Origin of the sequence: Haloferax denitrificans ATCC 35960 (assembly GCF_000337795.1) — an archaeon.
Lineage (GTDB): Archaea > Halobacteriota > Halobacteria > Halobacteriales > Haloferacaceae > Haloferax > Haloferax denitrificans.
This window is the reverse complement of sequence record NZ_AOLP01000004.1, coordinates 1-55,680: the sequence shown is the minus strand read 5'-3', so window position 1 is coordinate 55,680 and position 55,680 is coordinate 1. Positions and strand designations below refer to the sequence as shown.

General features: G+C 67.7%; 55 protein-coding genes and 1 pseudogene (1 of these 56 only partly in view). 16 read left to right on the top strand and 40 right to left on the bottom strand.

The genetic code is table 11. The annotated features are described in order from the left end of the window. From glmM to C438_RS03085, 10 genes are all read right to left on the bottom strand, one after another. Nucleotides 1–1,091 carry the 5' portion of a phosphoglucosamine mutase gene (glmM, locus tag C438_RS03130; RefSeq protein ID WP_049917702.1) on the bottom strand. It extends 235 nt beyond the left edge of the window, so only the first 1,091 of its 1,326 coding nucleotides appear in the window; it begins with the start codon at nucleotides 1,089–1,091; the stop codon falls past the left edge of the window. A 181-nt stretch (nucleotides 1,092–1,272) separates the two neighbouring features. Further along, nucleotides 1,273–1,587 carry a HalOD1 output domain-containing protein gene (locus C438_RS03125; protein WP_004967804.1) on the bottom strand — a complete coding sequence of 105 codons (315 nt, stop codon included), beginning with the start codon at nucleotides 1,585–1,587 and terminating at the stop codon, nucleotides 1,273–1,275. A 176-nt stretch (nucleotides 1,588–1,763) separates the two neighbouring features. Next, on the bottom strand, nucleotides 1,764–2,405 hold the full coding sequence (locus tag C438_RS03120) for an NADPH-dependent F420 reductase (RefSeq protein WP_049917701.1): 642 nt from the start codon (nucleotides 2,403–2,405) through the stop codon (nucleotides 1,764–1,766). Nucleotides 2,406–2,551: 146 nt separating this feature from the next. Beyond that, a complete protein-coding gene (locus C438_RS03115) occupies nucleotides 2,552–3,862 on the bottom strand; it encodes an MFS transporter (RefSeq protein WP_004967802.1) in 1,311 nt (436 codons plus the stop codon). Nucleotides 3,863–3,929: 67 nt separating this feature from the next. Further along, nucleotides 3,930–4,367 (bottom strand): chemotaxis protein CheW, encoded by a 438-nt coding sequence (locus C438_RS03110; RefSeq protein WP_004967801.1) that lies wholly within the window; start codon nucleotides 4,365–4,367, stop codon nucleotides 3,930–3,932. Next, nucleotides 4,368–5,411: a methyl-accepting chemotaxis protein gene (locus tag C438_RS03105; protein ID WP_004967800.1), complete on the bottom strand. Its 1,044-nt coding sequence runs from the start codon at nucleotides 5,409–5,411 to the stop codon at nucleotides 4,368–4,370. 313 nt (nucleotides 5,412–5,724) lie between these two features. Beyond that, the gene (locus C438_RS03100) at nucleotides 5,725–6,711 is read right to left on the bottom strand and encodes a metal ABC transporter permease (protein ID WP_004967799.1); all 987 of its coding nucleotides are present in this window, start codon (nucleotides 6,709–6,711) and stop codon (nucleotides 5,725–5,727) included. Beyond that, complete coding sequence (locus tag C438_RS03095) at nucleotides 6,708–7,517, bottom strand: metal ABC transporter ATP-binding protein (protein WP_004967797.1); 810 nt, start codon at nucleotides 7,515–7,517, stop codon at nucleotides 6,708–6,710. Before C438_RS03095 ends, C438_RS03100 begins: the two co-directional genes overlap by 4 nt. Further along, the gene (locus C438_RS03090; RefSeq protein WP_004967796.1) at nucleotides 7,514–8,554 is read right to left on the bottom strand and encodes a metal ABC transporter substrate-binding protein; all 1,041 of its coding nucleotides are present in this window, start codon (nucleotides 8,552–8,554) and stop codon (nucleotides 7,514–7,516) included. Before C438_RS03090 ends, C438_RS03095 begins: the two co-directional genes overlap by 4 nt. 250 nt (nucleotides 8,555–8,804) lie before the next feature. Further along, the gene (locus C438_RS03085; protein WP_004040969.1) at nucleotides 8,805–9,011 is read right to left on the bottom strand and encodes a cold-shock protein; all 207 of its coding nucleotides are present in this window, start codon (nucleotides 9,009–9,011) and stop codon (nucleotides 8,805–8,807) included. 329 nt (nucleotides 9,012–9,340) lie between these two features. On the opposite strand from C438_RS03085, the gene C438_RS03080 reads away from it, so the two are divergent. Beyond that, a complete protein-coding gene (locus C438_RS03080) occupies nucleotides 9,341–9,637 on the top strand; it encodes a hypothetical protein (RefSeq protein WP_049917719.1) in 297 nt (98 codons plus the stop codon). A 3-nt stretch (nucleotides 9,638–9,640) separates the two neighbouring features. Continuing rightward, a complete protein-coding gene (locus tag C438_RS03075) occupies nucleotides 9,641–10,156 on the top strand; it encodes a winged helix-turn-helix transcriptional regulator (protein ID WP_004967794.1) in 516 nt (171 codons plus the stop codon). Nucleotides 10,157–10,195: 39 nt separating this feature from the next. Here the strand turns inward: C438_RS03075 and C438_RS03070 are convergent, their stop codons facing one another. The 8 genes and pseudogenes from C438_RS03070 to C438_RS03035 all read right to left on the bottom strand — a co-directional run bounded on the left by C438_RS03070 (nucleotide 10,196) and on the right by C438_RS03035 (nucleotide 17,123). Further along, nucleotides 10,196–10,735, bottom strand: a complete 540-nt coding sequence (locus C438_RS03070) for a hypothetical protein (RefSeq protein ID WP_004967793.1) — start codon at nucleotides 10,733–10,735, stop codon at nucleotides 10,196–10,198. Then, nucleotides 10,735–11,025, bottom strand: coding sequence for a hypothetical protein (locus C438_RS03065; RefSeq protein WP_004967792.1), 291 nt, complete (start codon nucleotides 11,023–11,025; stop codon nucleotides 10,735–10,737). The genes C438_RS03070 and C438_RS03065 overlap by 1 nt, the downstream gene beginning before the upstream one ends. After that, the gene (locus tag C438_RS03060; protein ID WP_004967791.1) at nucleotides 11,015–11,890 is read right to left on the bottom strand and encodes an FAD:protein FMN transferase; all 876 of its coding nucleotides are present in this window, start codon (nucleotides 11,888–11,890) and stop codon (nucleotides 11,015–11,017) included. The genes C438_RS03065 and C438_RS03060 overlap by 11 nt, the downstream gene beginning before the upstream one ends. Then, complete coding sequence (locus C438_RS19845) at nucleotides 11,880–12,200, bottom strand: hypothetical protein (RefSeq protein WP_004967790.1); 321 nt, start codon at nucleotides 12,198–12,200, stop codon at nucleotides 11,880–11,882. The genes C438_RS03060 and C438_RS19845 overlap by 11 nt, the downstream gene beginning before the upstream one ends. 209 nt (nucleotides 12,201–12,409) lie before the next feature. Further along, the gene (locus C438_RS03050; protein WP_049917718.1) at nucleotides 12,410–13,327 is read right to left on the bottom strand and encodes a DMT family transporter; all 918 of its coding nucleotides are present in this window, start codon (nucleotides 13,325–13,327) and stop codon (nucleotides 12,410–12,412) included. Between the two features lie 267 nt (nucleotides 13,328–13,594). After that, a pseudogene (locus C438_RS03045) lies at nucleotides 13,595–15,021 on the bottom strand (FAD-dependent oxidoreductase). Between the two features lie 130 nt (nucleotides 15,022–15,151). Then, the gene (locus tag C438_RS03040; RefSeq protein WP_004967788.1) at nucleotides 15,152–16,510 is read right to left on the bottom strand and encodes a hypothetical protein; all 1,359 of its coding nucleotides are present in this window, start codon (nucleotides 16,508–16,510) and stop codon (nucleotides 15,152–15,154) included. A gap of 1 nt (nucleotide 16,511) precedes the next feature. After that, entirely contained in the window at nucleotides 16,512–17,123 is a 612-nt protein-coding gene (locus tag C438_RS03035; protein ID WP_004967787.1) for a hypothetical protein, read from the bottom strand. Nucleotides 17,124–17,233: 110 nt separating this feature from the next. Here C438_RS03035 and C438_RS03030 point away from each other — a divergent pair, with 110 nt between their 5' ends. Beyond that, nucleotides 17,234–17,806, top strand: coding sequence for a hypothetical protein (locus C438_RS03030; RefSeq protein ID WP_004967786.1), 573 nt, complete (start codon nucleotides 17,234–17,236; stop codon nucleotides 17,804–17,806). Between the two features lie 38 nt (nucleotides 17,807–17,844). After that, complete coding sequence (locus tag C438_RS03025; protein ID WP_004967785.1) at nucleotides 17,845–18,303, top strand: hypothetical protein; 459 nt, start codon at nucleotides 17,845–17,847, stop codon at nucleotides 18,301–18,303. Between the two features lie 21 nt (nucleotides 18,304–18,324). Here C438_RS03025 and C438_RS03020 read toward each other — a convergent pair whose 3' ends face one another. From C438_RS03020 to C438_RS03000, 5 genes are all read right to left on the bottom strand, one after another. Next, on the bottom strand, nucleotides 18,325–18,774 hold the full coding sequence (locus tag C438_RS03020) for a high-potential iron-sulfur protein (protein WP_004967784.1): 450 nt from the start codon (nucleotides 18,772–18,774) through the stop codon (nucleotides 18,325–18,327). Nucleotides 18,775–18,994: 220 nt separating this feature from the next. Beyond that, the gene (locus tag C438_RS03015) at nucleotides 18,995–21,664 is read right to left on the bottom strand and encodes a heavy metal translocating P-type ATPase (RefSeq protein ID WP_004967783.1); all 2,670 of its coding nucleotides are present in this window, start codon (nucleotides 21,662–21,664) and stop codon (nucleotides 18,995–18,997) included. Nucleotides 21,665–21,759: 95 nt separating this feature from the next. Continuing rightward, nucleotides 21,760–23,169, bottom strand: a complete 1,410-nt coding sequence (locus C438_RS03010; protein WP_004967782.1) for a hypothetical protein — start codon at nucleotides 23,167–23,169, stop codon at nucleotides 21,760–21,762. Then, entirely contained in the window at nucleotides 23,166–23,423 is a 258-nt protein-coding gene (locus tag C438_RS03005) for a hypothetical protein (RefSeq protein ID WP_004967781.1), read from the bottom strand. The genes C438_RS03010 and C438_RS03005 overlap by 4 nt, the downstream gene beginning before the upstream one ends. 98 nt (nucleotides 23,424–23,521) lie before the next feature. After that, nucleotides 23,522–24,586 carry a DUF7350 domain-containing protein gene (locus C438_RS03000; protein ID WP_004967780.1) on the bottom strand — a complete coding sequence of 355 codons (1,065 nt, stop codon included), beginning with the start codon at nucleotides 24,584–24,586 and terminating at the stop codon, nucleotides 23,522–23,524. A gap of 191 nt (nucleotides 24,587–24,777) precedes the next feature. On the opposite strand from C438_RS03000, the gene C438_RS02995 reads away from it, so the two are divergent. Next, nucleotides 24,778–26,433, top strand: coding sequence for a PAS domain S-box protein (locus tag C438_RS02995; RefSeq protein ID WP_004967779.1), 1,656 nt, complete (start codon nucleotides 24,778–24,780; stop codon nucleotides 26,431–26,433). A 78-nt stretch (nucleotides 26,434–26,511) separates the two neighbouring features. On the opposite strand, the gene C438_RS02990 is transcribed toward C438_RS02995, so the two are convergent. Then, nucleotides 26,512–26,928, bottom strand: a complete 417-nt coding sequence (locus tag C438_RS02990; protein WP_004967778.1) for a VOC family protein — start codon at nucleotides 26,926–26,928, stop codon at nucleotides 26,512–26,514. Between the two features lie 181 nt (nucleotides 26,929–27,109). Here C438_RS02990 and C438_RS02985 point away from each other — a divergent pair, with 181 nt between their 5' ends. The 6 genes from C438_RS02985 to C438_RS02960 all read left to right on the top strand — a co-directional run bounded on the left by C438_RS02985 (nucleotide 27,110) and on the right by C438_RS02960 (nucleotide 32,191). After that, nucleotides 27,110–27,478 (top strand): hypothetical protein, encoded by a 369-nt coding sequence (locus C438_RS02985; protein WP_004967777.1) that lies wholly within the window; start codon nucleotides 27,110–27,112, stop codon nucleotides 27,476–27,478. A 436-nt stretch (nucleotides 27,479–27,914) separates the two neighbouring features. Continuing rightward, on the top strand, nucleotides 27,915–28,346 hold the full coding sequence (locus C438_RS02980) for a type IV pilin (RefSeq protein WP_004967776.1): 432 nt from the start codon (nucleotides 27,915–27,917) through the stop codon (nucleotides 28,344–28,346). Between the two features lie 239 nt (nucleotides 28,347–28,585). Next, entirely contained in the window at nucleotides 28,586–29,023 is a 438-nt protein-coding gene (locus C438_RS02975; protein WP_004967775.1) for a type IV pilin, read from the top strand. A gap of 159 nt (nucleotides 29,024–29,182) precedes the next feature. Further along, a complete protein-coding gene (locus tag C438_RS02970; RefSeq protein ID WP_004967774.1) occupies nucleotides 29,183–30,520 on the top strand; it encodes a M20 family metallopeptidase in 1,338 nt (445 codons plus the stop codon). A 16-nt stretch (nucleotides 30,521–30,536) separates the two neighbouring features. Continuing rightward, entirely contained in the window at nucleotides 30,537–31,652 is a 1,116-nt protein-coding gene (locus C438_RS02965; RefSeq protein ID WP_004967773.1) for an aminotransferase class V-fold PLP-dependent enzyme, read from the top strand. A gap of 62 nt (nucleotides 31,653–31,714) precedes the next feature. Next, nucleotides 31,715–32,191, top strand: a complete 477-nt coding sequence (locus C438_RS02960; RefSeq protein ID WP_004967772.1) for a YbaK/EbsC family protein — start codon at nucleotides 31,715–31,717, stop codon at nucleotides 32,189–32,191. Between the two features lie 209 nt (nucleotides 32,192–32,400). On the opposite strand, the gene eif1A is transcribed toward C438_RS02960, so the two are convergent. Further along, nucleotides 32,401–32,685, bottom strand: a complete 285-nt coding sequence (gene eif1A / locus C438_RS02955; RefSeq protein ID WP_013035036.1) for a translation initiation factor eIF-1A — start codon at nucleotides 32,683–32,685, stop codon at nucleotides 32,401–32,403. A gap of 974 nt (nucleotides 32,686–33,659) precedes the next feature. Here eif1A and C438_RS02950 point away from each other — a divergent pair. Then, nucleotides 33,660–34,910 (top strand): orc1/cdc6 family replication initiation protein, encoded by a 1,251-nt coding sequence (locus C438_RS02950; RefSeq protein WP_004967771.1) that lies wholly within the window; start codon nucleotides 33,660–33,662, stop codon nucleotides 34,908–34,910. Between the two features lie 664 nt (nucleotides 34,911–35,574). Here the strand turns inward: C438_RS02950 and C438_RS02945 are convergent. The 3 genes from C438_RS02945 to msrA form a co-directional block, all read right to left on the bottom strand. Further along, a complete protein-coding gene (locus C438_RS02945) occupies nucleotides 35,575–36,159 on the bottom strand; it encodes a hypothetical protein (protein WP_004967770.1) in 585 nt (194 codons plus the stop codon). Continuing rightward, nucleotides 36,152–36,976 carry a ParA family protein gene (locus C438_RS02940; protein ID WP_004967769.1) on the bottom strand — a complete coding sequence of 275 codons (825 nt, stop codon included), beginning with the start codon at nucleotides 36,974–36,976 and terminating at the stop codon, nucleotides 36,152–36,154. Before C438_RS02940 ends, C438_RS02945 begins: the two co-directional genes overlap by 8 nt. 643 nt (nucleotides 36,977–37,619) lie before the next feature. Further along, a complete protein-coding gene (gene msrA / locus C438_RS02935; RefSeq protein WP_004967768.1) occupies nucleotides 37,620–38,153 on the bottom strand; it encodes a peptide-methionine (S)-S-oxide reductase MsrA in 534 nt (177 codons plus the stop codon). A 185-nt stretch (nucleotides 38,154–38,338) separates the two neighbouring features. On the opposite strand from msrA, the gene C438_RS02930 reads away from it, so the two are divergent. Continuing rightward, nucleotides 38,339–38,743 (top strand): CBS domain-containing protein, encoded by a 405-nt coding sequence (locus tag C438_RS02930; RefSeq protein WP_004967766.1) that lies wholly within the window; start codon nucleotides 38,339–38,341, stop codon nucleotides 38,741–38,743. A 26-nt stretch (nucleotides 38,744–38,769) separates the two neighbouring features. Here C438_RS02930 and surE read toward each other — a convergent pair whose 3' ends face one another. Both surE and C438_RS02920 read right to left on the bottom strand, forming a co-directional pair. After that, the gene (gene surE, locus C438_RS02925) at nucleotides 38,770–39,645 is read right to left on the bottom strand and encodes a 5'/3'-nucleotidase SurE (RefSeq protein WP_004967765.1); all 876 of its coding nucleotides are present in this window, start codon (nucleotides 39,643–39,645) and stop codon (nucleotides 38,770–38,772) included. A 30-nt stretch (nucleotides 39,646–39,675) separates the two neighbouring features. Next, on the bottom strand, nucleotides 39,676–40,599 hold the full coding sequence (locus C438_RS02920) for a DUF6920 family protein (protein ID WP_004967764.1): 924 nt from the start codon (nucleotides 40,597–40,599) through the stop codon (nucleotides 39,676–39,678). Nucleotides 40,600–41,030: 431 nt separating this feature from the next. Here C438_RS02920 and C438_RS02915 point away from each other — a divergent pair, with 431 nt between their 5' ends. Further along, entirely contained in the window at nucleotides 41,031–41,327 is a 297-nt protein-coding gene (locus tag C438_RS02915) for a winged helix-turn-helix domain-containing protein (RefSeq protein ID WP_004967761.1), read from the top strand. A gap of 39 nt (nucleotides 41,328–41,366) precedes the next feature. Here C438_RS02915 and C438_RS02910 read toward each other — a convergent pair whose 3' ends face one another. From C438_RS02910 to C438_RS02865, 10 genes are all read right to left on the bottom strand, one after another. Continuing rightward, on the bottom strand, nucleotides 41,367–42,404 hold the full coding sequence (locus C438_RS02910; protein WP_004967760.1) for a lipid II:glycine glycyltransferase FemX: 1,038 nt from the start codon (nucleotides 42,402–42,404) through the stop codon (nucleotides 41,367–41,369). A 76-nt stretch (nucleotides 42,405–42,480) separates the two neighbouring features. Then, nucleotides 42,481–43,569, bottom strand: a complete 1,089-nt coding sequence (locus C438_RS02905) for a lipid II:glycine glycyltransferase FemX (RefSeq protein ID WP_004967759.1) — start codon at nucleotides 43,567–43,569, stop codon at nucleotides 42,481–42,483. 295 nt (nucleotides 43,570–43,864) lie between these two features. Next, entirely contained in the window at nucleotides 43,865–45,178 is a 1,314-nt protein-coding gene (locus C438_RS02900; protein ID WP_004967758.1) for a hypothetical protein, read from the bottom strand. Nucleotides 45,179–45,274: 96 nt separating this feature from the next. Then, the gene (locus tag C438_RS02895) at nucleotides 45,275–46,279 is read right to left on the bottom strand and encodes a polysaccharide deacetylase family protein (RefSeq protein WP_004967757.1); all 1,005 of its coding nucleotides are present in this window, start codon (nucleotides 46,277–46,279) and stop codon (nucleotides 45,275–45,277) included. Further along, a complete protein-coding gene (wecB, locus tag C438_RS02890; RefSeq protein ID WP_004967756.1) occupies nucleotides 46,272–47,357 on the bottom strand; it encodes a non-hydrolyzing UDP-N-acetylglucosamine 2-epimerase in 1,086 nt (361 codons plus the stop codon). Before wecB ends, C438_RS02895 begins: the two co-directional genes overlap by 8 nt. Further along, a complete protein-coding gene (locus C438_RS02885; RefSeq protein ID WP_004967755.1) occupies nucleotides 47,354–48,790 on the bottom strand; it encodes a nucleotide sugar dehydrogenase in 1,437 nt (478 codons plus the stop codon). The genes wecB and C438_RS02885 overlap by 4 nt, the downstream gene beginning before the upstream one ends. After that, nucleotides 48,787–49,863, bottom strand: coding sequence for a Gfo/Idh/MocA family protein (locus C438_RS02880; protein WP_004967754.1), 1,077 nt, complete (start codon nucleotides 49,861–49,863; stop codon nucleotides 48,787–48,789). The genes C438_RS02885 and C438_RS02880 overlap by 4 nt, the downstream gene beginning before the upstream one ends. After that, nucleotides 49,860–50,963, bottom strand: a complete 1,104-nt coding sequence (locus tag C438_RS02875) for a DegT/DnrJ/EryC1/StrS family aminotransferase (RefSeq protein ID WP_004967753.1) — start codon at nucleotides 50,961–50,963, stop codon at nucleotides 49,860–49,862. The genes C438_RS02880 and C438_RS02875 overlap by 4 nt, the downstream gene beginning before the upstream one ends. Further along, complete coding sequence (locus tag C438_RS02870) at nucleotides 50,960–51,535, bottom strand: acyltransferase (RefSeq protein WP_004967752.1); 576 nt, start codon at nucleotides 51,533–51,535, stop codon at nucleotides 50,960–50,962. The genes C438_RS02875 and C438_RS02870 overlap by 4 nt, the downstream gene beginning before the upstream one ends. 182 nt (nucleotides 51,536–51,717) lie before the next feature. Next, nucleotides 51,718–52,305 (bottom strand): metal-dependent hydrolase, encoded by a 588-nt coding sequence (locus C438_RS02865; RefSeq protein WP_004967751.1) that lies wholly within the window; start codon nucleotides 52,303–52,305, stop codon nucleotides 51,718–51,720. 450 nt (nucleotides 52,306–52,755) lie between these two features. On the opposite strand from C438_RS02865, the gene C438_RS02860 reads away from it, so the two are divergent. Beyond that, complete coding sequence (locus tag C438_RS02860) at nucleotides 52,756–53,835, top strand: DUF354 domain-containing protein (protein WP_004967750.1); 1,080 nt, start codon at nucleotides 52,756–52,758, stop codon at nucleotides 53,833–53,835. 191 nt (nucleotides 53,836–54,026) lie between these two features. Further along, nucleotides 54,027–55,085, top strand: a complete 1,059-nt coding sequence (locus tag C438_RS02855; RefSeq protein ID WP_004967749.1) for a glycosyltransferase family 4 protein — start codon at nucleotides 54,027–54,029, stop codon at nucleotides 55,083–55,085. The last annotated feature ends 595 nt before the right edge of the window (nucleotides 55,086–55,680 follow it).

Genomic DNA, 55,680 nt, shown 5'->3' with positions numbered 1-55,680 from the left:
AACGAGAGGCTCGCGCGGCGGGTGGCGTAGCCCGCCCCGCCGAGGTCGGCGACCTGTTCGGACAGCGGTTCGCCGCGGGCCACGAGGTCGGCGAGCGTGAGCGCCGCGTAGTGGCCGTCGGGCGCGAGCGTCTCGTCGGGCCAAATCCACGCGCCGGAGGGCTCCCCGCCGAAGACGTAGCCGGGTTCGGCGACCGCCTCGGCGACGTGGACGTCACCGACCGGGGTGTAGGTGACGCGCCCGCCGGCGGCCTCGACCACGTCCTGTACGAGCAGGCTCGTGTCGACGGGGACGGCGACGGCGTCGCCCGGGGAGACGGCGTCCCGCGCGAACAGCGCGAGCAGTGCGTCGCCGGGGACGTACGCGCCGGTCTCGTCGACCGCGACGAGTCGGTCGGCGTCGCCGTCGTGGGCGAGGCCCACGTCCGCGTCGAGCGCGGGGACGGTCCGGCGGAGCGCGGTGAGCGTCTCGGCGTTCGGCTCGCTCTTTCGGGCGGGGAACCGACCGTCCTGCTGGCCGTCGATGGTGTTGACCGTCGCGCCGAGTTCGTAGAGCGCGTCGACCGAGACGCGGCCCGTCCCGTTGCCGAGGTCGAACGCGACGGAGACGTCGTCGAGGTCGTCGAACGACGAGACGAGGTGGCTCACGTGGCGGGCCGCGGCGTCGGGCCACTCGCGCTCTTCGCCGTGTTCGTCCCACGCGGCGAGCGACACCTCGTCGCGGTTGAGCCGGTGGACGATGTCGCGCGTCTGGGCCTTGTCGAAGGCGCGGCCGCTCGGCGTCCAGAGCTTCAGGCCGTTGTCTGAGGCGGGGTTGTGAGACGCGGTGATGCCGATACCGGCGTCCGCGCCGGTCCAACCGACCGCGCGGGCAATCGTGGGGGTCGAGGCGACGCCGAGTCGGACCACGTTCGCGCCGCACTCGCGGACGCCGGCGCTCACGGCGTCGGCGAGCACGTCGCCGCTGAGTCGCGCGTCCTGTCCGACGACGACGGTGCAGGCGTCACAGCCGACCGCGCGGCCGATTCGAAGGGCGAGTTCGGCGGTCACGGTTCGGCCAACCGGACCTCTGATTCCACTCGTTCCGAACATACCGTGGGAGACGATGACAGGACGTTTTGGTATGTTTCGCCTACTGTCACGAGCGGGGAGTCAGGCGGCACCTACTGGGAACGCGAACGAATCGCGGACCGCGTCGGCGTTCTCGGGGCCGCGTCGCCACTCGACGGGACGAGTGGGCGGTGAGTGGTCGATGGTTAGGCGGCGCGTCGCCTCACTGGAGGGGCTGGGTGTCGCCGATGGGGACCACTTCGATAGAACCGAGCGCGTCGAGCGTCACGCGGTAGCCCGCGTACGAAAACGAGAGGAGGGCGTCGTCAGAACGGCCGAACACCGTTTCGAGTGCGTCTGGGTCGATAGTCTGTGCGAGCGGCGGGAGTTGCGTCGGTCGGACGCCCTCGATCGCCGCAATACTCAATACAACATTCGTGCTTAGAAGCTCGGAAGAATCGCGGTCGATACGGTACGCGCCGGTCGCCTCGTCGTACGTCACGCGCGAGTCTTTCCAATCGTTCGTCTGTGCCATCATGGGTGCCTTAACAGCCGTCTGTGTGCGACGGTGGCCCTTAAATCCATGCTATTTGTGAACAGTCGTAATTCGTGAACGTCACGGAAACGGACGAGTACGGCCGTGGTACTCCGCAGACTCAATCTGGTGCCGAAGATACACAATCAAAAACCGTGATGGTTACGGAGTGACGACGGTCAGCCCTGTCGGGCACGAAGCGTTCGGACGGTCTCCCGCGCCTCGTCGACCGTGATTTCGCGCTTGTAGAGCGCCGAGCCGGGTTCCAGCAGTTCGCCGCCGGAGACGAGGCCGCCGACGTCGACGGGACCGAAACCGATGTCACGGATGAGGCCGGCGACGCGCGCTTTGGCGTCCGAGTCGTCGCCGGCGAGGAACACCGCGAGTCGCTCCGACTCGGGGAGGTCCGGATGTCCGAGGTCACGGAGCGTCTCCCAGTGGATGGTGTTGAACGACTTGACCAGTTGCGCGTCCGGGAGTTGGGCCGCGACGAGTTCGGAGGAGGTGTCGTCACCGAGGTCGATGACGTGGAAGTTCTCCGTGTAGGGGTTCATCGCGTCGACGACTATCTTCTCCGCGAAGTGGTCCGAGTCCGGCAGTGAGTCGCGCTCTCGGAACGGAATCGCGAGGAAGACCACGTCGCCGAACCGAATCGCTCGCGTCGGTTCCACCGCGCGCAGTTGCGGGCCGAGCGTCTCCGAGAGGTCTGCCATCGACTCGACCCCGCTGTCGTTGGCTATCGCCACCTCGTGGTCCGCCTCCACGAGGAGTTGGGCCAACGTCCCACCGAGTCGGCCAGCGCCGAGTATCCCTATGTCCATGAACAAAGATGTATGTTATTCAAGTTGAATCTTTGCGTGGTCGGCGGCGAGGCGACCGGCCACCAGCCAGACGGGTTACACTGCCGTTAAATGCCGTATCGCCGGCACAGACCTCTCTCCTCGGAGGATTTTCCGGTGGTTGAGCGTCAGGCTCCGCCGGCGTACGCCGCGAACTCCCTGCCGCGCAGGGCGAAGTAAGCCACGCCGACAATCCCGACGAGCGACGCGACCGAGAACGCGAGCGTCGGGTCTCTCGCGTAGAGCCAGCCGCCGAGCGCCGCGCTCGGGATGACGACGGTGTTCCGCAGGAGGTAGTACGCGCCCGTCACCCGCCCGCCGGCGTTCCGCTCCGCCGGGCCGACGATGAGCGCCTTGTGCGCGGGGAGGCCGGCGAACCGGAGCCCGGAGAAGGCAAAGAGGGCGACGACGACCCACTGGTCCGCCGGCGCGAAGATGAGGAGGACCGGGAAGACGGCGTACACCGCGAATCCGAGTCCGACGACCGGCTTGAGTCCGGTCCGCTCGGCGAGCTTCGAGACGGGGAGCTTCGTCAGGAGCGCGACCACCATCTCGACGCCGAGGAGGACGCCGAAGAAGGCGTCCGGGCGGAGCGAGACGCCGAAGCCGGTGAAGCCGACGGCGAGGAACTCCGTGACGACGATGACGAAAAAGACGTACACCATCCCGTTTGCGAACCGGACGAGCGTGTCCGCGACGAGGAGCGGCCGAAGCGTCTCCGGGAGCGACCGGAGGTCGTCGCGGAGTTGTGCGAGCCCCTCGAACGACTTGCCCAGCGAGTCCTCGCGCGCGTCGTAGAGGACGTGTTGGGCGACGGTGGCGACGATACCGAAGGCCGCGGCGACGACGAGGACGTACCGAAATCCCTCGACGAACGTCGCCGTCGCCGCCAACAGCGCGGCCGCGATGAGCGGCCCGAGGAGAAAGCCGACGCGGCGGAAAATCTCGGTGCTGGCGAAGCCCATCGCCAGTCGCTCCGGCGGGACGCTCTGCTTGACGATGGCGAACGTCGCGCCGAGGCCGAACGACTTCCACGCCTGCGTGAGAAAGAGGCCGACGAAAATCCAGAGCCACGGTTCGAGCGAGACGCCCGCGAGCGTCACCTCGGGGACCTGCGGGGCGACGAACCAGAAGAGAAAGCCCGCAGAGGAGACGGTTCCGAACAGCGTGAGCGAGAGGCGCGAGCCGAGTCGGTCGGAGAGCGCGCCGCCCGGATACGGGTACAGGGCCCCGATGAGGTTGCCGACGCTCCCGTAGAGACCGACGACGGTCGCGCCCGCGCCGAGAACCCGCAGGTACTCCGGGACGTACCGCCCGGTCATCTGAAACGAGAGGCTGAACGCGAACATCGCCACCGAGAGGACGAGCACGTCGCGTTCGAGCCCGACGAACTGCCGAAAGGAATCGAAGCTGTCGACGGCGTCCCGACGCGTATCCATCGTCCGAGTGGTTCGCGGGAGCGCCCAAGAAAGTACGGAGCGGTCGGGCCACCGCGGGGCGGTGGGCCTACGCGTCGACCGGCGGGTCGACCCAGACGACGAGGCCGTCGTCGGTCCTGACGACGCCGCGGGTGAGCTCGTCGCCGAACGGCGCGTCGTCGACGGTCTCGGGGTCGACTTCCGTCACGCGGTCGACCTCGTCGACCAGCCAGCCGAACACGGTCGCGTCCTCGTCGGCGGCGTCGAAGACGACGACGCGGGAGGCGTCGGGGTTCGAGCCCACGCCGAGAAGCGAGGCCGTGTCGACGAGCATCGTCGTCGCGCCCCGGTAGTCCATCGCGCCGACGACGTGCGGCGGCGTGTCCGGGAGCGAGCGCGCGGACGTGCGGTCGATAATTTCGGTGACGGCGTCGAGGACGACGCAGTACCGTTCCTCGCCGAGTTCGAATTCGAGCACCTGCGTCGGCTCCGCGACCGCGCCGTCGGGCGCGTCGGTGAGCGACATCTACGCGCTCCGGGCTGAGCGCCCGTCTTCGGCCGCGTCGAGTTCGTCTTCGAGGTCGTCCACCTCGTCGTCGATGTGGTCGACGAGGAGCGCGACCTCCGAGATGTTCGCCGTCTGCTCTTCGGTGGCCGCGGCGACCTGGTCGATTTCGCCGGCGACCTCCTCCGCGCCCCGTGCGGTCTCGTCGACGAGGCTCGCCACCTCCTCGGTGCTCGCGGCCTGCTGGTCGGTCGCGCGGGCGACCTCCTCCGCGCCGGCGGCGGCCTCGCCGACCGCGGCGTCGATGTTCCGGAGCGCGGAGACCGCCGCGTCGACCTCCGAGATGCCGTCGTTGACCTCCTCGTTGGCCTCCTCGATGTTGCCGACCGTCGTCTCGGTCGTCTCCTGGATGTCGCCGACGACCGCCTCGATTTCTGAGACGCTGTCGCGGGACTGCTCGGCGAGGCTCTTGACCTCGTCGGCGACGACGGCGAAGCCGGCTCCTGCTTCACCGGCCCGTGCGGCCTCGATGGAGGCGTTGAGCGCGAGCAGGTTCGTCTGGTCGGCGATGTCGTTGATGACCTCGACGACGTTGTCTATCTGGTCGACCTTCGCGCGGAGGTCGGTGATTTCGTCGTACACGTCGGTGGTCACGTCGTCGACGGTCTCCATCGCGTCCGCGGCGTTGTCGGCGGAGCTTCGGCCCTCGGCGGCGAGGTCGCGCGCCTGGTCGCTCATCGCCTTCGTCTGGTCGGCGCTGGAGGCGATTTGCTCGACGCTGGCGCTCAGGTTCGACACCTCGCCGGCGACCTCCTGCATGTTGGTCGACTGGTCGCCCGCGAGGTCGCTTATCTCCTGTGCGCTGACGGCGACGCTCTCGGAGGCGTTGGAGAGTTCGGCGACCGCCGTGCCGATTTCGTCGGTCGCGTCGTCGACGTCGTCCACGTCGTCGAGGACCTCGTCGGCCGCCGCGCCGGCGGCACCGGGACCGGAATACGCGTCGTGCTGTCGGGAGGTACCGCCGTCACCGGGCGTCGGGTCCCGTTTGTTTCGCTCGATTGCCATACGAACGGGTGTGGGAGTAAAGTGATAAGTATTCGTGGCCAATATCAATGCGGATAATCTCAGATTGCCGCAAAGCGCCTCGAAACGGCCAAAAATAACAAATACGGGAAAGATATTGCAGAATGGATACTAAACCGCCTTCGCTGATAGAACCGGAAAATCGTCGGGTAGTTTAAAATCACTTGTCCGGTCAAGGTCGGCGGTCGCGGCGGGGGCTCTCCGGCGTCACTCCGGTGTCGCCGCGGCCGGGGTCCGGTGGGAGGGCCGAAACGGGGCGCGTTCAGGCCGGTTGGAGGGCCGAAACGGGGCGCGTTCAGGCCAGTCGGCGGCCGGCGGCGACGGCGACGAAGCCCGCGAGCGCGACGAGGACGATGGAGCCGCCGGCGGCGAGCCCGTAGAGATACGCGACGGTGACGCCGGCGACGCCGGCGAGTTCGCCCGCGAGGACGCCGTACAGGAGCGACTGCTTGAAGCTCCGGCCGAGCCGCGAGGCGGTGACGACCGGGACGACGAGCAGGGCCGCGACGAGGATGACGCCCATGATTCGCATCGCGCTGACGACGACGAACGCGGTGAGGACCGACAGGAGCGTGTTGACCGCGCGGACGTGGAGCCGCGACGCGCGGGCGGCCGTCTCGTCGAACGTGACGTATACGAGCGGTCGGTAGGCGACCGCGACCGAGCCGACGACGACGAGCCCCATCGAGACGAGGAGCCCCACGTCGGCCCGCGAGACGGTCGCCAGCGAGCCGAACAGGTACTGGTTGATGCCGACCGAGATGCCGCCGCCGGTCAGCGAGATGAGCACGCTCCCGAGGGCGAAGCCCCCGGTCAGGACCATCGCCAGCGCGGCGTCGCTCCGGGCGTCGGTGTACTCGACGAGAGCCTGCACGACGAGCGCCGCGACGACGGCGACGACGAGCGCACCCAAGAGCGGCGGGACCGCGAGGCCGAGCGTCGCGTCGAGAAAGAGCGCGAGCGCGACCCCGGCGAAGGCGGTGTGCGCGAGCGTGTCGCCGACCATCGAGAGGTCGCGGTAGACGAGGAACGACCCGACGAGCGGGCCGACGACGCCGATACAGAGCACCGAGAGGTACGCCCGTTGCATGTAGGGGTAGCCGAGGAAGTCGAGGCCGGTGACGCCGGCGAGCCACGAGAACGCCCCGCCGACGACCGCCGTCAGGAACCAGTCGAAAACCCCCGTGAGCGCGTCGGTCACGAGGAGCGGCGCGAGGGAGTCGGCCGCGGAGAACTCGACCGCGAGGAGGTCGGTTGCCGCGAGCGCGACGGGGCCGGTCACGACTCGTCCTCCGGGTCGGTGCGGGCGTGCCCGCGAGACTCTTCGCGGCGGCCGTGGTGACGGCCGTGACCGTGGTCGTGGTCCAGCACGCGCTGGTTCGCGCCGTAGGCCGCGGCGAGCGCGTCGCTGTCGGCGAAGTCGTCGGGAGAGCCGTGGAAGTACAGCCGCTTGTTGAGACAGGCGATTCGGGACGCGCGGGCCGTGACGACGCCGATGTCGTGTTCGACGAGGACGACCGTCATCCCCCCGTCGTTCAGCTCGCCGAGGAGGTCGTAGAACGCCTCGCGGGACTCGGCGTCGAGGGCGACCGTCGGCTCGTCGAGCGCGAGCAGGTCGGCTTCGGCCGCGAGCGCGCGGGCGACGAAGACCCGCTGGCGCTGGCCGCCCGAGAGCGCCCCGACCCGGCGGTCGGCGAGGTCCGCGATGTCGACGCGGTCGAGCGCCGCGGCGACCGCCTCGCGGTCGGCGGCCGAAAAGCGGCCGAACAGGTTCCGCGGGTAGCGACCCATCCGGACGACCTCGCGGACGGTGACGGGCATGTCGCGGGCGGTCCTCGTCACGTCCTGTGCGACGTAGGCGACGCGCTCGCCGTCGGCGAAGTCGTGGGCGGGGCGGTCGAACAGTCGCACCTCGCCGCGCGTCGGGCGCTGGAGACCGAGCATCAGCGTCAGGAGCGTGCTCTTTCCCGAGCCGTTCGGACCGACGAGTCCGAGGAACTCGCCTTCGGGCACGTCGAGCGAAATCCCGTCGACGACGGGCACGTCGCCGTACGAGAAGGCCACGTCGCTGAGCGAGACGGCCGTCATTGCGCGCCGAGCGCCGTCCGGAGCGACGGGAGGTTCACCTCGCGCATGATGTCTACGTACCCCCAGTCGTTTTCCTCCCACTCAGTCATTACGCCGGGGAGCGGCGTGAGCGGGAACACGTCCTCGGCGTCCGTCTCGCCGACGAGTTGCTGTGCGGCGCGGTCGGACTCAAGCGGGTCCGCGAGGACGTGTCGGATGTCGTGTTCCTCGATGGTCGCCTGCGCCCGCTCGATGTCCCGCGGCGACGGCTCCTCGTCGGGCGAGAGGCCGGTGAGCGCGACGATGTCGAGGTCGTAGCGGTCGGCGAGGTAGCCGTAGGCGTCGTGGCCGGCGACGAGAATCACGTCGCGCTCGCGGGCGGCGAGACCGTCTTCGAACGCCGCGTCGAGCTCCGAGAGCGTCTCGCGGTAGGACTCGGCGTTCGCGGCGTAGGCGTCGGCGTTCGCGGAATCGACCGACTGGAACGCGTCGCGGAGCGTCTCGGTCGCGGTTGCGACCCGCGTGGGGTCCAGCCAGAAGTGCGGGTCGAGTTCGCCGTGGTCGTCCGTCTCCGACTCCTCGGCGTGTTCGTCGTCGCGCTGTTCTGTCTCGTCGTGGGACTCGTCGTCGTGGACGTGGCCGTCGGGGCCGATTTCGTGGAGGTCCACGTCGGCGGAGGCGTCGACTTCGGCGACACCCGAGCCGTCGGCGTCGAGCGAGGTTCGGATGTCGTCGGCCCACGGCTGAAAACCGGGCATCCCGTGGACGAACAGGTCGGATTCGAGCACCCGGCCCTGCACGTCCGGGCCGGGCTCCCAGCCGTGGCCGTGCTGGCCGATGGGGACGAGCGTGTCGACGGAGGCGGCGTCGCCAGCGACGTGGCGCGCCGCGTCGCCGAAGACGAAAAAGGAAGCCGTCGCCGTCGTTTCCGAGTCGGCCGACGAATCGGTCGAGCCGGTCGAATCGGACGAGTCGTCACCGCCGAGACAACCCGCGAGGCCGACGGCGGCGCTTCCGGCGACTGTCGCGAGGAACCTGCGTCGGGTCTTCGTTCGCATGTTAATAGAAAGTTTGTTCGAGATAATAAGTGCTGTTATTTTGAATGTGTTTTTTATTATTCGTGGTGGCGTCGCGGTCGCCGGGGAGCGCCGTCGGCCCCGAAGATATGCGGAGAGCCGTGATATCGCTCTGCGGACGGAAGCGTCGACCCGAGACGTGCGGTGAATACGGAGCGCCGCGGCTCAGCGGGCAACTGTCTGAAAAGTCGAGATGGTGTCTGCCGCGATAAACAGCAGTCGCGTCTCGGTGTTACTGTCGGACGACGTTCGCCGCGCGGGGGCCCTTGGGCGAGGACTCGATGTCGAACTCGACTTCGGTACCTTCCGTGAGGTCGTCGCCGCCGACGTCTTCCATGTGGAAGAACACGTCTTCGTCGTCGTCGAGGTCGCCGTCGTCAGTAGAGATGAAACCGTAGCCGCCAGTGTCGTTGAAGAAATCAACTTTGCCGTGTGCCATTACGTACAAATCAAGAGTCGGGCGACGGATAACCCTTCCGAGGGTCGAGGTACCACGACCCTTCGGCAGACGTTCGTCCACTCCAAGCGGTCGATTCGGGGGAAAATGTGCCGGACCGGAAGGGAGTTGGCATGACGCCGAAACCGTGGCGTCCAGCCTGAGCAGTGGTCCGCGGACTGAGCAGTGGTCCGTGGAGCGTCTCGTTGCGCGGCCCGCGAGCGCGGAGTCCCACGACGGCGACGACGATTCGACTGGTGTACGAAAACGGCTTTGTCCGAACGGCCCGTCGACCCGACACCGTCGGGCGGTCGCCCGCGGGACACCCCATCATGGCCACCCTCGCACAACAGGTCGAGCAGGCGACGAGTCTCGGAATCTTCCTCCTCGGAACCACGCTCGCGGTGCTCAGTCTGCTCGCGTGGCGACGGGAGCGCGACACGCGGATGGCCATCGTCTCGGCGTCCTACGCGATGTTCTCGCTGTACGGGCTCGCCGTGTTCCTCGAATACCATCTCATCGACTGGGGGGTGGCGACCGCGGCGACCGTCGAACTCCTCGAACACGGGTCGGCGGCGCTCATCCTCGTCGGGCTGGCCGGCTTCTTCGCCGCGCTCTCGCGGGACTGACGCATGGACGAGTTCGAACTCGACTCCCGGCGAGACATCTACGCCGCGGTCGCCGACCGGCCCGGAGTCCACTTCCGCGGGCTGTTGGACCGCCTCGACGTCGCGCAGGGAACGCTCCAGTACCACCTTCGGGAGCTCGCGGACGCCGGCCTCGTGGACGTCTCCGACGACGGGAAGTTCACCCGCTACTACCCCGCCGGCGAGTTCGACGACGAGGACCAGCGCCGGATGAACGCGCTCCGGCGAGAGTACTCCCGGCGCATCATCGCGCACCTCCTCGCCGACGGCCCGCTCACAACGTCAGAGCTGAGCGACCGCCTCGAACGGTCGGCCTCGACGATATCGTGGCACCTGTCGAAGCTGGACGACGCGGACCTCGTCAGCCGGCGGCGCGACGGCCAACGCGTCTACTACGCGGTTCGAGACCCCGACCGCGTCCGCTACCTGTACGTGGTTCACCGGCGGAGCTTCACCGACGGCGTGGTCGACCGACTGCTCGGGTTGTGGGACGCCTACTGAGAGCGAGGTTCGACCCCGTCCGACCCGGTCCGCCCCGACTCAGGACTCTCGGGCGGTCACTCGCGCCGACGCGTGGCTGAGGGCTCTGAGCGCCAGCACGTACGCGAGGAAGCCGACCAGCGCGACCAGTCCGGGGACGGCGAACCCCGCGAGGTCGGTGCCGACCGCGGCGGCGTGGAGGGTCGCGAAGCCGAAGCCGGCGTAGGCGAACGCGTGGACGACGCGGGGCGACCACGGGCGGGCGAACCGCCGCGGGTCGAGGAACCCGAGAACCGCGACGACGAGCACGACGAGCGCGCCGACGCCGACGGCCGACCCCGCGAGCAGGTACGGCAGGCCGTAGTCGGGGACCGGCGCGGCACCGTCGACAACGCTCCACACGTCCGCGATACCGACGACGCCGTGGGCGAGGACGAGCATCATCGCGAACGCGGACACCTCGACGTGGATTCGCCTCGCGGCGTCCCGGAGCGGGCCGAACGCCTCCGCGTTGTACAGGATGCCGGTCAGGACGGCGAGGTACAGCGCCGGGTAGGAGACGAGCGCCAGCGCCCGGTCGAGATACCAGACGAGCGCCATCAGGAGGCCCTCGTCGTCGCGACCGCGTCGGGACAGCCGTCACCGTCCTGAAAGCCGTTCCGCGTCTCGGGGCGAGTCGGGCACGCGTCGGCGTCGTCGGCGAGGCCGTCGCCGTCGTAATCCGCGGGGGCCTGTCGCTCTCCGACCGAGGCGGCCGGGTGGTCCGCGACGGTCGGCGATTCGAGGTCGGCGCGGGCGTCGGCGACGGCCCAGACCGCCGCCATCGACGCGACGAGGACGAACACCGCCGCGAGCGCGACGAGGCGGTTCGTCCGCTCCCTACGCGACATGGTCTTCGAACCCCGTCGTCGCGTTGAACACGCCGTCGTGGACGACGAACGCTTCGAGCCCCGGCCAGTCCTCGGCGAGGGAGAGCGCGTCCGCGAGCGGCAGGGCCCCGAGCGTCGTCGCCAGCGCGTCGGCCTCGGTGCAGTCGCGCCGGGCGACGACCGTGACGAGGTCGTGTCGCGCCCCGACGCGCCCTCCCCGCGGGTCGTAGATGTGGTCGACGCCGCCGCGGCCTCGCCGGTGTCCCGACGAGGTCGCGACGTTCCACGAGGTGTCGAGGACGCGGAGCGGGCGGTCGCCGCCGAACGGGCTCTCGACGGCGACGGGGCCGGTCGGGGAGCTGATGTCGCCGCCGCCGTCGACGAAGCCGGTCCGGGCGAAGCCGTCGAGTTCCGCGGCGGCCCGGTCCACAATGAACCCCTTAGCGAGCCCGTTGAGGTCGAGTCGCCCGTCGGTCTCGACGGTCGTCCCGTCGACGGCGACCCGCGCCGATTGGGTGGGGTCGGCACCGCGGGGGCGGGCGTCGGAGTCGCCGGAGATGTACTCCTTGACTCGGGCCTCGGTCGCGCCGGCACCGATATCGAACGCGCCGTCGGTTCGCTCGCGGTATTCGAGGCCGCGACGGACGACCGCCGCGACGGTCGCGTCGTCGATTCTGCCGGTCCGGTTGAGCCGGGAGACGGCGCTCCGGGAGTCGAAGGCGTCGAGCACGCGTTCGAGGTCGAGGGCGGTGTCGCGGGCGCGGCGGGTCGCCGCGGACGCGTTCCGACCCGCCGCGCGGACCAGAAACGCCGTGTCACAGCAGTCGAACGTCACCGTCGACTCGCCGAGCGCCGAGCGGGCCCGCGAGGCGAGGTCAGTCGTCATCGCCCTCGTGTTCGCCTTCGCGTTCCTCGTCACCGCCGTACTCCTCGTGTTCTTCGTCGGAGTCGCCCGCCTCGTGTTCCTCGTCGCCGTCACCGTCGCCGTCGCCGTTCGACTGGACCGCGGGCGTGAAGTTCGGGTTCGGCGTCGGCGCGTCGTCGGCGGACGCCGTCGCGGTGTGGTCGGTCGGCGTCTGCGTGTCGGTTCCGGGGAGGAGCGTCGGCGAGACCAGCCCCGCCGCGACGACGGTCGTCAGGAGCGCGCCGACGAGCGCCAGCGCGACGAGGGTGTGTTTCGGAAGCGGGATTCGCATCGTGTCGAAGCGGTCGCGAAGGGCGGATAAACGGGTTCGCGTCCAACGCTCGAATACTCGGTCAATCATCGAATGTTCGTCCAATCGTCGAATCGTCGGCTCACGGGGGCACCGAGCGGGGCGGATCGGTCGGGTCGGGGCTGGCTGGGGCGGGCTGAGGCTGGCCGGGACGCGACGGGACGGGACAGGACGCGACGAACGCCCTCGCCTCAGTCTGCCGCTCCGTCGCGCGCTCTCGCGAGCGACTCGCCGAGCGCCCGGCGCTTGATGAGCGCGAAGCCGGCGAAGATGGAGACGAAGCCGAGCGCGGTCACGGCGTCGATGAGCTGGCCGAGGAACGCCCAACTGAGGAGCGTCGCGGAGACGGGTTCGAGGTAGCCGATGAGGTTTATCTGCGTCGGGCCGAAGCGGCCGAGCAGTTCGAAGTAGATGAGGAACGCGCCCGCGCCGCTGACGACGGCGAGATAGAGCAGGGAGCCGACGGCGACGCCGGACCACTCGACGGCGGCGAGCGACTCGCCGGTGGCGACGCCCGCGACCGACAGGAGCGCGGCCCCGAACAGCATCGCCCACGCCTGGAGCGTCCGCGCCGGGATGTCCGAGGAGAAGGGCCGCGTCAGGACGGCACCGAGGGCGAAACACGCCGAGGCGACGAGGACGGTGGCGACGCCGACCACGTCGCTGGAGAGGAGCGCGTTCGGGTCCGGGCGGGCGACGAGGCCGACGCCGAGGAAGCCGAAGCCGAAGCCGAGGACCCCGAGCGGGGTGATGCGGTCGCCGAGGATTCCCGTCGCGAACAGCGCGGTCAGGACCGGCCCGAGGCTGATGACGATGGCCGCCACCGCGCCGGGGACGTGTTCCTGTCCGAGGTAGAGAAACGCGTGATGCGCGCCGATGAGGAGGCCGCCGGAGACGCCGACGAGCGTCCAGTCGGTCCGGCTGTGCGGCCGCCAGTAGTCGGTCGAGACGGCGGCGTAGCCGAGGACGATGAGTCCCGCGAGGAGGAACCGAAGCGCCGCGAACTGGAGCGGCGGGAAGTACGCGAGGCCGATTTCGATGGCGACGAACGAACTCCCCCAGAGGAGTCCCAGAAGCACGAACAGCCCGGCGGCGACCCGGCCGTTCACCGACACCACGCTCCGCTCGGCGGACGGCGACGCCGCGGCCGCGACCGCGACCGACTCGGCGGCTCCATCGATTCCGCCGACCGCTCCGGCCCTGCCGACCACTCCGGCCCCGTCGGCCGTTCCGACCCCGTCCGCCGTCCCAGCCCCGCCGACCCGGATTCGAGACGCCCGCGTTCAGTTGCAGTAATATCCAGCACGTGAGCGTATCGTTACCACACAATCGATAATAGTCGTTTTGTTCGGTTCGAATTTCGAACCGCTTGCGGCCTACAGCGAGCCGCGGAGGACCTTCGCCGCGGTCAGAATCGGGTCCCAGACGGGGCTAAAGGGCGGCGCGTAGCCGAGGTCGAGACGCTCCACCTCGGCGACGGTCAGCTCCGAGGCGAGCGCGGTCGCCACGGTGTCGATTCTGACGGCGGCGCGGTCGGCCCCGACGATGGTGCCGCCGAGCAGTCGCCCGGTGTCGCGGTCGGCGACGAGCGTGACGGTCGTCTCGGCGGAGCCGGGGTAGTAGCCCGACCGCGAGCCGGCGGTGATGGTCTCCGAGACGGGGTCGAAGCCCGCGTCGCGCGCCACGTCGAGGTCGGTCACGCCGGCGCGGCCGCACTCGAGGTCGAACGCCTTCACGACCGAGGTGTCGGCGACGGTCCCGATGGGTTCGGGGTCGCCGGCGACGGTCTGACCGATGGCGCGCCCGGCGCGGTTCGCGGGCAGGCCGAGCGTGTTCCACGTCGGTTCGCCGGTGACGACGTGGTCGATTTCGGCGCAGTCGCCCGCGGCGTAGACGCCGTCGGCGCTCGTCCGCCCGTAGTCGTCGACCGCGATAGCGCCCGTCTCGCCGAGGTCGACCGCGTCGGCGACGAGGTCCGAGTTGGGTCGGAGGCCGATGCCGACCATCGCGGCGTCGACCGCGAGGTCGCCGTCCTCGCAGACGACGGCCTCCACCCGGCCCGCGTCGTCGCCGCGGAGGCGCTCGACCGACGCGCCGAGGTGGAGCGTGACGCCGTGGGCTTTGAGGTGTTCCTCGACTCGCTCGCCCACGGCGTCGCCGAAGGTGCCGAGGACGTGGCCGGACCGCTGGAACAGGTGGACGTCGAGGCCGTGGCGGTGAACGCCTCCGCCATCTCGACGCCGACGAAGCCGCCGCCGACGATGGCGACCGACTCGGGCGGGTCCATCGCGCCGAAGCGGGCCGCGCGCGCCTCGTCGACGAACCCGCCCCCGCCGAGGTCGGCGACCGACGCCTCGTCCGGGTCGGTGAGGAACGACCGAATCGCCGCCGCGTCGTCCAGGCCGTGGAGCGTGAACGCGCCGTCGAGGTCGATGCCGTCTATCGGTTCACGGAGCGCCCGCGCGCCGGTGGCGACGAGGAGGTCGCCGTAGGGCTGTTCGAACGTCCCGTCGGGGCCGTCGACCGTGACGACTCGCTCGTCGGTGTCGACGGCGACGACCTCGTGTTCGCGCCGGAGGTCGATACCGCGGTCGGCGGCCGCCTCGGGCGACAGCGAGAGCATGTCGGTGAGCTTCTCGACCTCGCCTTTGACGAAGTAGGGCGTGCCGCAGTGGGCGTAGGAGACCCAGCGACCCTTCTCGAAGACGACGACGTCGCGGTCGGTGTCGGCGCGGGCGAACTTGCTCGCGGCTGAGAGTCCGGCGGCGTCGCCGCCGACGACGACGAATGGTTCGGCAGACATCGTGAGAGAGTGGTACGCCCGCCGACACGTAATTTCCCCGGCCGGACGGAGCGGGCGCACGGACGATAGCGACGGTCGAGGGGCCGGCGACGGCGGCCGGAAACGAGGCGAAAACGAGCGAACCGGCCCGTCAGTCGCCGACGCCGCCGCGCTCGGCCGCGAGCGTCCCGAGCACCCACGCGCTCACGGCGGGCGTCTCGCGCGCGGCGAACTCGGCGGTCGCGTACTCCGAGACCGCGTTTCGCGCGGCCCGAGGGTCGCCGTCCTCGTAGTAGTCGTCGCGCAGGTAGTCGTCCCCGTTGCCGACCATATAGGCGATATCGACCAGCGCGCGCCGCGTCAGGTGCGGGTTCGATTCGTCCGAGCGGGCGGCTTCGAGGGCCTCGAGCGCGCCGAGTTTCGCGTCCCTGACCGCGGCCGCGGACTCGACCGACTCGTACCGGCCTCGCTTGACCGCCGTGACTGCCTCCTCGAACGCGCGGCGGTGCGTCTCGGCGGTGTGCGCGCCCACGAGCGCGGTGGCGAAGCGGTCGCTTCGGAGGGCTTCGCGGGCGTCTCGAAGCCCGCTTTCGACTTCGACGAACGTCTCCACCAGCAGGTCCTCGGCCGGCGTGCGTTCGAGTTCCTCGGTGTCGAACCCCTCGCCCTCGATGACGGCTTCGAGCCCTCCCTCCTCGGGGTACTCGGCCCGGCGGTCTTCGGTGACCGCGACGAGCGAGGACGCGGTCGACTCGAACGCGTCGGTGAAGTCAACCGGGTCGACAATCGACGCCAGATAGCGGTCGCGGACGTGGCGCGCGCCATCGAGCGACGCCCGTGCCGACTCCACTGCGTCGAGGAGTTCGCCGACTCGCGGGGCGCTGTCGGCGTAGCGACCGTACTGGTCGGCGTTATCGAGACGCCGGACCGCACCCGCGACGAAGTCCTCGACGGCGTCGTACACGACGAGCGCCCGGTCCGGTTCGTCCCCGAGGTAGCGCGTGCCGAGCCTGAACGACTCGATGTCGGCGCGGACCGCCGCGGCCTCGTCGCGCACGTCGGCCTCGGTGCGGTCGCCGACCGCGGCGTCGTAGGTCCCCTTCGCCATCGCCGCGGCTCCGCGGGCATAGCGCAGTCCCCGAAGCGTCTCGAACGGCGACTCGTCGGTGTCCGAGGGGGCGACGGCCTCTGCGGCGTCCGCGTACGCCTCGGCGTAGACGTTCCGAACGCCCTCGTTCGGGACTTCCTCGGGAGACATCGTCTCGGGGACTGAATCGAGGAGTTCGCGGGCGCGAGCGCGACTCAGTTCGAGGTACGATTCCGCGATGGGGGCCGGGACGCGGGCGGGGAACGCCGGCGACCCGAGTTCCCTGACCTCCCGGAGCGCCGCCGCGTCAAGTGCCGAGTCGTCGGATTCGGATTCACCCGCGTCGAGTGCCGTACAGCCCGCGAGTCCGGCGACGCCGACCCCGGCGAGCGAGGCGAGCACGTCGCGTCGCGTTCGGGGCATCTCAGGCGTCCTCCGTCTCGGTTCGGAGCGACGGCGGGAGGTGACAACTGCTTCCGCCGCCGTGTCCCCAACTCGACTCGTCCTGCGATGAGTAGGGCAGTCGCACCAGCGAGGCGACGACGTGGCGGTCGTCCACGGAGCACTCGACCGACGCCGGCCGGAGCGGGTAACAGAAGTCGAGGTGGACGACGCTGTCCGGCGGGTGCGTGACGTACAGCAGTTTCACCCGGTGGCAGGCGTTTGGCCGGTGCTGGGTGATGACGAGCGTCTGCTCGTCGAACTCCGTCTCGTCGATGAACGCGCGAGCCTCGTCGATTCCGTCGGGGTCCGCCGCGAACTCGACGTCTGCGCGTTCCTCGTCGGTGGTGACGAGGAAGTCGTCGAGGTACGACGACCCCGCCCCGTCGTCGTCGCGGGCGGCGTCTCGGAAAATCGCGCTCTCGGTGTCGTTTCGGAGTTGGAGCTGGTCGTAGTCGGTGACGAGCGCGTCCGGGGAGGGACCGGACGGCTCGTCCGAACTGGAACTGGACCCCTCGCCGGAACACCCGGCGAGCGCGGCGGCGAGGGACGCGCCGCCGGCGCGGAGGACCTGTCTGCGGGTCGGCAGGGACATGTGTCGATTTTCCAACCGAACGCCGGCGGTATGTGTTTTCCGATGCACTGGGTCGCCGCCGGCCGAACCGCGGGACATTTCCCCGACCGTCGCCTCGTCTCGACCGACAGATGCGCGAGGACGAGTTGGCGACGCGGGTGGTCGAGCACTTCCGGGCGGCCTTCGACGACGTGGATATTCACCTCGAAGAGCCGTACGACCACTACGGGAACCGCGGCGTCGCCGACGTGTACGTCCGGGTGCGGACGCCCGAGCCGGTGGACTACCTCATCGAACTCAAGGCCGACGCCGCCGTCCGCCACGCCACCGGCGCGAACGAGATACTCCGCCAGTACCGCCGCATGGAGCGCTACTTCTACAAGGACGACGAACACGCCATCCGGACGAAACTCGGCCGCGAGGGGCCGGGCGTCCACGCGCTGTTGCTGTTCGCGCCGACGAAACGCTGTGTCGAGCACGTCCGCGAACACGCCGCCCTGTACGAGTCGGTCGACCCCGAGGCGACCGTCGAGGGCGTCGAGGCCGCCCGCAAAGTGGCCTTTCTGACCAATCTCGACCGCGCGCCCGAGGGCGAACTCGGCTTCCTTTCTCTCAACGGGCCGCTCGCGTTCGACTCGGTCGCCTTCCGCGAGGCCGTCCCGTCGGGGTCGCGCCTCGCTGACGCCCTCTGGGGCGACGACTAGCGGACACGCTCATACACCCCCCGTTCGTAGGGGCGGGCATGGGAACGATTCGAGAGTCGGTTCGAATCCCGTTGGGGGACCTCCGTCAGCAGGTCGCTGACAGCTTCGGCGTCGCGGCGTCGCTCGTCGAGATACACGGCATCCGGCTCGAAGACGGGGCAATCGAAGTCGACGCGAGCTATCCGGACGGCGAGGACGTGCCGGTGGTCGAACTGTTCGTCACCGACCCGACAGGGCACACCGAGTCGTACGTCACCGAGTTGAACGGCGCGAAGAACCTCCTCATCGCCGGCGAGGACGTGCTCGTCGAACTCGTGGACTACGACCCCGAGCGCGGCGAGGTGTTCGTCTCGGTGAAACACCGACAGGACGGCGAGATGGTGACCGTCCTCGGCTGTGGGGAGAAATGGGTGATTCCGGTCGATCGCGACGGCGTCGAAGAGTCCATCCGCTGTCGGATTCAGACCGCCGTCGGGCCGACCCGCGACGACTCCTGACCGCGGCAGAGAATCGGAGCGCTACCCCTCGTACTCGACGTAGGAGACGCAGTAGCCCTCGGGAGCGATTTCGCCCGCGACGATGGCGCACGCGCCCACGCCGTCCCCGTTTTTGTCCTCGATGTAGTACCGACAGGTCGAACACTGCCTGCCCCCGCTCGGCTGGTCCTGATACGAGACGGCCTCCTGCGACGAGAGGCTGTCGGGGTTGCGCTGGGTGCCGTCGAGGGACGTGGCGGTCGCGTACTCCGCGGGGACGCCCCCGGTCGAATCCGACGACTCCGTCGTCGTCGCAGTCGTCGTCTCGGCCGCGCCGCCACCGCCGCCGGAACAGCCGGCCAACCCCGCCATCGCGGCGGTCCCGGTGAGCCAGATGAACCGCCTTCGGGTTCGCCCGGCGTCGCGGATGTCTCGGCTCCGCGTCGGTCGGTCGGTCGCGTCTCGGCGTGGCGTCCGCTCGTCGTCTGCCATACCAGTCTCTGACGCGCGGCGTCGGGAAAACCGAGCCAGCCGTTTCTCGCGTGGCAAGAATTGCGAACGCGTTGATGGTGTCACGCCGCTAAGTAGCACGGATTTGTGACTCGGACTGAGAGGGCCGAAATCCGGAGAGAGGCGCGCATCGCCCGTTTTGTGTGTCTTGCGTGTCTTGCGTGCCTCGCGTGTCTTGCGTGCCTCGCGTGCCGTCCGCGTCTCAGTCGTCGTCCGGGCGAATCCGGGCGAGTCGCATCGCGTTGCCCGTCACGCCCATGGTCATCCCGGCGTCGCCCGCGAGGACCGCGAGCGCGACCGAGACGTAGCCGAAGGGCACGCCGACCGCGAGGACGGCCTTGATGGCGAGCGACGCCCAGATGTTCTGCCGGATGACGTGGTTCGCCCGGTGGGAGAGTTCGTAGAGGTACGGGAGCTTCGAGAGGTCGTCGGCCATGAGGGCGATGTCGGCCGTTTCGAGGGCGGTGTCGGTGCCGGCCGCGCCCATGGCGACGCCGACGGTGGCGGTGGCGAGCGCCGGGGCGTCGTTGATGCCGTCGCCGACCATGGCGACCGAGCCGTACTCGTCGAGCAGTCCCTCGACGGCGGCGACCTTGTCCTCCGGGAGGAGGCCCGCGCGGACGTCGTCGACGCCGACCTGCTCGGCGATGGCGCGGGCGGTCCCCTCGTTGTCGCCGGTGAGCATGACGACCGAGAGACCGGCCTCGCGGAGTTTTGCGACCGTCTCGCGGGCGTCGGGGCGGACCTCGTCGGCGACGGCGACGAGGCCTTCGAGGTCGTCTTCGGTGCCGACGACGACGACCGTCTTGCCCTCGGACTGGAGGCGCGGAATCGTGTCCTCGACGAGGTTGAGACAGCCGTGGCGGTCACAGAGCTGTCGGACGTCCTCGGAAAGCTCCTCGCCGGGGCCGGTGACGTGGACGTGTTCGAGGTCGAAGCCGAGCTCCTCGAAGAAGCCGGGTTTGCCGGCGAAGTGCGGGACGCCGTCGAGGTCGGCGCGGACGCCCTTGCCGGTGACGCTCTCGAAGTCGTCGACCTCGCGGCCGGCGACGCCCGAGCCCTCGGCGTGGGAGACGATGGCCTCGCCGATGGGGTGTTCGCTCCGGGCTTCGAGACCGCGGGCGCACCGGAGCACGTCCTCCTCGGAGTTGCCGTTGAGCGGGACCACGTCGGTGACGGTGAGTTCGCCCTTCGTGAGCGTGCCCGTCTTGTCCACGGCGATGGCCTCGACCGAGCCCATCGCTTCGAGGTGCGTGCCGCCCTTGATGAGCACGCCGTTTTTCGCGGCCGACGTGATGCCCGAGACGACCGAGACGGGCGTCGAGATGACGAACGCGCAGGGACAGGCGAGCACGAGCATCGTGATGCCGTAGACGAACCACGTCACCCAGTCGAGGCCGAACGCCAGCGGCGGAATCGCCGCGACCGCGATAGCGACGACGACCATGACCGGGGTGTAGTACGACGAGAAGCGCTCGACGAACTGCTCGCGTTCGGTCTTGTTCGACTGGGCGTCCTCGACCATCGAGACGATGCGCGAGAGGGTGTCGTCGCCCGCGGCGGACTCGACGCGGACTTCGAGGTAGCCCGCCTCGTTGACGGTGCCCGCGAACACCTCGTCGCCCGCGGCCTTGTCGACCGGGACGGACTCGCCGGTGATGGGGGCCTGATTGACCGCGCTGTCGCCCGTGACCACCGTCCCGTCGACGGGGATTTTCTCGCCGGGCTTGACGGCGACCACGTCGCCGATAGCGAGGTCCTCGACCGGGACGACCGTCTCGACGCCGTCGCGGAGGACCGTCGCCTCGTCGGGCGAGAGGTCCATCAGTTCGCGGAGGGAGTCGCGCGTGCGGTCCATCGAGTAGCGTTCGAGGAGTTCGGAGACGCTGAAGAGGAACGCGAGCGTCGCCGCCTCGAAGTAGAGGCTCGTCGGCCCGGAGATGAGGCTCGCGGCCACGGCGCTGAGAATCGCCGCCGACATCAGGAAGTCGATGTCGAGACTGCGGTTCTTCGCCGAGTAGTAACCGTTGCGGAGGATGGCCTGCCCGCCGACCGCGGCCCCGAGGACGTACAGCAGTTCGGCGACCGTGAACGAGACGCCGAGGACGCTGGCGACGACGAGTTCCAGTCCGAGCAGGTACTCGGCGGCGATGCCCGCCGCGAGGAAGCCGCCGCTCACCCACGTTTTCACCGCGCGCGTACTGCGCCAGACGCTCTCGCGGTCCCCGCCGGCGTCAGTATCGGCGTCGGTGTCCACCTCGTCGGCGTCGGTCCCGGTGACCTCGTAGCCGGCGGCTTCGATGGCCGAGACGACCGCATCGAGGTCCGCGTCAGCCGCGAGCGTGACGACCGCGGTCCCGGCCGTCGGGCGCGTCTCGTACGACAGCACGCCCGGCGCGCCGCGAAGGGCGTTTTCGACCTTCCCGGCGCAGGAGGCGCAGTCCATGTCCGGGACGGAAAACGACACCTCGCGCGTCGAGGGGCCGTCTTCGACGGCGTAGCCCGCGCCCTCGATGTTGCCCCGGATGTCGTCGGGCGTGGTCCGGTCGGGGTCGTAGTCGACGACGAGCCTACCGGTCGTCACCCGCGGGTCGACGTCGCCGATGCCGTCGAGTTTCCGGACGCTCGTTTCGACCTTGCTCGCACAGGAGGCGCAGTCCATGTCCGGGACGCCGAACTCCGCGCGGGCCGAACCGTCGGACCCGCCGATGGGGTCGCCGGTTCCCGTCTCGCCGGGCGCTCCCGACGCCGACGCGGACTCGACCTCGCAGGCGTCGCCGCACCCGCACGCGTCGCCCCCCTGCGGGTCCGTGGACGCGTCCGCCCCCTCATCGAAGTCGGAGTCGGGGTCGCGCCCGTCGTGTTCGCTCATACTCGGCAGTAGCCGGTGACGGATTAATAATCCACCTGTTAGAAACCGGGGTTTTGCTATTGTAAATTCACAAATTATCTCCCTTTAGTTATTAATCAGAGGAACGGCGGGGACGCGGTCGGCAGTGAGATGAGCCACAGGCTGAGAATCGTGTAGAGAATCATCACCGCGACGAAGGGGAACTGGCTCCGGACGGCCTGCAGTCTGCTGGGGAAGGTCCGGTAGGCCTGCGAGTGCGCCACCCACACCGCGAGCAGGTGGCCGAGGAGGACGAATCCGACGTTCAGCCCGCCGAACCACGCGGGGAGCGTGAGCACGACCGGGTTCGACGGCGACGACAGCGGCGACGACAGCGCGTGGACGAGCATCGGCGACAGCGAGACGAAGAAGCCGAAGTAGTGCGCGAGGTGGTAGCCGGCGGCGATGGCGAGCAACGAGGGAGCGAATTTGACCGCGAGGTCGAGCGGCGTCTCGAAGGTGTCGATGCGACGGGCCGTCACCCGCGCCGCGAGGACGTAAAGTCCCAGGAAGACCCCGAAGCCGCCGAGGTAGAGCAGTCCGTAGACGAAAAGCGGCGGGAGTCCGACGCCCGCGAGCCACCGGACGGCCGCCGCGCCCTGTTCGGTCGTGACGAAGCCGCTGAACGTGAGTTCCCAGACGAGGACGACCGCGACGGCCACGTCGCCGAGGTCCGTCAGGTCGTCGTCGGTGACGAGTCGCATCCCCGGCAGGCGGACGGAGAGGCCGTCGTCGTCGAGGCGAACCGGCGCGACCCGGCCGTAGAAGTGCAGGAAGACGGAGACGGGGTCGACCTTGTCGAACCACGCGTCCGCGCCGACGACGACCGCACCGGCGAGCGTGACGACCGAGTAGGCGACGAGCGCGGTCGCGAGGACCGACGGCCGAGTCGTGACGGCGGTCGCGGTCTCGACCCAGACGAGCGCGAGAATCCCCGCCACCGCCGGCCAGCGGCCGAGCCGCTCGGGATAGCTGACGAAGCCGTTCGGAACCGCCGAGACGACGGTTCGCCACGGGTTCAGCGCGCGCCACGTGTCGGCGACGAGGTACGAGAGCATCGTGTAGCCGGCGCGGAGTCCGGCGAAGACGACGATGACGGCGAAGCTGACGGTCGGAATCTGTGGGCCGGTGTACCCGAGGTACACCGCGAGCGCGAGGACCGCGAGACCGAGGACGCCGCCCGCGACCCGGAGCGCGCGCAGGACGCCGTCGGAGACGCCCGCTTCGGGGCCGGTCTGCCACAGGTGGACGCGCTCGATGAACCGGCGGTCGGTGACGAAACTGGCGAGGAGCGCGGACGCCCCGACGGTCGCGCCGCCGGTGGCGAGATAGAGCCACCGCGGGACCGCGAGGTTGTCCTGCGACGCGCCCGCGAGGCCGACCGCGGCGTTGCTCGCGGCCGCCGGGTCCGCGAGGAGCGACAGCAGACTCGCCAACAGGAGGCCGAGACCGAATCGCCTGAGGCTGGTGGGTCGGAGTCGGGTCATGATGCGAAGACGATAAACAGCATGAGGAAGCCGAAGTACAGCAGGACGAGGACGCCGAGCGCCCGGATGCGGAACGACTTGAGCTCGTCTTCCTCCTCGTAGTACGCCTCTCGATACGCCTCGACCTCCGCGGCGTCGAGGTCGTCGGGGTGTCTCGCGCCCCGGTGGAGGACCAGCAGTCGCTCGGTCGGATACGCCTCGCCGCACGCTGTGCAGGTGTGGCGGTCGCGCGTCGCGTCGGTGTCCGTGGTCATCCGATAGTCACTCGAAGTTCGGAGGGGTTGGCTTCTGAACGTTTCCATCGCGGGCGTCCGCGTCGGGCGGTGAGGGTCGAAAACATCGAAGCGCCGTCTCAGACCTCGAAGCGCATCGGCTCGAACGTCATGAACGCCGTCTCGTAGCCGTCGTGGCGGGCGACCTGCGGCGGCACGTCCACCGAGAGCGTCAGCGCGTCGCCGGGTTCGACGCCCTCGACGCCCGCGCCGTAGTGGTAGCTGAGGTCGGGGTCGAGCGTCCGGGCGAGTCGCGCGCCGTCGAGGACCGTCGTTCCGCCGCGTTCGAGCGTCGCTCTGACGCCCATCATCGGCAGGACGAACTCGTTGTGCGGCGTCCGCGCCGAGACGTAGAGGTACGCGCCGTCGACGCCGAACCGGGAGCCGTCGTCGACGACGAAGGCGTCGAACAGGGCGTCGGCGCTCGTCTGCCGGCCGAGGTGGCGACCGGGGAGGTCGCCGACGGCGGGCGCTTTCCCGGTCGGGACGCCCATCATCTCCATCGCGGGGACCGCGCCGCGCGACCCGGCCTCGTCGCCGAGTCGCCGCAGTTCCACGTCGTAGAGGTCGTCAGTCTCGAACGCGAACTCGAACGTCGCCGTCTCGGCCGACTCGAACCGCCCGGCGAACGAGCCGGTCCGGGAGAGCGAGGTGCCGCCGACGTGGACGCGGGCCTCGTAGTCGCCCTCGCCGTCGAGGACGTAGTTCGAGCCGTAGTGCATCCCCATCTGCTGGGAGAGCATCGGGTAGGCGACCTCCTCGCTCACGAGGTCGCCGTCGCGGAGAATCTCGATGGAGACGCCGGCGTCCAGCGGGAGGACGGTCCCCGTCTCGGCGTCCCACAGCGACGCCATGAGGTGAATCGAGTCGTCGGCCTCGACGACGGTCTTCTGAAGCTCCGAACCGGCGGCCGTCCAGAAGCGGTGGGGATACGAGTAGGTGAGCGCGACGCCGTACGGTCCGGCAGTCGTCTCCCCGTACATCTTCATCCCCTCGGTGATGGCGGGCAGATAGACCGCGGCCGGCCGGTCTTCGACGAGCGGCGGGTCGCGCCACGCCGACTGTCGTTCGAACCCGCCGAGACACCCCGCGGTCGCCGCGAGGGTTCCGATTCCGAGCGTCTTGATGGCGTCTCGTCGTTTCATGGTATCTCGGACCTCGTCGGCCCGCGTGGTGTGCCGCCGCGCGGAACCCGCGAGACGGTGATTGGCTCCGCTAGCGGCCCGGTGCCAATGTCGGTTGCGCTTCCCGGTCGGCTTTCGAGGGGCGTGTCGTCGTTATCAACCGACGGTTCGCCGCATCACGTTTATAACCCCGCTCGCGCTCCGTTCGAACGATGAACGACTCGCCGCTCGACGGTCTCGACGCCCGCGCCATCGCGCTGGCGTACCTCGGCTTCGGGACCGCCGGCATCCTCGGCGGCGAGTTACTGCTGTCGACCGTGTTGGGTTCGACCCCGACTCCCGCGGCCAAGGTCGTCGGCGGGCTGGTCTTCGTCGCCGTCTCCACCGCGTTCGTCTGGGTGCTCGTCGCCCGGAAGGACCGCCGAATCGAACGCCAACGGGCGTCAGTTCGGTCGTCGCTCGACCAGCTTCGCACCGTGGTCGCCGCGTCGCCGGTGCCGATTACCGCGGTCACGCCCGAGGGACGCGTAACGAGGTGGAACGACGCCGCCACGGAGACGTTCGGCTGGGAACGCGAGGAGGTGCTCGGCGAGCGAATCCCCTACGACGCGAGCGAAGGCGGTGAGAACAACGAAAGCGTCGAGGAGATTATCCGGCGGACCATCGCCGAAGACGGCCTCTCGAACGTCGCGGTCGAGCGACGACGCGCGAACGGCGACCACGGAGAGTTCCGCCTCTCGACGGCGGTCATCCGCGACGCCGACGGCGAGGTTTCCGAAATCGTCGGCGTCTTCGTCGACGTGACGGCACAACAGCGCCGGGAGCGGCGACTCCGCGAGTTCGAGCAGGCCGTCGAGCAGGCGGGCCACGCGATTTACCTCACCACGCCGGACGGAGAGATTACGTACGTCAACCCGGCGTTCGAGGAGACGACCGGCTACGACGCCGCGGAGGTCATCGGCGAACCGGCGTCGATACTCAGTTCGGGCGAGATGCCCGAGACGTACTACGAGCGGCTGTGGCGGGCCGTCCAGTCCGGCGAGACGTGGCAGGAGCGAATCATCGACCGACGGAAGGGCGGCGAGCTCTACACCGCGATACAGACTATCGCGCCCATCGAGAGCAACGGCGACATCGACGGCTACGTCGCCATCCAGTCCGACGTCACCGAGTCGGAGCTGACCAGACAGCGGCTCGGCGTCCTCAATCGGATGTTCCGGCACAACCTCCGAAACCGGATGAACGTCATCGAGGGCTACGCGGAGCTGATTCGCCAGAACGAGGCCGCGGTCGCCGACGAGGAACTCGCCGATGCCGCCGAGGCCATCGTCGAGGCGGCGGGAAACCTCGCGTCGCTCTCCGAGAAGGCACAGACGGTCTCGGACGCCCTCGAATCCGAGGGAACGCCGCGGCGCGTCTCGACGCTCGTCGAAGACGCCGTGTCGCGGGCCGAATCGGCGTATCCGGAGGCGACGATGCGGACGGACATCGAGACGGGACTCCACGCGCGAGTCGACAGCCGCGTCGGCGCGGCGCTCGACGAGCTAATCGCGAACGCGCTCAAACACGGCGGTGAGACCGTTCACATCGACGTGTGCCGAACCGAAGACGACGACTCGAAACTCGTCGTGCGAGTCGCCGACGACGGCCCGGGCATCCCCGACGAGGAGTGGCGAGTCATCAAGCGCGGCGAGGAGACGCCGCTCGAACACGGGACCGGGATGGGTCTGTGGCTGGTCCACTGGGTCGTCAAGAAAGCGGGCGGGAGCATGGAGCTGGAGCCGTCTCGCCTCGGGGGAGCGGCCGTGACGCTGAAGCTTCCAATCGGGTCGGAGCGGCCGCGGCCGTGGTTTCCGACCGACGAGTGACCGCGTCTAGTATTGCGTGACTAGAACAATTCTAACGCCGAGCCCCGAGTGGTGATACCCGTCGAGCGAAGCGACCGGTCAGGCGTCGAGGAGTTCGACGAGGTTCCCCTCGGGGTCGCGGACGAACGCGATTCGCGTGCCGCTTTCGGTCGTCTGCGGTTCGCTGAGCGTCTCGGCGTCCGACGGGAGTTCGGCGACCGCGGCGTCGACGTCGTCCACCGAGAGCCCGAGGTGGGTCGCGCCGGGGCGGTTGAGCGTCGGCTCGTCGGCGTCGGCGCCGACCGGGTCGTATTCGACGAGTTCGACGCGCACGTCGCCGCCATCGAGGTGGGCGAACCGCGCCGACGCGCCGTCGACGGAGACCGCGGTGGCGAACTCTTCGCCGCCGACTTCGAAGCGGGAGACGACCGGCAGGTCGAGCGCGTCGCGGTAGAATTCGAGCGTCGAATCGAGGTCGCGGACGGTGATGCCGACGTGGTGGGCGTTGGTGTTCACGGTTCGTCTGCGCGCGCAGAGCCTCAAAGGCGCTTCGCTCGGAACGCGGAACGCGAGGCGGCGGCGTCGACGGAACGTCCGACCCCGCGCCGCCGCCGGAGACCGTATCGCATATACCCGCTCGGCCGCCCACGTAGGATACGATGGAACCGAGAGGTGCGCGACGCGAGGTGGTGCGACCGTGAGCGAACCGTTCGTCGAATCGCTCCCCGGACGGGCGGTCCCCAAGTCGTTCGTCGCCGAGCTCGAAACGAAAGAGGCGATTCAGCAGGCCGTCGCGGTCCGCGGCTACAACATCGAACGCGACGGCGAGACGGTTCAGCACGCCTATCAACTGGTCGTGAACGTCCGCGGGAAGTACATCCTCGGCCTCCACCTCTCGAACGGGACGTGGCGGGTCGTCTTCGACACCCGCGACCACCCGAAACTCGCACAGGAAGGCCCGCGGGCGGCCTACGAGGCCGTCCACGACGCGCTCTACGAGCGCGCGCCCTCCGACGCGGAGATAGATTTCGAGTCGACGCCGCGGTTCTGGAACGCCTCGCAATAGGGGCACAGGCGGCTCTTTCGGCCGATTCGACGGTCCCAACTCCGTGAGCGGCGCGTGTGAAACGCGCGTGACCGGCGCGCGCCGCGGCCGACGACCCGCCGGCACCCCACACCACCGTGTCCGCAGAAACCCGAGGCGTGACGGTTCGAACCGGCGTGTCACGCGGGCGAGAGAGTCTGATTCGGGGGTGTCGAGCGCCAACGGGCCAGTCCGCCGCCGACCGCATCCTCCGATGGTACGCAGGTGGGATGGAACGGCTTAAATCCCGAATTCGGGCGTTAGGAGCGCCCTAACCCCTCGAATAGACCGGTAAGCCACTGCGAAATTAAATATATCCAGAACATACGGAAGGCCAACAGGAGCCGGAACAATGTGGCCGCTCGCGGTCCCGTGTGGTGGGCACGAGGTGGGTCTGAGGCCGGTCCTGGGTAGAACAATGGATATCAAGAAATTCCTTAGCGAATCACGCGCAGTCTCGCCGGTCATCGGCGTCATCCTCATGGTCGCGATTACCGTCATCCTCGCGGCCGTCATCGGTACCTTCGTCCTCGGTCTCGGCGACCAGGTCGGCGACACCGCCCCGCAGGCGAGTTTCAGCTTCGACTACGACGATGACTCGAACATTCTGACCATCACGCACGAAAGCGGTGACGCCATCGCCTTCGAACGGCTGAGCGTGTCCGAAAACTCGGATGCGAGTGTGACCGACGAAATTACCGGCGACGCTAACAGCGACGGCAACATGAACGCCGGTGACACCATCGCCGTCGATTTCGGTTCTGATCTCGACGACGGCGACGAAGTGCGCCTCGTCTGGACCTCCGAGTCCGGCTCCAACTCCGCGACCCTGCAGACGTACACGCGCTGAACGGTCCGCGGCGACACAGCCAAGCAACCTCGACTTTTTCGACCGTTACTCCGTGAGCGACAGCACCATCCGATTCTGGTACCAATCACGCATGAGGGGTGAAACGCCTTCTCAGTACTAGTTTATAGCTTCGGAGAACGTCAGACTATCTGTTAGGTTAGAACGCAGGCGTTGGAGGACCGATTCGAATTTTTCTCAACGGTCGCCTCTCGTCCGGCACACCTAGGAGAAACACAACTATGCAAATCAAGACAATGTTCACGGAGTCCCGTGCAGTCTCGCCGGTCATCGGCGTCATCCTCATGGTCGCGATTACAGTCATCCTCGCGGCCGTCATCGGTACCTTCGTCCTCGGCCTCGGCGACCAAGTCGGCGACACCGCCCCGCAAGTGAGCTTCAGCTTCGACCACAACAGTAGCAATGGGGACCTCGTCATCACCCACGAGAGCGGCGCTTCAATCGACCCGGCTCGCGTGACCATCGCAGGACCGATTGACGAAGACGGGGACGCCTGGGACGAAATCGATACGACTGCGACTGAGATATCGGCAGGGAGCTCGGTTACCGTTGGAGCGACAGGTGACTCGTTCGAATCTGGTGAAACCGTCCGCGTCGTCTGGACCTCCGAGTCCGGCTCCAACTCCGCGACCCTCCAGCGCTGGACCTACAACGCGTAAGCCGGGTCGCTGAATCGGAACCGACCCCCACCGAGCCCCGTTCGGACTAACGATTTCTTTCGGACCCGTCCCGCAGAGACATCCGTATCTCGGTGTTTAGTATTGTATTCTTAGAACAAACTTATTCGTCGGCAGTACGTAGGGTCGGATAGAGAGTCCATGTCCAGCGACCCACCCGCCGTCGCCTTCCTCCGCGAGCACCGCGAGGACGTCGCCGGCCTCGCGGCGGCGCTCGTCGGCCACGACACGCAGAACCCGCCGGGAGACACGCGGGAGCTCGCGTCGTGGCTGGAATCGTTCTTTTCAGACCTCGGTATCGACGCCGAGCGCGTCGCCTCGGACCCGACGAAGCCGAACCTCGTGGCGACGCTCCCGGGCGCGACAGACCGGATGCTCGTCCTGCTGGGCCACCTCGATACGGTCCCGTTCGATGCGTCCGAGTGGACGCGCGACCCGCTCGGCGAGCGAGTCGGAGACCGGCTCTACGGGCGCGGCGCGACCGACATGAAAGGGGCAGTCGCCGCGATGCTCGCGGTGGCGAAGGCGTACGTCGAAACCGACACGGTGCCGGCGACGACCCTCGTGTTCGCGTTCGTGAGCGACGAGGAAGTCGCCGGGAACGCGGGGATGCCGACGCTACTCGACCGGCGCGGGCTCGACGCGGACGCCTGCGTCATCGGCGAGACGACCTGCGAGAGCGACTGCCACTCGGTGACCGTCGCCGACCGCGGGAGCATCTGGCTGGAACTCGAATCGACGGGGACCGCCGCCCACGGCTCCCGGCCGATGCTCGGCGAGAACGCGATTCACCGGCTCTACCGCGCCGTGAACGACATCGAATCGACGCTCGGCGAGGTCCGGTTCGACTTCGACCCCGCGGTGCGGGCGCTCGTCGACGAGTCCGTCGAGTACTACGCGCCGCGGTTCGGCGCGGACGCGGCGCGAGAGCTGTTCGAGCGGCCGTCGGTCAATTTGGGCGTCCTCTCGGGCGGCGACCGGGTGAACGTCGTCCCCGCCGCGGCGCGGGCGAACCTCGACATTCGCGTGACGGCGGGCGTCGAGACGGAGGCGGTTCTCGACACGGTCCGGGACGTAGTCGCCGGCCACGACGGCGTCGAGATTTCGGACGCCGACTGGTCGGTCGGGACGTTCGAGGACCCCGACGACGCGCTGGCGAACGCCGTGAGTTCGGTCGCCGAGAGCGTCACCGGCGGGCGCGTGTACCGCCGAAGCGCGACCGGCGGCGGCGACGCGAAACGGATGCGAAACGCGGGTATCCCGACCGTCGAGTTCGGCCTGGGGACTGAGACGGCCCACGCGGTCGACGAGTTCACCACGGTCGGGGCGCTCGTCGGCAACGCCGAGGTGTACGCCCGCCTCCCCGACGAGCTGTTGCGGCAATTCGATAGTGGTACCGGAACGTTTGATTCGACAGGCGCGACATCAGCAGACACGACTCCTTCGCGGCGCGACCGGCGAGAAACGAACTCGCGATGACACCCGACAACGCACTATGACACCCGACGAACTCCGCACGACGATTCCGGCCCTCGACGAAGTCACGTATCTGAACACCGGCGCGCACGGCCCGAGTCCGCGTCCCATCGTGGAGCGGGCGACCGAGTTCCTCGAATACCACGAGTACGAGTCGCCGGGCGACGACGGTCCCTATCCGGCCGCGTTCGACGCCTACGAGGCTGTCCGCGAGGACGTGGCCGCGTTCATCGGTGCCGAGACCGAGGAGGTGGCGCTGACCCAGAGCACCACCGACGGCATCAACCGCATCGCCACCGCGCTCGACTGGGAGCCGGGCGACGTGGTCGTCCGGACCGACCTCGAACACCCGGCGGGCATCCTCCCGTGGCGGCGACTCGAACGCGAGGGCGTCGAGGTCCGCGTCGTCGAAAGCGACGCGGGGCGGCTCGATATGGACCAGTACGCCGAGGCCGTCGCCGACGCCAAACTCGTCTGTTTCAGCGCCCTGACGTGGAACTACGGAACGCGACTCCCCGTGACCGAACTCGCAGATATCGCCCGCGACGCCGGCGCGCTGACGGTGGTCGACGCGGTCCAGTCGTTCGGCCAGTACCCCGTCGACGTGGACGACTGGGGGGCAGATGTCGTCGCCGGAGCGGGCCACAAGTGGCTACTCGGGCCGTGGGGCGCTGGCTTCCTCTACGTCCGACGCGAGGTCGCAGAAGACATCGAACCGCACGCCGTCGGCTACCGCGGCGTCACGGAGCCGAACGCCGACGGCCTCGACTTCGCGCCGGGGGCCAAACGCTTCGAGGTCGGAACCACCAACCCCGCGCCGCACGTCGCGCTCCGGGAGGCTATCGATATCGCCGAGCGCGTCGGCCTCGACCGAACCGAAGAACACGTGCGCGACCTCGCGAACCGGTTTATCGAAACCGTTCCCGAGGGTAGGCTGTTGAGCCCGCACGACCCCGAATCGGGGCTCGTCTCGTTCGAAGTCTCCGACCCGGAGGGAACGGTCGAACGCCTCAAGTCGGCGGGAGTGGTCGTCCGGACGCTTCCCGAGCCGACGGCGGTCCGCGCGTCGTTCCACAACTTCAACGACGAGTCGGACGTGGCGGCGCTTCGCGACGGACTCGACGGGGAGTGGTAGGTTCAGCGCAGTATCTGCCACGGCGGTAAACGTTCATATCCACCGACGCGGAAGCCCCGGGCATGCATCCCACGGCACGCAAGTTCGCCGACCAAGTACGCGATTCTCACGGCTTCGAAGCGACCATCGAGGAGTTCCCCGAGGGGACCAAGACGGCCGATGACGCGGCGGCGGCTGTCGGCTGTGACGTCGCCCAAATCGTCAAGAGCATCGTGATGCGCGTGGGCGACGAGACGGTCGTCGTCCTCACGAGCGGTGCGAACCGCGTCGACGAAGGCTCGCTCGGCTCCGAGTTCGGCGTCGAACAGGGCTCGGTTCGAAGCGCCGACCCCGACGAAGTGAAAGAGGCGACCGGCTGGAGCATCGGCGGCGTGCCGCCGACCTGCCACGCGACGGACTGTCCCGTCCTCGCGGACCCGACGTTCGAGTCGTTCGACCGGATTTGGGCCGCCGCGGGGACGCCCGAGGCGGTGTTCCGGCTCACGCCGGACGACCTACGGGCGCTCTCCGAACCGCGGTTCGTCGACGTGTTCGAGTGAGACGGGAGCAGAATCGAGGCGAACACCCGGCACGCTCCACCACCGACCGCGGCGAGCACAACACCACGATGTCCGCTGTTCTTCACCGTCGGAACGGAGTTCGCATCGCCGGAGAGAAACGGTGAAACTGCCGCAAAACTACTGCGAGACGACCGGAGCGCCGCGGCTGGTGCGTCGAGTAAGATAAACTCTCCTTTCGGAGAAAATGATTACTGAATGTGGCCTTCGCGCCGGAGCTGGTCCGCGTCCTCGCCGGTGTAGCGCCATTCGATGTTGGCTTTCTCGTCCTGCCAGTCCCACGGTTCGACGAGCACGACGTCGCCCTCGTTAATCCACGTGCGGTACTTCATGCGGCCGGGGATGCGGCCCATGCGGTTCTTTCCGTCTTCACAGCGGATTCGGACGTGGTTGCCACCGTTGTGCTCTGTGACGACTGCGAACAGCTCGTTGTCGTTGGGCATTCGAAGGTTTCGACGCCCTTGATTTTCACTCACATTCTTGCTCGGGGACGGAGACGGATAACTTATCGGATACTCGTGATACCAAATGTCACGGCGTTGAAACTGGATGGTTGGGGGTTCGAACACCACGTTGTCCGCTGTTTTTCGACAGATTGGCCGGTAGCAGGGGAAGTGGTGCGTGGGTGCAACCCACACGGATCGTCCGAGGTTCCGTTGGAAGTCTCGTTCGTGGCGAATCATGTTAGTTGAGAGTCATGTGAGGGGAGTCATGTTAGAGGTCGGGCATCGCTGGGTCGTCGCTGAGAGCGGGGGCGAGTGCGACGAGAGTCTCGATGATTCCCCTACAACACCACTTTGTCCGCAGTTATTCGTCGTCTCAGCCCCTGAAAAGACGCGTTCACCGATTCACGGAGCTTCGCAGAGTCACGGAGAACAGATTCCGTCGGGAGTCGAAGACGAGCGAAGAAGTCGGTCGACTCGACCGGACGAGACTAACCACGCGGTTGTGTGACGACCCGTGTCAACGAGCGGTCGGGAACTGTTCGGTGGGTGTTGACACGGACACCATGTTGTCCGCTGTTCTCGGCGAGTGTGAACGAGGGGGACGAGACGGCGTGAGACGGGGAACACTCACACCACTTTGTCCGCTGTTCTCGGTGAGAGGCGGTACCCCCCATCGTCGTGAGCCGGTTCTCTACCGTCGGGTTCCGACCGGTCGGATTAGTTTATAGTTCCAAAGGCGTGAACGAAAAGAGCGGTCCGCAGACAGCCCCTATACAACTATTATAATTGCCTGTATTACGGACTTAGTTTAAATTACAGTATAATAAATCTTTCTCTAATTAAAAACAAGCGGAAGCGTCCAGTTGAACCACTTGTCACCCTCGTCTCCCAGAACAGCGGACAAAGTGGAGGGGGTGTGTTCCCGCCAATCTATATAAAGGACGAGAACAGCGGACACTGCGGACGCGGTGGTTTTATCAATGAAGTGGTCGAACCGTGGTAGTATGCCCCTATTCGAGCGGGACACCGAGATTTATCGGGACAGGGACGCCCTCCGGGAGGACTACCAGCCCGAGGAACTCGTGGGGCGTGACGAGGAACTCCGCACGTTTCAGGCCGCACTCCAACCGGTCATCAACGGCGAACAGCCCAACAACATCTTCCTCTACGGGAAGACCGGCGTCGGCAAGACCGCGGCGTCGCGGTACCTACTCGGTCACCTCCGCGAGGACGCGAGCCACTACGACGACATCCACCTCACCGTCGTCTTCCTGAACTGCGACGGACTCACGAGTTCGTATCAGATCGCCACTCGACTCGTCAACGAGTTCCGGTCGGAGTCGAACCAGATCAGCACGACGGGCTACCCGCTCGGCTCCGTCTACGAGATGCTCTGGCAGGAACTCGACGACTGCGGCGGGACGATAATCATCGTCCTCGACGAAATCGACCACGTCAACGACGACAGCATCCTCTATCAACTCCCGCGAGCGCGGGCCAACGGGAACCTCGACGCGGCGAAGGTCGGCCTCATCGGCATCTCCAACGATTTCTCGTTCCGCGACGACCTCTCGCCGAAAGTCAAAAGCTCCCTGTGCGAACAGGAGATTCACTTCCCCGCGTACAACGCCAAGAACCTCCGCGCCATCCTCGAACAGCGCGCCAAAGTGGCGTTCCGCGAGGGCGTCCTCGCCGACGAGGTGATTCCGCTCTGTGCCGCCTACGGCGCGAAAGACGCCGGTGACGCCCGCCAGTCCATCGACCTGTTGATGAAAGCCGGCGATTTGGCCCGCGACGACGACACCGACCGCATCGAGGAAGAACACGTCAAGCGCGGTCGGCGCGCCCTCGAACGCGGCCGCATCAAAGAGGGCATTAACGGCCTGACCGAACACGGTCACCTCGTTCTCTACTCGCTTTTGACGCTCGAACTGGAAGACGAGACGCCGATTCGCTCCCGCGACGTTCGCCCCCGCTACACCCGCTTTACCGAACTCGCCAACCGAGACCCGCTCGTCCCGCGACGGATGCGCGACCACCTCAGCGAACTCGCGATGCTCGGCATCGTCTCAGTCACCGAGCGAAACGAAGGCCGTCGCGGCGGAACGTACCGCGAGTACGCCCTCGATATGGACGTCGGGCTCATCGTCTCGGCCATGCGCGATACCATCGAACTCGTGGGCGTCCACGAGACGGTCGAACCCTTCCTCGACGGAGAGAAGACGAGCACGCTCGACGACTTCATCGAGCAGTAGGCGACATCGACTGCGATTACTGCGGACATCGTGGTGTCGGTTTCGCGTCCGGTCGCCGAAGCGGTGCTCTCCTGCGCGTTACGGACTGACAAAACGGTTCTCCCCCGCGTTCCGACACTGCCTGTTCCGCGCGGAACTGACTACTAATTGAGTAACTCTCGTAACGCGCGTCTCGAAACGAGCGTTCGTCGGACGCGCCGAGTTCTCTTTGGGGCCAGTTCCCGGCCGCTTTGAACACCACCATGTCCGCGGTAATCGGCTATTTTCGCCGCTTACTAGAACAGCGGACATTGTGGTGTACCAATCCGTCCACGACGTCCTATCTCAGCGATAGCGCCTCTATTCGTGGCTTCTATCGGGATAACAGCGGACATGCTGGTGTTCGGCGTCGCGCCTTTCGACGCGCGTAATCTGCCCGTGAAATCGCGTCTTCGACAACAGCGGACGCGACGGTGTTCGACTGTCGTTCGTCTCAGCTCCGAACTCACTCGTCACCGACTGCCCGATACTCGGACGGAGCCCTCCGTCTGGAACACCACGTTGTCCGCTGTTCTTCGGGTGTTCGAACAGCCACTCGGCTTTCCTTCCTCGCGCTCTTCGCGCGCGAAATCGTTGCCCCGAACCGTTCCCCGTCTACTCGTCTCGCTCGCTGGGCCGCCGCGCGTCACTCGTCGCGAGTTTCGAGGACGGCGTCGGCGATTTCTTCGGGGTACTCGGCGGCGACGCGAACGAGTGCGTCGTGGAACTCGCGGCCGGTCAGGTCGCGCACGTCGTGTTCCCGGCGCAGGAGCGATTCGACTTCGAACTCGGCGTCGTCCAGTCGGTCGAGCGTCTCGGTTCGGACGTAGATGCTCTTTGCGGTCGTCGCCTCGAACTCGAACGCCGGGCCGCCCTCCGCTTTCGTCGCTTGTTCCGTGTCGTCGGCGACTGCGCTCTCTTCTCCCGTGTCCGACTCGGCCGCTTCCTTGGCCTCGTCGAGTTTCTCGCTTTCGCCTAGTTCGTCGCTTTCGTCTGGCTCTTCGCCTTCGTCACTCTCGCCGTCACCGTTCTGCTTCTCGTCGCCGCCATCCGATTCCTCGCTCGCGTCTTCCGACTCGGATTCGTCCGCGGTCTCAGACTCGACCCCCGGTTCGGCATCTGACGTCTCGGGCGCGTCGGACGCGGTTTCGTCCGGAACCTCCTCGTCGTCGGACTCTGACTCAGATTCCATCGCCTCGCCGAGGCCGGCGAATCGGTTCTCCTTAGGCATCGTTCGTCCCTCCGCGCTCGACGATTTCCGCGAGCTGGTCGAGTCGGTCCAACATGTCGTTCGATGGGTCGTACTCCCGGAGCGTCTTCCCGTCGCGCCAGGCGCGACTGAACGCGATTCGGTGTCTGATTCCCGGTCCCTTCGAGTCGGGGTCGTCGAACAGGTCCGAGTGGGCGAACGGCGGGATGAACCGCTCGAAGGGGGAGTCTTCGAGGTTGCGGATGATACGTTTTTCCTCGTTGTTCCCCGTGAGGTCGTTCGGGACGATGGCGAGGATGTCGAGGTCGACCTCGCGGCGAATCGGCCCGATCTGCTGTTCGAACATCCGCTCGAAGCCGCTCACGCTCGGTTCGCTCATGAGGAGCGGGACGACGACGTTCCCGGTTCCGATGAGCGCCGCGTCGGAAAGCGGGCCGAGGCTCGGCGGCGAGTCGATGACGATGTAGTCGTAGTCGTCGCCGAGAAGCGGGTCGACGATTCGGCGGCGGACCCAGAGCACGCCGAACGTCGAGTTCCGAACGCGGTCTTCGATGTCGTCGAGGTCGACGTGCGAGGGAAGCACGTCGAAGCTCTCGCGGTCGCGTATCACCTCGTGTACGTCGATGGGGTCGTCGTCGGTCAGCACGTCGCCGATGTTCGGCTCCGACGACTCGTAGGCGTCTTTCAGTCCGACGCCCTCGGTCGCGTTCCCCTGCTGGTCGAGGTCGACCAACAGCACGTCGTTGCCCCGCGCGGCGAGCGCGTCCGCGAGGTTGATGGCAATCGTCGTCTTTCCAACCCCTCCCTTCTGGAGGGAGACGCTCACGGCTCGCGACACTTATCGGCCCCCCGTCGAAGAGCGATTTCCACAAATTGTACACAGTGTACGCTGTGTCTGCTGTCTGAGCGGTGCAAACTCCGTTTGAATTGCGAGCTGTGCGGACATTTGAGGGCTCGAACTGACCTTCCGCGGCGTGCCACATAATTTTATCCACGACTTTTGAACCGTTAGGACTGCTTCTACATTCTACACATTCTACAATTTTTAGAAATTTTAAAAATTGTAAAAACCGCAGATTCACGCCCAGTGACTCGTCTCCGTTCCGACCTGAACAGTCTCCGCTTCGCTCGACGTGTCCGATTCTCGAACATCGTCCGAACTCTTTGATGTTCTCGCAGTGCACGAATCTCCCGCGGTGCAGACCGTCTATGAATTTCACAATTTCTACAATTTGTAGAGTGTCTGTGAATTCTAAAACTCGGGAACCGTGCGAACCTCGCGAGCGGTGCACACCGCGTGGGCGGTTTCGACTGCCTCCGCTGTTCGCGCCGCCCTCACAGTCCGTCCAGTTTCGACTGTTCGAACGTCGTCTCCGACCGGCATCCGATTCGCACTGGAACCGAAGAAAATGGGTATTCAGTGTCGCTCGACCGAGGATACTGCGGACATAGTGGTGTACCTCTCGGCGGTCGCGTCCGACTCAGTTGGCGAGTTTGTCGGCGAACTTCTCGCGGACCTTCTCGACTTTCGGGCTCGCGTGGAACTGGCAGTACGCGTCGTTGGGGTTCTTCTCGAAGTAGTCCTGGTGGTACTCCTCGGCCTCGTAGAACGTCTCCAACGGGACCAACTCCGTGACGACGTCGTCGTCGTACTCCTCGTCGAGCGCCTCGATGTAGGCCGACGCCTGCCGCTCCTGTTCGTCGTCGTGGAACAGGACGATAGAGCGGTACTGCGTCCCCACGTCCGGCCCCTGTCGGTTGAGTTGCGTCGGGTCGTGGACCGCGAAAAACACGTCGAGCAGTTCGTCGTAGCCGACGACTGCGGGGTCGTACTCGACCTGCACGACTTCGGCGTGGCCGGTGTTCCCCGAACAGACCTGTTCGTAGGTCGGGTTCTCCGTCTCGCCGCCGGCGTAGCCCGACGTGACCTCGCTGATGCCGTCGAGTTCCTTGAACGCGGCCTCGACGCACCAGAAACAGCCGCCGCCGAACGTCGCAGTCTGTGTGCTTCCCATAGCCCCGGTTACGTCGCCGAGGAATTAAGCCCCGCGGCGGGGGCAGTCGCGGCCGGGGCCCGCACTCGTCGACGACCGCGAACCCAGCGGTGGTTGACGAGCGAGCCCCGGCCGCGTACGCGAGTTTTCCCGACCAAACTGTACGCGAAGCCAACATTTATCCGCTCTGTCTGTCAGCAATTACCATGGAAGACGTATTCGTCGCGAGGCTCATGTCCACGAACCTCCACACGGTCACCCCAGACACGCTCGTCGAAGACGCGGCGCAGTTGATTCTCGACAACAACATCAGTTCGGTCATCGTCGTCGACGAGGACAACCGGCTCGAAGGCATCCTGACGACGACCGACTTCGTCGACATCGTCGCCAAGAGCCAGCCGAAAGCGCAGACGACCGTCGAGCGGTACATGACCACCGACGTGATTACCGCGGGCGCACAGGACTCCATTCTCTCCGTCGCGGAGTCTATGACCGAACACGGCTTTCACCACATGCCCGTCGTCGACGAGGAGGAAGGCGTCATCGGGATGATAGCCACGTCGGACCTCGCCGCGTACCTCTCGCAGACCGGACAGTTGGCGCGGTCGTAACGCAGTCTCTTCTGCCTGACTCCGCGCTACTCCACCTGCTCGGAGAGGCTCTCGACGATGCTCGCCAGCCGCGGGTCCGTCGCGTTGCCGTGGTGGACCGCGAGGGGCGAGACGCTCACCTCGCCGTCGACCATCGCGCGGCGGTCGCTCCCGACCGGATAGCGGTCGCGGTGTTCGTCGTCGAGCGGGAACGGGTTCTCGAAGCCGACGGCGTCCGGCCACGAGACGTCCTGCAGTCGGACGTAGACCTCGCCGTCGTCGAGGTCGTGTTCGCGGTCGCCGTCCGGGAGCGCGCCGGCGTCGGCGTGGTGGTCGACCTGCTGGTCGTAGTCCGCGAAGGGTCGGGTCACGCGCATCCGGGGGCTCGGCACGTCTGCCGGGGCGTTGACGTTCAGGAGGTCGACCTCGTCGAACACGTCGGTCCCGAAGACGCGCTCGGTCAGGGCGCGGGCGACTCGCGCGGGGCGGGAGAAGTCGTACTCCTCGGGCGGGTGGCAGAAGAAGTCCCGCGCGTGGTAGCTGGAGACGGCGATAGCGGGCGTCCCGAGGAACGCGGCCTCGACGCCCGCGCCGACGGTGCCCGACCGGCCGACGACGTAGTTGCCCGCGTTCGGGCCGTCGTTGATACCGGAGACGACGATATCGAAGTCCGCGTCGAGGCCGCGAAGGCCGTAGGCGACGCAGTCCGCGGGGGTGCCTTCGAGGGCGTACCCCCACGGGTGGTCGCGGCGGACCGCGCGTTCGTTTCTGGCGCGGCCGACCCCGCTTTGGTTCTCGGCGGGCGCGACGACGGTCACGTCGCCGACGGCGGTGAGTTCCTCGCGCATGGCGGCGATGCCGGGCGCGTCGATGCCGTCGTCGTTGGTGAGGAGGATTCGAAGCGGAGACGGGGAGTCGGTCATCGGGTCGTGAATTTCCGCCGGTCGCCGTAGCTATTCCGGATTCGGACCCGACGGCGTCGCCGCCTTCCGGCCCGTCGTCGAAAACGGGTCGTACTCCACGTCGTCGATGGTCGCCCGCCAGTACGGCAGGTCGCCCGTCGGGAGGGTCCACGCCACTTCGGCCGCCGCGGGGACCCGAATCCCGTTCACTTCGCGGTAGTCGCGGAACCGTCCCGTCCACGGACGCCGCTCGTACTCGCCGTGCCCCGTCTCGCGCCACCGGTCCGCGGTGACCCGCGCTATCTCGTCGGTCTCGTCGAAGTGGAACACGACGGTCGCGGTCGACCCGCCGTGGGAGAGCGTCGCGCGGGCCGAACGGTCGTCTCTCGGCTCCCAACTGACGCCGTGGCCGGGGAGAAACGCGGTCGGAAACCAGACCATCTCGGCGAGGTATCGGGAGAGTTCGCCCTCGTCCAACTCGGGCGACTGCGGGGCGTCCGCGACGGTGACCACCGAGAGGAGCGTCGCTTCGAGCGTCCCCGCGCCACCGACGAACGCGTCGGCGACTCGAACCGACAGGAACGGCACGAGGGCGATTCGGGCGTCCCAGACGAACCCCGGCGGGTCGACCGTGTAGTGCTGGGTCGCCGTCATCGGCTTCCACGGTGAGTCCGCGTCGCCGAGTCTGAACTCGCCCGTCTGGCGGAGCCGAACCGACCGAACGAGCGGAGGTTCGTCGGGAAGCACGCGTTCGAGATACCGTCGAACCGGAGCGGGAAGGTCGGTGGTATCCGGTGTGTCAGTCCCCGTCTCGTCTCTCTCGGTCGATTCGGCGTACTCCCGCCGGAGCGTATTCAGCAGTCGGGCGGCCGTGTCGTCGGCCCGTGCCCGAATTGCGGCGAGGAGAACGCCGACGGCGAGCGCGCCGCCGGCAACCGCGATGCCGAGTCGTCCGAGCGTTCGATTCCGTTCCATACCGGCCGATACGAGTGAGACGGATATGAGCCTCGTCGTCGTTCTCGCGAGTCGGTATCGACCAAACTCCTGTCAACGAGACGTTCAAACATCCGAGACTCTCACGAACGCGTGAATATAATTCAAACGACGACTTTATGTAATTAAGTTCGTACTAACGAACGAATGCGCACCGAACCGATGCGGCCGGCACGCCGGGCACCCGCCGACATCGCGGTTAATCTCCCGTTAATGCGCCTGTTTTCGGAAGATACGTCTCCGCCACCGTCGGTGGTCCTCCCGTCGCCGACCGCCGCGACCGCCGCGACCGCCGCGAGCGATACGGACCGCCGCCACCGGGCCGCCGTCTCCGCTCGCCGCCGAACGGCCCCGAGAGAACGCTCCGACTCGATTGCGCTCCGACCCGTCTCCGCGAGCGAGGTGGGCGTTGCGTGAGCTCCGTCGACGGGGGCGACGACGTGCCGTGGGACGACGTGGGCTTCGTCATCAGCTCTCGCTACCGCGTCTCCGTGCTTGACCGGCTCTCCGAGGGCCCGGCGACGCCGACGCAGATCGCCACCGATTCGGAGAGCGCGGTCGCCCACGTCTCGCGGGCGTTGCAGGAACTCAGAGACCGCTCGCTCGTGGAACTCCTCGTCCCGGAACAGCGCCGAAAAGGGCGGGTGTACGGCATCACCGACGACGCCGAGAACATCTGGCACGTCATCCAAACACAGCAGATGGCGTGACAGCGGTCGTCTCGCGGCCGATGAGCCGACCCGGACGACTCACTTCGTGGCGATTCGCTCGGACCCCTTGCTCAGGAGCTGGTAGGTCCGCTTGGCGAGGTTCATCCCGACGCCGGTCGACTCGACGACGTAGTACGGGACGAGCTCGCCGCCGAACTTCGATTTGTAGTTGCAGAGCCGCTCCGTGTTCGCGCCGACGAGGTCGTACTTCGTGACCGACGCGAGCGCCTCGTCTTCGACGATGTCCTCGATGATGGTCCAGTGGAGCAGGCTGTTGATGCTGACGCCGTCGTACTCCCCGCGCGCACCGCCGAGCCAGAAGTAGCCCACCTCGGCGGAGAAGGGGACGATCATCCCGCTGAGGTACTCGCCGTCGGGGTCGCGGGCGACGTACACCCGACACCGGTCGCCGAGGTTCTCGACCAGCGACTCGACGAACTCCCACGGCATCCCGAACGGTTCGTCCTGCTCGTCGTACCGCGACACCACGTCGTCGTAGACGACGCGAGCGCCGTCGAGTCCCTCGTCCGCGATGGTGATGTCGAGGTCGCGGGCCTGCCGAATCTCGCGGCGGAGACTGCTACTGAACTGGGCCTGTATCTCGTCGAGCGAGCGCCCGTCGAGGTCGAGCCGGTAGGTAAACGAGGGCTTGACCGCGAAGCCGGTCCACTCGAACGGGCGGGGGTCGAGATACGCCGGCGAGCAGAGCAGGCGGACGAACGTCCGGTTCGAGCGGATGCCGAGTTCCTCGACCACGAGGTCGGCGAACTCGCGGTTCACCGACTCGTAGGCGCTCTGCTTCGGGCTGTTCGGCATCATCACCGGGCCGATGTATGGAATCGCCATCGACGGCGGCGGGGAGACGACGACCCGTCCGAGGGGGTTCCGGCGGACGAACGTCGGGAACAGCGCGACCGGCTCTTGGCCCTTGAAGACGCCGAACAGGTGCATTTCGCCGTCGAAGTGCTCGTCGATTGCGGCGAGCACTGCGGGGGTGTGGAAGACTTCGGTGCCCGACGAGGGGAGCGCGGCTCCCCACTCGTCGAGGCTCAGGGGTTCGATACGGAGTTGTGACATGTGTCGTGGTCGTGTGGTTGGGTGGTCGTCGGTCGGTGCGTCGGTCGGTGCGTCGGTCGGCGCGGCGGGCGGGTCGTCATCGGTGGAGGAACCCCGAGACGAGCCGCGACGGGAAGCTCGTCCCGTTTCCCCGGGACAGCATCTCGATGCCGGGGCCGAGGCGGCTCTTGTACAGGTGCGCGATGGTCCTGACCGGGAGCGCGCCGTGTTCGATTTGGTAGAACGTGACGAGTTCGGGGTTGTACTTGCTCTTGTAGCGGTTGAGCCGGCGGTTGTTCGCGCCGACGAGGTCGTAGCGGCGCATCCCGGCGTCCATCCCGTCGCGCATGATGCGCCAGTCCAGCAGGTCGTTGACGTCGATGCCGAAGTCCCGCTGGGGCCGGACGCCGCCGAGCCAGCGGTAGAGCGTGTCCCCGTACTGGAGGACGAGAATCCCGCTCACGAACGCCCCGTCGTACCGGAAGACGTAGGGGCGGACCTGCCCCGCCGGGAGCGAGTCGTACAGGTCCATGACGAACTGCGGCGGCACGTCGAACGACATGTCCTGTTCCTCGTAGCGGTTTTCGACCAGCGTGAGAATCGAACAGATGTCGTCGCGGTCGCCCTCCTCGATGTCGGAGACGAGCTTTCGCCCGTCGCGGATGTTCCGCCGGGCGCTCCGGCTGAACGACATGAGGAGGTCCTCCTCGCCGCGGGTCAGGTCGACGTTGTAGGTGTACTTCGGCGACACGTCACAGCCGCCCCAGAGGAACGTCCGCATGTCGGTGTAGTAGTCGCCCACGCGGACGTGCGTGTAGTTCGGGCCGATGTGGTCGTCTATCCACTCGGTACAGCCGTCGATGAACTGGTTGCGTCGGCGCTCGAACTTGCGGCTCTTGATGTTGCCGGCGTCGAGCATCACGGGTCCGAGGTAGGGGACGCCGATGTGCGGCGGCGGCGAGAACGCCGTCTTGACCAGCCCCTTTCGAATCTCGAAGACGGGGAACAGGCCGACCGGCTCTTCGGTCTTATAGCCGACAAGCAGGTGGAGCTTCGAGTTCGAGTACTTCGCCTGGAGCCGAAGCGCCTCGTACTGGTGAAAGAGGCTGGCCTGACTCGACCGCTCGACGTACGTGTCCCACTCGTCGCGGTCGCGGTGGTCGAACTCGGCGATTTCGATGGTCATGGGCTGGGGGCCGTCAGGTGTTCGTACTGCGTCCGTGACCCTCGACAACACGGTGCGGGGCTGGCCCGACCGTCCCGCCCGACTCGACTGCTTCCGATTCCCCGTTCAAACCGCACGGACGGACCGAAATCGGCCGATTCCCCGGCCGACGCGGCGGCCCCGTAAATCGACCCGCGGTCCGGTCGGGCCGCGTCGGCGTGTATCATTCGAAAAGACATTCTCGAACTACTGTGACGGGAGGACGGGGATTTGTTATGAAGCGACTAGCCGGCGTTCGCGCCGGCCTGCCCGCCGTTCAGGGAGTCTCTGCCGCCGCCCGTAGGCGCTCGATACCGTCGGCGTCGATGCCGTAGCCGTGGGTCGGTTCCCCGGCGACTCTGGTGGCGACGTACTCGGCGATGGCGTAGGCCATCCACGCCTGACACCACCGCATGAGCGTCATGCGCTTGGTGTAAAAGCGGTGTTTGCGGAAGTAGAACCGACCCTCCGACGGGACGTACATGTTCGCCAGCGCCCAGTCGATGGCGCGCTCGGCGCGGTCGTACTGGCCCGCGTAGGTGAACACGAGGATGCCCTGCGCCGTCGCGTGGATGTCACGCGGGTAGGGGTGCTCCTCGTCGAAGTTCGGCGCGCCGTCCTCGTCGAACAGCTCGCGGGCGTAGAAGTCGAGGCCGCGTTCGAGCGTCTCGTCGTACCGGCCACTGCCGACGACCTGCTCGTAGCGCTGGAAGCACTCGACGATGAAGCCGTTGTGGTGGTTGTCCATCGAGAGGTGCGAGGCGCTCGCGGGCTCGCGGTAGTACCAGCCGCCGCGGTCGGTCTGCTTCGACGCGACGAAGTCGTACACCTTCTCGGCGCGTTCGAGCAGTTCCTCGTCGCCGAAGTGGTCGTACAGTTCGACGAACAGCCGCGCCCCGATGGCCAGCGCGTTGAGCGTGTAGCTGTCCTTCGGGTGCGAGAGGTAGTAGTCCATGACCGCGCCGTCGTCCTTCGGCCGGTAGTTGAGGTCCTCGAGCATCACGTCCACGGCGGTCTTGGCGATGTCCGGGTAGTCTGGGTCGAACTCGCGGCCGGCGAGGAGCGCCTTGACGCCGTAGGCCGTCGAGACGATGTTCGGCGAGTGTGGAATCCCCGACCGCGGGCCGTTGCGACCGGAGATGTGCTGGATGACGTGGCGGTGACTGCCGGCGAAGCCGCTGTAGCCCTTGGCTTGGTTCTCGACGAGCCACTCCGTCAGCGCCGCCGCGTCGTCGCGGTACGTCTCCGCCGGGCGGTCGCCGTCGAACCACTCGGCCAACTGGGCGCGGGTCCGGTTCGCCATGGCGAACAGCGTGATGCCCTTGAAGTTCCGGCGCTTCTCGACGAGGAACAGCGGGCGGACGTTGACGGGCGAGCGCTTGATGAACTCCTGGACCGCGAGGTTGAACCAGCGGTTGTCGATAGGGACCGAAAGCAAGAGCCTGCTACTCATGCCGTCGCCGTAGTCCCAGCCCTTGTAGTCGCGTTCGCGGGCGTAGTCGAGCACGTCGTCGAGCACGTCGACGTACCGCTGGAGTCGCTCTGCGTCGGCGTCGCCGTCGCGGTGATACTGTTTCGGTGATGGATTCATGATACAGAATAGCCTCTCTGAGGGGTATTGGCTGTCCGAGAGGAAGCCCGCTGGCGGCTTTGTTATGGGGCCGATACCGACCGACGACGCCGGATTCTAGGGGGAGGGCGAGCGACCCGCGTCACCGGCGGTCGCGCTTTCGGTCTCCGTCTCGCTCGATTCCTCATCGGTACGCTCGGCCAAGAACGTCCGGTAGTAGTCGGCGACGGGGCCGACCCACGCGCCGCGGTCGAGCGCCCGCTCGATAATGCGGCGGTAGAGCCGGCGGTAGCCGGGGAACTCGTCTTCGTTGAAGTACCGCGGGTGCCACAGCACGGTCATCACGGCGTCGTTCGCCTCCGCCTCGTCGAGGAGGCGCTCGCATTCGGCCCACGCCTCGTCGAACGCCGACCCGGGGTCGGGAAGCGACACCTCCATCAGCGTCAGCGGGAAGACGACAAAGTCGTCGTCGAAGGGTCTGAACGGCCGGTAGCCGTGCTGGAACCCGTTTTCCGAACTCGATCCGGGGCTGGCGTCGTACTTCAGGCCGAGTTCGCGGTGGTAGCGCCACGTGTTCGGCCCGAGTTTGAGGTGGTGCTGGCGGCCGCCGACGACCTCGTGGCCGAGCACCGCTTCGAGTTCGCGCTTTTCGGTCCGGAGGCGGTCGAAGTCGTCGCACGACCGGAACGAGCCGTGGATGCCGACCTCCCAGCCGCCCCCGTCGAGGTCGCGGACGGCGTCGGCTATCGACGCCGAATCGAGGTCGTACCGGCCGAGGTGTTCGACCCAGTTCTTCGGTTCGAGCCAGTCCGAAAGCGACCCCGTTTCGAGGAGGCTCGGCTCGTTGAGGAAGTAGAACGACGAGCGGACGCCGAGGTCGCGTTCGAGCGCCATGACCTCCTCGAACTGCCAGTAGGGGTTCTCCCGCCGGAGGAGCGTCCTGAGGTGGTAGCCGGGGTTCGACTTCGCCGCGTAGTACAGCCCCTGATACGTCTTGTACGGGCGGTCAACGTCGTGGGTCAGACAGACCGCGAAGCCGGGCCCGGACTCGCTCGGTTCCGCGCGGGTCACGCGGGGGTCACCTCGCGCGCCCGAATCGCCCTTCTCCTTTCGCTCACGCATACTCGTACTCCGAGAGCGCGGCGACGATTCGCTCGGCGGCGCTCCCGTCGCCGTACAGCGAGGGCTTCTCCGGGAGCGGGTCGTCGTCGGCCAGCGCCGCCCGAATCGCGGTCGCGTCCGCGCCGACGAGGGCGTTCCAGCCGGCGTCGACGGTTTCGGTCCACTCGGTCTCGTCGCGGAGCGTGAGACACCGGGTGTCGAGGTAGAACGCCTCCTTCTGGACGCCGCCGGAGTCGGTGGCGACGCGCTCCGCGCCGTCGAGCAGGCGGACGAAATCGAGGTAGCCGACCGGCTCCACGAGGACGACGTTCTCGGCGTCGGCGAGCCGCGGCCAGAGACCGCTTTCTTCGAGCGCCCCCTCGGTCCGGGGGTGGACCGGGAAGACGACCGGGAGTTCTGACGACACGAGCCCCTCCACGATACCTTCGAGGCGGTCGCGGTCGTCGGTGTTGGCGGCGCGGTGGACCGTCGCGAGGACGTACTCGCCGTCTCGGAGGTCGAGGTCGGCGAGTATCGACGACCGCTCGCGGGCGGCCTCGCGGACCCGGAGGACGGCGTCGTACTGCACGTCGCCGGTGACGGAGACGCCGTTTCGGATGCCCTCGCTCGCCAGCGTCTCGGCGGCCGACTCGGAGGGCGCGAACAGCAGGTCCGAGCAGTGGTCGGTGAGCACGCGGTTGACCTCTTCGGGCATCTCCCAGTTGTGGCTCCGCAGGCCGGCCTCGACGTGCGCCAGCGCGGGGTCGCGCTTCGCGGCCACGAGCGCCGCGGCGAGCGTGGAGTTGGTGTCGCCGTAGACGAGCACCACGTCGGGGGCCTCGTCGGCGACGACGGCGTCCAGCCGGGTCATCATCTCGGCGGTCTGGGCGGCGTGGCCGCCCGAGCCGACCCCGAGGTTGTAGTCCGGTTCCGGGATGTCGAGTTCGTCGAAGAACACGCCCGACATCGACTCGTCGTAGTGCTGGCCGGTGTGGACGAGCACCTCGTCGTGGTCGCGTCTGAGCGCGTCGGAGACGGGGAACGCCTTGATGAACTGCGGGCGCGCGCCGACGACCGAGAGCACCTTGAGACGGCTCATCGGCCCGGCCCCCCGTGCGCCGAGTCGGCCGCAATCTCGGGGTCGACGTCGTCGGCGTCGGCCTTTGCCGACTCGCCCCGCGGCCCGCCGCCGATTTCGTACACGCGGTGGCCGATGTCGCCGAGGGTGCCGCGGCCGTCGACGACGACGAGGTCGTCGAAGGCGGCCCAGTCGATGCCGTCGAACTCCTCGTGCGGCGTGACGACCACGGCCGCGTCGATAGCGCGGGTCGGCAGGTCGGCGAGCGCGACGGGGGTCGCGCCGAAGGACGCGACGACCTCGTCGGAGAGCATCGGGTCGACCGCGAGGACGGTCGCGCCGAAGTCGTTCAGCCGGTCGATGACGCCCGCGGCGGGCGTCGCGCGGGTCTCGGCGACGCCGGGGCGGTAGGTGACGCCGAGGACGGCGACGGTCGCGCCCCGAATCTCGCGTCCCGCCGCGGCCAACTCGTCGCGGAGTTTGTCGGCGGTGAACGCCGGCATGCTGTCGTTGACCTCGCGGGCGGTCAGGAGCAGGGGCGTCTCGGCCTCGACTCGGCTCGTGATGAAGTACGGGTACCACGGGATGCAGTGGCCGCCGACGCCCGGGCCGGGCGCGTGGATGTCGCAGTACGGCTGGGTGTTGGCCGCGTCGATGGCCTCGGTCACGTCGATGCCGAGGTCGTCGCGGAGCCGCGCGAGCTCGTTGGCGAGCGCGATGTTCACGTCGCGGTAGACGCCCTCGAACAGCTTCACGGCCTCCGCGGTCGTCGCGTCGCGCACGGGAATCACCTCGTTCGAGGTTAGCTCGCCGTAGACGAGCGCCGCGACGCGGGTGCTCTCGGCGTCGACGCCGCCGACGATTTTCGGGTGCGACTCGGTGATGTCGCGGAGCGCTCGCCCCGACGAGGTTCGCTCGGGGCAGAACGCCACGCCGAACTCGCCGGCCGAGAGGCCGCTTCGGTCCGCGAGGTACGGGACGACGAGGTCTTTGCTCGTCCCCGGCGGGACGGTGCACTCGACGACGACGAGGTCGCCGGGCGCGAGTCCCCGCGCGATGCTGTCGAGGACGGCCTCGAACGCCGCGAGGTCGGGGTCGCGGTCGTCGGTCAGCGGGGTCGGGACGATGATGACGTGAATCGCCGCGGATTCGGCCGCGGCGACGCCGTCGGTGGTCGCCCGGAGCGCGCCGCGTTCGGACTGCTCGGCGACTAGTTCGGGCAGTCCAGGTTCCTTCGCCACGTGGCACTCGCCGTCGTTGACGCCGCGGACCACGTCCTCGCTGATGTCGACGCCGGTGACGTTGCCCGTCGCGCGGGCGTAGACGGCCGCCAGCGGGAGGCCCATCTTGCCGAGGCCGTACACCGCGACGGGGACCTCGCCGGCGCGCAGGGCCCGCGTCTGTTCGTCGGGCGAGCGGTCGGAGCCGTACAGTCCGGGTCGCTCGCGGCTCATTGCCGGCCCTCCGAGGAGTCCGCGTTCTCCGCGTTCTCAGCGGTCTCCGCGTTCTCCGCGTTCTCAGCGGTCTCGACGCTCCGAACCGTCGATTCGGCGTCGGCCTCGATGCGCCGGGCGAGGTCGATTGCGCGCAGGCCGTCGGCCGGCGAGACGAGGACCGGGCCGCCGTCGGTCGCGGCGTCGACGAACGCCTGTAGCTCGCGCTTCAGCGGCTCGCCGGTGGAAATCATCGGCTGTTCCATGACCACCTCGTGGCGGTAGCGGACGCCCCCGTTGTCCCGGAGGTAGTCCGGCCGCGACTGGCGGAAAATCTGGACCGACTGGTTCAGGTAGTCGACCCGGATGAGCCGGTCGCGCGCGGTGATATCGAGCGTCCGCGTCTTCTGCTGGGTGAGCCGACTCGCCGTGAGCGAGGCGATGACGCCGTTCTCGAAGGTCAACTGCGCCGTCGCGTACTGCTCGTCGGGCGTGGCGGTCGCGGCCACGCGGTCGACCTCCGCGCCCACCAGCGACAGCACCACGTCGATGTCGTGAATCATGAGGTCCATGACGACGCCGTCGCCCATCTCGCGGTTCAGCGGCGGGCCGAGCCGGTTCGCGGTGATGGCGATGGGGTCGACGCCGTCGAGGAGGTCGGGCAGGGCGCGGACGGCCGGGTTGAACCGCTCGATGTGGCCGACTTGGAGCACGACGCCGCGGTCCTCCGCGAGCGCGGCCAACTCAGCGCCCGCGTCGAGGTCGTCGACGAAGGGTTTCTCGACGAGCGCGTGGACGCCGGCGTCGATGCACTGCCGGGCGACCGATTCGTGATAGGGCGTCGGCACCGCGACCGTCACCACGTCCACGCGGTCGAGCAGGTCCTCGATGCCGTACGCGTCGGTGCCGAAGTCGGCGGCGACCTCTGCGGCGCGGTCTACGTCCGCGTCGGCGACGCCGACCAGTTCGACGTCGCGAAGCTCCGCGTAGACCCGCGCGTGGTTGGTTCCCATCGACCCGACGCCGATAACGCCCGCTCGTACCGGGCGCTCGTGACCGCCGTCGGCGCGGAGCCCGGCGGGTTCTCGGCTCACCTCGCCACCTCCGCGTAGTTGGCGACCGCAGTCCCGACGCGCTCCACGTCGGCCTCGCTGAGTCCGGGGTGGACCGGGAGCGAAAGCACCCGTTCCGCGGCTTCCTCCGCGACGGGGGCCGACACCGCGAGGTGTTCGTACGCGGGTTGCTTGTGGACGGGCTTCGGGTAGTAGACGCCCGTGGCGATGCCCTTCGCGTCGAGGTACGACTTGAGGGCGTCGCGCTCGATACCGTCGCAGGCGACGGTGTACTGGTGGAAGACGTGGGTCCGGTCCGGCGGCGTGTGGGGCGTCGTGACCGGCGACTCTTCGAGGTACTCCGTGAGCGCGGCGGCGTTGGCCTGCCTCGCGCGCGTGAACTCGGGGAGGCGTTCGAGCTGGACCCGGCCGATGGCCGCGGCGATGCTCGTCATGCGGAAGTTGTGGCCGACCTCGGCGTGTTCGTAGCCGGAGACGCGGCCGTGGTCCACGAACCGGGCGGCGCGCTCGGCGACCTCGGCGTGGTTGGTCGTAATCACCCCGCCCTCGCTCGTGGTCATGTTCTTCGTCGGGTAGAACGAGAAGCACGCGGCGTCGCCGAAGGAGCCGACGCGGCGTCCCTCGACTTCAGCGCCGTGGGCCTGCGCGGCGTCCTCGACGAGCAGGAAGTCGTACTCCTCGGCGAGTTCCACGAGGCGCGTCATGTCCGCCGGGAGGCCGTAGAGGTGGACCGCGATGACCGCGTCCACCTGCTCGCCGGCTCTGAGCCGCGCTTCGAGCGCGTCGGGGTCGATGTTGTACGTCCGCGGGTCGATGTCGACGAAGCCCACCTCGGCCCCCGTGAATGCGACGGCGTTGGCCGTCGCGATGAACGTGAAGGGCGTCGTCAGGACGCGGTCGCCGGGGCCGACGCCGAGGGCGTGGAGCGCGGCGTGGAGCGCCGTCGTCCCGTTCGAGGTGGCGACGCCGTGGTCGGCCCCGCAGTAGTCGGCGAACTCCCGTTCGAAGCCCCGAACCTCGGGGCCGTCGGCTATCATGCCGCTTTCGAGGACGGCGGCAACTCGGTCCCGTTCGGCCGCGCCGAGCTGGGGCGCGGCGATGGGGATGTGGTCTGAACTCATCGTCGTATCCTGTTTTCTCCCCGCAGTTGTTCCGGTAGCTCGCGGTGGACGGCGGGGACGCCCACGGCGAGGGTTCGCGGCGGCACGTCGTTCACGACGAGCGCGCCCGCGGCGACGAACGCGCCCTCGCCGACGGTCACGCCGGGGAGGAGCGTCGCGTTCGCGCCGATCGAGGCGTGGTTCTCGATTATCGGCCCGACCAGTTCCGCGTCGGTGCGGACCGGATAGGGGTCGTTCGTCATCACCACGCCCGGCCCGACGAACACGTCGTCGCCGATGCGGGTGTTGGTGGGGATGTAGACGTTCGTCTGGATGCTCACGCGCGACCCGATGGTCGTGGTGCCGTCGACGACCGTCTCGGTCCCGAGAAGCACCTCGTCGCCGATGGTCGTGTGCTCGCGGACGAGGACGTTGTGGCCGGTGACGAAGTCGTCGCCGATGGTCACGTCGTCGTAGACGATGGTGCCGGCGCGGATTCGCGCCCGGTCGCCGATGACCGGGTCGTCGCCGTCGCCGTAGCCGATGGTGACGCCGTCGTCGACGTGGGACTCGACGCCCACCTCGGCGCTCATCTGCGTCCACCTCGCGTCGGTCGCGCTCCGTCGGCCGTCTGTGTCGACTCGGCGGTCGGCCGGGTCGACTGGAAAATCTGGAATCTCATATCATGTCGGCGGGGAGTCTGCCTGCCTTAGCGAAATTCAGTCTCGGTGAGGGCTTTGTTATGGAGTGATTGCCGCCCGGATTCCGGTCGCAGTCACTTCGTAACGCCGCGGCGGATTCCGGTCACAGAGCGCTTGAGAAGCCCCACGCCGGGAGCGCCGTCGCCGAGCCAGAGCCAGACGGCGCTCCCGAGCAACGCGAGTTCGAACGCGACCAGAATCCACGCCTCGGGCCGGCGGAGGAACACGACGAACCGGCGCAGGTAGAACCACGTCTGGGCGAAGAAGCCGCCCATCGACGACTCGCTCCCGTGGGACAGCGGCCAGAGGAACGCCCGAATCACGTCGTAGTTCCCGAAGAAAAAGCCGTTGTACAGCAGGTCCGCGGGGATGTGCGAGAGGTAGCCGAGGGCGAACGCGACCCCGACCGTCGTCGCCCCGTAGCGCCGCGCGACGGCCACGACGACTATCGAGAACGGAACCGAGACGAGAATCGAGTGCGCCATCGAGATACCGCTCGGGAGGACGCCGAACGACCACGCCAGCGGCTTGTCGACGAGGTCGGGGAACTGCGTTCCGACGAGCACCGCCAGCGCGGCCCAGCCGTCGAGTTTCCGGCCGGTCACCCGCGCCCACAGCGAGACGAGGATGTAGCCGACGGCGGCGTGTTCCCACGGGAACATCAGCGGTCGCTCCCGGTCGGTCGGCTCGTCGTTGCGGTCGGTCGGCCCGTCGTTGCGGTCGGTCGAGCCGCCGTCGCGTGCCGGCGGTTCGTCGTTCCGGTCGAGTGACCCCGCGTCGTCGCGTCCGTGTCGGCGGGTCGTCGTCGCGGGGGGTGTGTGGGGATAGGCGTCTGGGACATCTGGTTTGTGGGGCGCGTCGCGGTCGGTCGTGGAGGGTGAGACGTCCTCCCGCGTCGGGTGCGGATGTTCTGTCCGCGTCGGGTGCGGAGGAGGCGAAACGGCGCGCGAGCGCCCGGTCAGGGAACCCGAGTGCTCGTCCGGATTTTGTTATGGCGACCGTAACGACTCCGGGGCGATTTTCGCGGCCGGGAACGGGCGTCGATTCGACCGGAGTCGGCGGGTAGACGCCGTATAACTACTCTCGCGGGGCGCGTGGAACCGCCAGAGAGTATGCGATACCTGTTCTTCACCAACACGCCCGCGCACGTTCACCTCTACAAGTACGCCGTCAGAGAGCTTCAGGCGATGGGCCACGACGTGCTCGTCCTCGGCCGCGACTACGGCTGTACCAAAGACCTCCTCGAATACTACGAGCTCCCGCACGAGATTTACGGCTCCTGCGGGACGACGAAGTACTCGCTTTTCAAATCGCTCCCGTTCCACTACGTCAACATCTTCCGCGCCGTGCGGCGATTCAAGCCCGACCTCATCTTCGGGATGGGCGGCTACGCGGCCCACGCGGGAGCCGTCTCGCGGACGCCCGTGGTCCTTCTCCTCGACTCCGAGCCGACCTCGCTGGACCACGTCGTCTCCCGGCCGTTCGCCAAGGCGATTCTGACGCCGCACACCTTCGGGAAGGACCTCGCGGACAACCACTACCAGTTCCGCGGGTTCAAAGAGACGGCGTATCTCCACCCCGACGTGTACGAGCCCTCGGTCGACATCCGGGCCGAACTCGGCCTCGACCCCGACGAGCAGTTCGTCGTCGTCCGGTTCAACGCGTTCGGCTCGCACCACGATGTCGGCCACGGCGGCTTTACGCCCGAGCGCCGCCGCGAACTCATCTCGATGCTGGGCGAGCGCGCGACCGTCTTCGTCCTCGACGAGAGCGAGGAGCGCCGCGACGGCGACCTCGATACCCGCCCGTTCGACTTCCACCCCGCGCTCGTCCACGACGTGCTCGCCGAGGCGAGCCTGCTCGTCGCCGACACCCAGACCATGGTCACTGAGGCGGCGCTCCTCGGGACGCCCGCCATCCGGTCGAACTCCTTCGTCGGCGACGACGACATGGGCAACTTCGTCGAACTCGAACGGCAGGGGCTCATCTCCAACCTCAAGTCGTTCGACGACGTGATGGCCCGCGCCGAGGAACTCCTCGCCGACGACGGCGCGAAGGCCCGCTGGGCCGAAAAGCGCGACGCGTTCCTCGCGGACAAAGTCAACCTCACCGACGTCATCGTCCAAGTGGCGCTGAACTACGGCTCCGTCGAGACGGTGGACTCGCTGACGCGACACACCGTCCCGGCGTAGTCGTCGCCGGCGCCATCGAAGCCCCAACCGGTGATTCTGTCCCCGAGAAGGCGGTCAATCGACCCATAACTAACCCCCGAACCGCCCAATTTTCGCGTATCGACCGGCGCGCGCTCGCGCCCGCCTCGACGCGTCCCGCGACTCGGAGTCGGAGTCCGCGACTCCTCGACTACGACCCGCAGAACCAACCCATGAAGCCCAAGCAAACACTCCTCATCGTCGGCCCGAAAGGCACCGGCGGCATCGACCGATACATCACCGAACAGCGTCGCTACCTCGAAGACCGGATGGACGTGCGCGTCTACACGCGCTACACCGCGCCGAAAGGCGAGGGGCTCGAACTCGCCGCGCGGATGCTCCTCTCGTCGCTCGTCGCCGTCACCCTGTTTCCCTTCCAGCGACGCCCGGACATCGTCCACGTCCACTCGTCGCACACCTACTCGTTCTACCGCGCGGCGTTCTTCGCCCTGTTTTCGAAGTACGTCTGGGGCGTCCCCGTCGTCTTCCACATCCACGGCTCGTCGTTCGACGACTTCCTCGCCACCGACTCGCGGGCCGTCCGCCGACTCCAGTCGCTCGTCTTCGACGCCGTCGACGACGTGGTCGTCCTCTCCGAGTACTGGCGCGGGCTCGTCTCCCGCCTCGCCGGCGAGGAAAAAGTCCACGTCATGGCCAACGCCGTCGAACCCGCGGAGTACGACCCGACGTACCCGACCGACCCCGTCCACCTCGTCTTCGTCTCGAACCTCATCGAGCGCAAGGGCATCCGCGAGTTCCTCGACGCCGTCGAGATACTCGAATCCACGCCCGGTCTCGACTTCGAGGTGAGCATCGGCGGCCGCGGCCCCCACGCCGACCGCGCCGAGGCGGTCGCCGCCGCCCACGACAACGTCTCGTACCTCGGCTTCCTCTCCGAGGAAGACAAGCGCGACCTCATCAGCCGCGGCACCGTGTTCGTCCTCCCGACCTACGCGGAGGGGCTTCCCATCGCCATGCTCGAAGGCATGGCCGGCGGCAACGCCATCGTGACCACGCCCGTCGGCAGTATCCCCGAGGTCATCACCGACGACCGCGGGATTCTCGTCACACCCGGCGACGCCGAGGAACTGGCGCGGGCGCTCGCCCGACTCGTCTCCAATCCCGAGGAAGCCGTCCGCATGGGTCGGACGAACCGAGCGGCCATCGAAGAGCGCTACTCGTGGCAGTCGAACGCGGACGAGCTGGTGGCGATGTACGCCGAGGCGGCGTAGCGTCGAGGTCTGTTTCTTTCGCGTGGTTTTTCGCCGCTGACCGTCGACCGCCCCGATTGTCTGAGTCGCGCTCGGTTCAAGCGGACGGTAGCTCAGCTGACGCTTCAATCCCGAAAGGGTTCGTCTGAAACGCGGACGAGACCGACACCGCGCATACCTCCGTTGAGGGGCTTCAACCCCACAAGGGTTCGTCTGAAACACTCCGAGTCCGGGATGCCGGGCGGGGGCGACCCCGTGCTTCAACCCCACAAGGGTTCGTCTGAAACACTCCGAGTCCGGGATGCCGGGCGGGGGCGACCCCGTGCTTCAACCCCACAAGGGTTCGTCTGAAACACGTAGCGGCCTCGGGCGATGCTGACGGCGCGGACAGCTTCAACCCCACAAGGGTTCGTCTGAAACGCGGGCCTCGACGCGCGCCCGTCGAGAGGTTCCAAATGCTTCAACCCCACAAGGGTTCGTCTGAAACTGTCACCCCCGAAGACCACCCGGCTCCGCTACCGACGGCTTCAACCCACAAGGGTTCGTCTGAAACGTTCCGAGCGTCGTCGTCGACGACGTCGACGAGCGCTTCAACCCCACAAGGGTTCGTCTGAAA

Excerpts from the sequence above, each read along its gene's own strand:
- C438_RS03030 (WP_004967786.1), top strand. The coding sequence starts at position 17,234 with ATGCGCGAGGACGAGTTGGCGACGCGGGTGGTCGAGCACTTCCGGGCG.
- C438_RS03090 (WP_004967796.1), bottom strand. The coding sequence starts at position 8,554 with ATGCGAACGAAGACCCGACGCAGGTTCCTCGCGACAGTCGCCGGAAGC.
- C438_RS02910 (WP_004967760.1), bottom strand. The coding sequence starts at position 42,404 with ATGTCACAACTCCGTATCGAACCCCTGAGCCTCGACGAGTGGGGAGCC.
- C438_RS02970 (WP_004967774.1), top strand. The coding sequence starts at position 29,183 with ATGTCCAGCGACCCACCCGCCGTCGCCTTCCTCCGCGAGCACCGCGAG.
- C438_RS02855 (WP_004967749.1), top strand. The coding sequence starts at position 54,027 with ATGAAGCCCAAGCAAACACTCCTCATCGTCGGCCCGAAAGGCACCGGC.
- C438_RS02900 (WP_004967758.1), bottom strand. The coding sequence starts at position 45,178 with ATGAATCCATCACCGAAACAGTATCACCGCGACGGCGACGCCGACGCA.
- C438_RS02930 (WP_004967766.1), top strand. The coding sequence starts at position 38,339 with ATGGAAGACGTATTCGTCGCGAGGCTCATGTCCACGAACCTCCACACG.
- C438_RS02860 (WP_004967750.1), top strand. The coding sequence starts at position 52,756 with ATGCGATACCTGTTCTTCACCAACACGCCCGCGCACGTTCACCTCTAC.
- C438_RS02975 (WP_004967775.1), top strand. The coding sequence starts at position 28,586 with ATGCAAATCAAGACAATGTTCACGGAGTCCCGTGCAGTCTCGCCGGTC.
- C438_RS03105 (WP_004967800.1), bottom strand. The coding sequence starts at position 5,411 with ATGGCAATCGAGCGAAACAAACGGGACCCGACGCCCGGTGACGGCGGT.
- C438_RS03080 (WP_049917719.1), top strand. The coding sequence starts at position 9,341 with ATGGCCACCCTCGCACAACAGGTCGAGCAGGCGACGAGTCTCGGAATC.
- C438_RS03065 (WP_004967792.1), bottom strand. The coding sequence starts at position 11,025 with ATGTCGCGTAGGGAGCGGACGAACCGCCTCGTCGCGCTCGCGGCGGTG.
- C438_RS03070 (WP_004967793.1), bottom strand. The coding sequence starts at position 10,735 with ATGGCGCTCGTCTGGTATCTCGACCGGGCGCTGGCGCTCGTCTCCTAC.
- C438_RS02875 (WP_004967753.1), bottom strand. The coding sequence starts at position 50,963 with ATGAGTTCAGACCACATCCCCATCGCCGCGCCCCAGCTCGGCGCGGCC.
- C438_RS02980 (WP_004967776.1), top strand. The coding sequence starts at position 27,915 with ATGGATATCAAGAAATTCCTTAGCGAATCACGCGCAGTCTCGCCGGTC.
- msrA (WP_004967768.1), bottom strand. The coding sequence starts at position 38,153 with ATGGGAAGCACACAGACTGCGACGTTCGGCGGCGGCTGTTTCTGGTGC.
- C438_RS03125 (WP_004967804.1), bottom strand. The coding sequence starts at position 1,587 with ATGATGGCACAGACGAACGATTGGAAAGACTCGCGCGTGACGTACGAC.
- C438_RS03025 (WP_004967785.1), top strand. The coding sequence starts at position 17,845 with ATGGGAACGATTCGAGAGTCGGTTCGAATCCCGTTGGGGGACCTCCGT.
- C438_RS03000 (WP_004967780.1), bottom strand. The coding sequence starts at position 24,586 with ATGAAACGACGAGACGCCATCAAGACGCTCGGAATCGGAACCCTCGCG.
- wecB (WP_004967756.1), bottom strand. The coding sequence starts at position 47,357 with ATGAGCCGTCTCAAGGTGCTCTCGGTCGTCGGCGCGCGCCCGCAGTTC.
- C438_RS03085 (WP_004040969.1), bottom strand. The coding sequence starts at position 9,011 with ATGGCACACGGCAAAGTTGATTTCTTCAACGACACTGGCGGCTACGGT.
- C438_RS02960 (WP_004967772.1), top strand. The coding sequence starts at position 31,715 with ATGCATCCCACGGCACGCAAGTTCGCCGACCAAGTACGCGATTCTCAC.
- C438_RS03075 (WP_004967794.1), top strand. The coding sequence starts at position 9,641 with ATGGACGAGTTCGAACTCGACTCCCGGCGAGACATCTACGCCGCGGTC.
- C438_RS03120 (WP_049917701.1), bottom strand. The coding sequence starts at position 2,405 with ATGGACATAGGGATACTCGGCGCTGGCCGACTCGGTGGGACGTTGGCC.
- C438_RS03035 (WP_004967787.1), bottom strand. The coding sequence starts at position 17,123 with ATGTCCCTGCCGACCCGCAGACAGGTCCTCCGCGCCGGCGGCGCGTCC.
- C438_RS19845 (WP_004967790.1), bottom strand. The coding sequence starts at position 12,200 with ATGCGAATCCCGCTTCCGAAACACACCCTCGTCGCGCTGGCGCTCGTC.
- C438_RS03040 (WP_004967788.1), bottom strand. The coding sequence starts at position 16,510 with ATGCCCCGAACGCGACGCGACGTGCTCGCCTCGCTCGCCGGGGTCGGC.
- C438_RS03015 (WP_004967783.1), bottom strand. The coding sequence starts at position 21,664 with ATGAGCGAACACGACGGGCGCGACCCCGACTCCGACTTCGATGAGGGG.
- C438_RS02920 (WP_004967764.1), bottom strand. The coding sequence starts at position 40,599 with ATGGAACGGAATCGAACGCTCGGACGACTCGGCATCGCGGTTGCCGGC.
- C438_RS02945 (WP_004967770.1), bottom strand. The coding sequence starts at position 36,159 with ATGCCTAAGGAGAACCGATTCGCCGGCCTCGGCGAGGCGATGGAATCT.
- C438_RS02895 (WP_004967757.1), bottom strand. The coding sequence starts at position 46,279 with ATGCGTGAGCGAAAGGAGAAGGGCGATTCGGGCGCGCGAGGTGACCCC.
- C438_RS02905 (WP_004967759.1), bottom strand. The coding sequence starts at position 43,569 with ATGACCATCGAAATCGCCGAGTTCGACCACCGCGACCGCGACGAGTGG.
- C438_RS02885 (WP_004967755.1), bottom strand. The coding sequence starts at position 48,790 with ATGAGCCGCGAGCGACCCGGACTGTACGGCTCCGACCGCTCGCCCGAC.
- C438_RS02965 (WP_004967773.1), top strand. The coding sequence starts at position 30,537 with ATGACACCCGACGAACTCCGCACGACGATTCCGGCCCTCGACGAAGTC.
- C438_RS03005 (WP_004967781.1), bottom strand. The coding sequence starts at position 23,423 with ATGACCACGGACACCGACGCGACGCGCGACCGCCACACCTGCACAGCG.
- C438_RS02865 (WP_004967751.1), bottom strand. The coding sequence starts at position 52,305 with ATGTTCCCGTGGGAACACGCCGCCGTCGGCTACATCCTCGTCTCGCTG.
- C438_RS03060 (WP_004967791.1), bottom strand. The coding sequence starts at position 11,890 with ATGACGACTGACCTCGCCTCGCGGGCCCGCTCGGCGCTCGGCGAGTCG.
- C438_RS03010 (WP_004967782.1), bottom strand. The coding sequence starts at position 23,169 with ATGACCCGACTCCGACCCACCAGCCTCAGGCGATTCGGTCTCGGCCTC.
- C438_RS03115 (WP_004967802.1), bottom strand. The coding sequence starts at position 3,862 with ATGGATACGCGTCGGGACGCCGTCGACAGCTTCGATTCCTTTCGGCAG.
- C438_RS03110 (WP_004967801.1), bottom strand. The coding sequence starts at position 4,367 with ATGTCGCTCACCGACGCGCCCGACGGCGCGGTCGCGGAGCCGACGCAG.
- C438_RS02870 (WP_004967752.1), bottom strand. The coding sequence starts at position 51,535 with ATGAGCGCCGAGGTGGGCGTCGAGTCCCACGTCGACGACGGCGTCACC.
- C438_RS02995 (WP_004967779.1), top strand. The coding sequence starts at position 24,778 with ATGAACGACTCGCCGCTCGACGGTCTCGACGCCCGCGCCATCGCGCTG.
- C438_RS03020 (WP_004967784.1), bottom strand. The coding sequence starts at position 18,774 with ATGGCAGACGACGAGCGGACGCCACGCCGAGACGCGACCGACCGACCG.
- surE (WP_004967765.1), bottom strand. The coding sequence starts at position 39,645 with ATGACCGACTCCCCGTCTCCGCTTCGAATCCTCCTCACCAACGACGAC.
- C438_RS02950 (WP_004967771.1), top strand. The coding sequence starts at position 33,660 with ATGCCCCTATTCGAGCGGGACACCGAGATTTATCGGGACAGGGACGCC.
- C438_RS03095 (WP_004967797.1), bottom strand. The coding sequence starts at position 7,517 with ATGACGGCCGTCTCGCTCAGCGACGTGGCCTTCTCGTACGGCGACGTG.